This window comes from Desulfobacterales bacterium, assembly GCA_028704555.1.
In the GTDB taxonomy this organism is placed as follows: Bacteria; Desulfobacterota; Desulfobacteria; order Desulfobacterales; family JAQWFD01; genus JAQWFD01.
On sequence record JAQWFD010000003.1, the window covers coordinates 12,687 to 70,357 of the forward strand.

The 57,671-nt window shown below is 49.4% G+C and carries 51 protein-coding genes, 1 pseudogene and 1 CRISPR repeat array (1 of these 53 only partly in view); of the genes and pseudogenes, 30 read left to right on the plus strand and 22 right to left on the minus strand.

Annotated elements, in window-relative coordinates:
- Positions 1-544 precede the first annotated feature (544 nt).
- The 13 genes from PHQ97_01900 (at position 545) to PHQ97_01960 (ending at position 17,719) form a co-directional block, all read left to right on the plus strand.
- A complete protein-coding gene (locus tag PHQ97_01900; GenBank protein MDD4391486.1) occupies positions 545-988 on the plus strand; it encodes a hypothetical protein in 444 nt (147 codons plus the stop codon).
- A gap of 87 nt (positions 989-1,075) precedes the next feature.
- Complete coding sequence (gene cas3, locus PHQ97_01905; GenBank protein ID MDD4391487.1) at positions 1,076-3,280, plus strand: CRISPR-associated helicase Cas3'; 2,205 nt, start codon at positions 1,076-1,078, stop codon at positions 3,278-3,280.
- A gap of 18 nt (positions 3,281-3,298) precedes the next feature.
- A complete protein-coding gene (gene cas5c / locus PHQ97_01910) occupies positions 3,299-3,997 on the plus strand; it encodes a type I-C CRISPR-associated protein Cas5c (protein MDD4391488.1) in 699 nt (232 codons plus the stop codon).
- Positions 3,997-6,291, plus strand: a complete 2,295-nt coding sequence (cas8c, locus tag PHQ97_01915; GenBank protein MDD4391489.1) for a type I-C CRISPR-associated protein Cas8c/Csd1 — start codon at positions 3,997-3,999, stop codon at positions 6,289-6,291. The genes cas5c and cas8c overlap by 1 nt, the downstream gene beginning before the upstream one ends.
- Entirely contained in the window at positions 6,288-7,418 is a 1,131-nt protein-coding gene (gene cas7c, locus PHQ97_01920) for a type I-C CRISPR-associated protein Cas7/Csd2 (GenBank protein ID MDD4391490.1), read from the plus strand. The genes cas8c and cas7c overlap by 4 nt, the downstream gene beginning before the upstream one ends.
- 469 nt (positions 7,419-7,887) lie before the next feature.
- Entirely contained in the window at positions 7,888-8,163 is a 276-nt protein-coding gene (locus PHQ97_01925) for a hypothetical protein (protein MDD4391491.1), read from the plus strand.
- Between the two features lie 15 nt (positions 8,164-8,178).
- Complete coding sequence (locus PHQ97_01930) at positions 8,179-8,400, plus strand: hypothetical protein (protein MDD4391492.1); 222 nt, start codon at positions 8,179-8,181, stop codon at positions 8,398-8,400.
- Positions 8,401-8,498: 98 nt separating this feature from the next.
- The gene (gene cas4, locus PHQ97_01935) at positions 8,499-9,131 is read left to right on the plus strand and encodes a CRISPR-associated protein Cas4 (GenBank protein ID MDD4391493.1); all 633 of its coding nucleotides are present in this window, start codon (positions 8,499-8,501) and stop codon (positions 9,129-9,131) included.
- Positions 9,128-10,159 (plus strand): type I-C CRISPR-associated endonuclease Cas1c, encoded by a 1,032-nt coding sequence (gene cas1c, locus PHQ97_01940; protein ID MDD4391494.1) that lies wholly within the window; start codon positions 9,128-9,130, stop codon positions 10,157-10,159. The genes cas4 and cas1c overlap by 4 nt, the downstream gene beginning before the upstream one ends.
- Before the next feature lie 11 nt (positions 10,160-10,170).
- Entirely contained in the window at positions 10,171-10,461 is a 291-nt protein-coding gene (gene cas2, locus PHQ97_01945; GenBank protein ID MDD4391495.1) for a CRISPR-associated endonuclease Cas2, read from the plus strand.
- Between the two features lie 184 nt (positions 10,462-10,645).
- A CRISPR array of direct repeats spans positions 10,646-14,910; the repeat unit is 32 nt; unit sequence GTCGCCCCCCGCGCGGGGGCGTGGATTGAAAC.
- A gap of 235 nt (positions 14,911-15,145) precedes the next feature.
- Positions 15,146-16,024: a hypothetical protein gene (locus PHQ97_01950; GenBank protein MDD4391496.1), complete on the plus strand. Its 879-nt coding sequence runs from the start codon at positions 15,146-15,148 to the stop codon at positions 16,022-16,024.
- A 582-nt stretch (positions 16,025-16,606) separates the two neighbouring features.
- Positions 16,607-17,248, plus strand: coding sequence for a flavodoxin family protein (locus tag PHQ97_01955; protein ID MDD4391497.1), 642 nt, complete (start codon positions 16,607-16,609; stop codon positions 17,246-17,248).
- Positions 17,249-17,533: 285 nt separating this feature from the next.
- Positions 17,534-17,719, plus strand: coding sequence for a hypothetical protein (locus tag PHQ97_01960; GenBank protein MDD4391498.1), 186 nt, complete (start codon positions 17,534-17,536; stop codon positions 17,717-17,719).
- A gap of 37 nt (positions 17,720-17,756) precedes the next feature.
- Here PHQ97_01960 and PHQ97_01965 read toward each other — a convergent pair whose 3' ends face one another.
- Both PHQ97_01965 and PHQ97_01970 read right to left on the minus strand, forming a co-directional pair.
- On the minus strand, positions 17,757-17,909 hold the full coding sequence (locus tag PHQ97_01965) for a hypothetical protein (GenBank protein MDD4391499.1): 153 nt from the start codon (positions 17,907-17,909) through the stop codon (positions 17,757-17,759).
- 98 nt (positions 17,910-18,007) lie between these two features.
- Positions 18,008-18,175, minus strand: coding sequence for a hypothetical protein (locus PHQ97_01970; GenBank protein ID MDD4391500.1), 168 nt, complete (start codon positions 18,173-18,175; stop codon positions 18,008-18,010).
- A 229-nt stretch (positions 18,176-18,404) separates the two neighbouring features.
- On the opposite strand from PHQ97_01970, the gene PHQ97_01975 reads away from it, so the two are divergent.
- From PHQ97_01975 to PHQ97_02000, 6 genes are all read left to right on the plus strand, one after another.
- A complete protein-coding gene (locus PHQ97_01975; GenBank protein MDD4391501.1) occupies positions 18,405-19,301 on the plus strand; it encodes a helix-turn-helix domain-containing protein in 897 nt (298 codons plus the stop codon).
- 165 nt (positions 19,302-19,466) lie between these two features.
- On the plus strand, positions 19,467-21,323 hold the full coding sequence (locus PHQ97_01980; GenBank protein ID MDD4391502.1) for a sigma 54-interacting transcriptional regulator: 1,857 nt from the start codon (positions 19,467-19,469) through the stop codon (positions 21,321-21,323).
- A gap of 326 nt (positions 21,324-21,649) precedes the next feature.
- Positions 21,650-24,265: a molybdopterin-dependent oxidoreductase gene (locus PHQ97_01985; GenBank protein MDD4391503.1), complete on the plus strand. Its 2,616-nt coding sequence runs from the start codon at positions 21,650-21,652 to the stop codon at positions 24,263-24,265.
- Between the two features lie 4 nt (positions 24,266-24,269).
- Complete coding sequence (locus PHQ97_01990) at positions 24,270-24,851, plus strand: 4Fe-4S dicluster domain-containing protein (protein MDD4391504.1); 582 nt, start codon at positions 24,270-24,272, stop codon at positions 24,849-24,851.
- 219 nt (positions 24,852-25,070) lie between these two features.
- Positions 25,071-25,721 carry a molecular chaperone TorD family protein gene (locus tag PHQ97_01995; GenBank protein ID MDD4391505.1) on the plus strand — a complete coding sequence of 217 codons (651 nt, stop codon included), beginning with the start codon at positions 25,071-25,073 and terminating at the stop codon, positions 25,719-25,721.
- Positions 25,699-26,916, plus strand: a complete 1,218-nt coding sequence (locus tag PHQ97_02000; protein MDD4391506.1) for a 4Fe-4S binding protein — start codon at positions 25,699-25,701, stop codon at positions 26,914-26,916. The genes PHQ97_01995 and PHQ97_02000 overlap by 23 nt, the downstream gene beginning before the upstream one ends.
- Before the next feature lie 178 nt (positions 26,917-27,094).
- Here PHQ97_02000 and PHQ97_02005 read toward each other — a convergent pair whose 3' ends face one another.
- From PHQ97_02005 to PHQ97_02030, 6 genes are all read right to left on the minus strand, one after another.
- Positions 27,095-27,352 (minus strand): hypothetical protein, encoded by a 258-nt coding sequence (locus PHQ97_02005; GenBank protein ID MDD4391507.1) that lies wholly within the window; start codon positions 27,350-27,352, stop codon positions 27,095-27,097.
- Between the two features lie 153 nt (positions 27,353-27,505).
- Positions 27,506-27,880, minus strand: a complete 375-nt coding sequence (locus PHQ97_02010; protein MDD4391508.1) for a DUF5320 domain-containing protein — start codon at positions 27,878-27,880, stop codon at positions 27,506-27,508.
- Complete coding sequence (locus PHQ97_02015; GenBank protein MDD4391509.1) at positions 27,864-28,151, minus strand: hypothetical protein; 288 nt, start codon at positions 28,149-28,151, stop codon at positions 27,864-27,866. The genes PHQ97_02010 and PHQ97_02015 overlap by 17 nt, the downstream gene beginning before the upstream one ends.
- Positions 28,152-28,289: 138 nt before the next feature.
- Positions 28,290-28,694, minus strand: a complete 405-nt coding sequence (locus tag PHQ97_02020) for a NifB/NifX family molybdenum-iron cluster-binding protein (protein MDD4391510.1) — start codon at positions 28,692-28,694, stop codon at positions 28,290-28,292.
- Positions 28,695-28,922: 228 nt separating this feature from the next.
- The gene (locus tag PHQ97_02025; protein ID MDD4391511.1) at positions 28,923-29,774 is read right to left on the minus strand and encodes an Mrp/NBP35 family ATP-binding protein; all 852 of its coding nucleotides are present in this window, start codon (positions 29,772-29,774) and stop codon (positions 28,923-28,925) included.
- A 22-nt stretch (positions 29,775-29,796) separates the two neighbouring features.
- A complete protein-coding gene (locus tag PHQ97_02030; GenBank protein MDD4391512.1) occupies positions 29,797-30,726 on the minus strand; it encodes a radical SAM protein in 930 nt (309 codons plus the stop codon).
- Between the two features lie 556 nt (positions 30,727-31,282).
- On the opposite strand from PHQ97_02030, the gene PHQ97_02035 reads away from it, so the two are divergent.
- From PHQ97_02035 to PHQ97_02055, 5 genes and pseudogenes are all read left to right on the plus strand, one after another.
- On the plus strand, positions 31,283-31,504 hold the full coding sequence (locus PHQ97_02035) for a hypothetical protein (GenBank protein MDD4391513.1): 222 nt from the start codon (positions 31,283-31,285) through the stop codon (positions 31,502-31,504).
- Between the two features lie 294 nt (positions 31,505-31,798).
- Complete coding sequence (locus PHQ97_02040) at positions 31,799-31,963, plus strand: hypothetical protein (GenBank protein MDD4391514.1); 165 nt, start codon at positions 31,799-31,801, stop codon at positions 31,961-31,963.
- A pseudogene (locus PHQ97_02045) lies at positions 31,960-32,624 on the plus strand (aldehyde ferredoxin oxidoreductase C-terminal domain-containing protein). Before PHQ97_02040 ends, PHQ97_02045 begins: the two are co-directional and overlap by 4 nt.
- Positions 32,625-32,633: 9 nt before the next feature.
- The gene (locus PHQ97_02050; protein MDD4391515.1) at positions 32,634-33,638 is read left to right on the plus strand and encodes a lipoate--protein ligase; all 1,005 of its coding nucleotides are present in this window, start codon (positions 32,634-32,636) and stop codon (positions 33,636-33,638) included.
- 569 nt (positions 33,639-34,207) lie between these two features.
- Complete coding sequence (locus PHQ97_02055; GenBank protein MDD4391516.1) at positions 34,208-35,041, plus strand: S1-like domain-containing RNA-binding protein; 834 nt, start codon at positions 34,208-34,210, stop codon at positions 35,039-35,041.
- Positions 35,042-35,619: 578 nt separating this feature from the next.
- On the opposite strand, the gene tsaA is transcribed toward PHQ97_02055, so the two are convergent.
- Genes tsaA through modA form a run of 4 tightly spaced genes read right to left on the minus strand, consistent with a single transcriptional unit; the run spans position 35,620 to position 38,716 of the window.
- Complete coding sequence (gene tsaA, locus PHQ97_02060; GenBank protein ID MDD4391517.1) at positions 35,620-36,102, minus strand: tRNA (N6-threonylcarbamoyladenosine(37)-N6)-methyltransferase TrmO; 483 nt, start codon at positions 36,100-36,102, stop codon at positions 35,620-35,622.
- A 27-nt stretch (positions 36,103-36,129) separates the two neighbouring features.
- Entirely contained in the window at positions 36,130-37,194 is a 1,065-nt protein-coding gene (locus tag PHQ97_02065) for an ATP-binding cassette domain-containing protein (protein ID MDD4391518.1), read from the minus strand.
- Positions 37,191-37,973 carry an ABC transporter permease gene (locus PHQ97_02070; GenBank protein ID MDD4391519.1) on the minus strand — a complete coding sequence of 261 codons (783 nt, stop codon included), beginning with the start codon at positions 37,971-37,973 and terminating at the stop codon, positions 37,191-37,193. The genes PHQ97_02065 and PHQ97_02070 overlap by 4 nt, the downstream gene beginning before the upstream one ends.
- Entirely contained in the window at positions 37,961-38,716 is a 756-nt protein-coding gene (gene modA, locus PHQ97_02075; protein ID MDD4391520.1) for a molybdate ABC transporter substrate-binding protein, read from the minus strand. The genes PHQ97_02070 and modA overlap by 13 nt, the downstream gene beginning before the upstream one ends.
- A gap of 747 nt (positions 38,717-39,463) precedes the next feature.
- On the opposite strand from modA, the gene PHQ97_02080 reads away from it, so the two are divergent.
- The 5 genes from PHQ97_02080 to PHQ97_02100 all read left to right on the plus strand — a co-directional run bounded on the left by PHQ97_02080 (position 39,464) and on the right by PHQ97_02100 (position 43,946).
- Positions 39,464-40,159 (plus strand): ABC transporter permease, encoded by a 696-nt coding sequence (locus tag PHQ97_02080; GenBank protein ID MDD4391521.1) that lies wholly within the window; start codon positions 39,464-39,466, stop codon positions 40,157-40,159.
- Positions 40,159-41,187 carry an ATP-binding cassette domain-containing protein gene (locus PHQ97_02085; protein ID MDD4391522.1) on the plus strand — a complete coding sequence of 343 codons (1,029 nt, stop codon included), beginning with the start codon at positions 40,159-40,161 and terminating at the stop codon, positions 41,185-41,187. The genes PHQ97_02080 and PHQ97_02085 overlap by 1 nt, the downstream gene beginning before the upstream one ends.
- A gap of 82 nt (positions 41,188-41,269) precedes the next feature.
- Positions 41,270-41,488 carry a hypothetical protein gene (locus PHQ97_02090; protein MDD4391523.1) on the plus strand — a complete coding sequence of 73 codons (219 nt, stop codon included), beginning with the start codon at positions 41,270-41,272 and terminating at the stop codon, positions 41,486-41,488.
- A 90-nt stretch (positions 41,489-41,578) separates the two neighbouring features.
- On the plus strand, positions 41,579-42,415 hold the full coding sequence (locus PHQ97_02095; GenBank protein ID MDD4391524.1) for a uridine kinase: 837 nt from the start codon (positions 41,579-41,581) through the stop codon (positions 42,413-42,415).
- A gap of 199 nt (positions 42,416-42,614) precedes the next feature.
- Positions 42,615-43,946, plus strand: a complete 1,332-nt coding sequence (locus PHQ97_02100; protein ID MDD4391525.1) for a porin — start codon at positions 42,615-42,617, stop codon at positions 43,944-43,946.
- A 141-nt stretch (positions 43,947-44,087) separates the two neighbouring features.
- Here the strand turns inward: PHQ97_02100 and PHQ97_02105 are convergent, their stop codons facing one another.
- Positions 44,088-46,652 carry a DNA topoisomerase 3 gene (locus PHQ97_02105; protein ID MDD4391526.1) on the minus strand — a complete coding sequence of 855 codons (2,565 nt, stop codon included), beginning with the start codon at positions 46,650-46,652 and terminating at the stop codon, positions 44,088-44,090.
- 444 nt (positions 46,653-47,096) lie between these two features.
- Here PHQ97_02105 and PHQ97_02110 point away from each other — a divergent pair, with 444 nt between their 5' ends.
- Positions 47,097-47,450, plus strand: coding sequence for an RNA-binding protein (locus PHQ97_02110; protein ID MDD4391527.1), 354 nt, complete (start codon positions 47,097-47,099; stop codon positions 47,448-47,450).
- A gap of 310 nt (positions 47,451-47,760) precedes the next feature.
- Here PHQ97_02110 and PHQ97_02115 read toward each other — a convergent pair whose 3' ends face one another.
- From PHQ97_02115 to PHQ97_02155, 9 genes are all read right to left on the minus strand, one after another.
- The gene (locus PHQ97_02115) at positions 47,761-48,141 is read right to left on the minus strand and encodes a LysR family transcriptional regulator (protein ID MDD4391528.1); all 381 of its coding nucleotides are present in this window, start codon (positions 48,139-48,141) and stop codon (positions 47,761-47,763) included.
- Positions 48,142-48,400: 259 nt separating this feature from the next.
- Positions 48,401-49,267: a formate dehydrogenase accessory protein FdhE gene (locus PHQ97_02120; GenBank protein MDD4391529.1), complete on the minus strand. Its 867-nt coding sequence runs from the start codon at positions 49,265-49,267 to the stop codon at positions 48,401-48,403.
- A gap of 91 nt (positions 49,268-49,358) precedes the next feature.
- Entirely contained in the window at positions 49,359-50,096 is a 738-nt protein-coding gene (locus PHQ97_02125; protein MDD4391530.1) for a 4Fe-4S dicluster domain-containing protein, read from the minus strand.
- A gap of 54 nt (positions 50,097-50,150) precedes the next feature.
- Positions 50,151-53,189, minus strand: coding sequence for a formate dehydrogenase-N subunit alpha (gene fdnG / locus PHQ97_02130; GenBank protein MDD4391531.1), 3,039 nt, complete (start codon positions 53,187-53,189; stop codon positions 50,151-50,153).
- Positions 53,190-53,792: 603 nt separating this feature from the next.
- Positions 53,793-54,257, minus strand: a complete 465-nt coding sequence (locus PHQ97_02135) for a LysR family transcriptional regulator (protein ID MDD4391532.1) — start codon at positions 54,255-54,257, stop codon at positions 53,793-53,795.
- Positions 54,258-54,416: 159 nt separating this feature from the next.
- Positions 54,417-56,087 carry an FmdE family protein gene (locus PHQ97_02140; GenBank protein ID MDD4391533.1) on the minus strand — a complete coding sequence of 557 codons (1,671 nt, stop codon included), beginning with the start codon at positions 56,085-56,087 and terminating at the stop codon, positions 54,417-54,419.
- Positions 56,088-56,527: 440 nt separating this feature from the next.
- Positions 56,528-56,671: a nicotinate-nucleotide--dimethylbenzimidazole phosphoribosyltransferase gene (locus tag PHQ97_02145; protein MDD4391534.1), complete on the minus strand. Its 144-nt coding sequence runs from the start codon at positions 56,669-56,671 to the stop codon at positions 56,528-56,530.
- 7 nt (positions 56,672-56,678) lie between these two features.
- Positions 56,679-57,005: a nicotinate-nucleotide--dimethylbenzimidazole phosphoribosyltransferase gene (locus tag PHQ97_02150; GenBank protein ID MDD4391535.1), complete on the minus strand. Its 327-nt coding sequence runs from the start codon at positions 57,003-57,005 to the stop codon at positions 56,679-56,681.
- A protein-coding gene (locus PHQ97_02155) for a nicotinate-nucleotide--dimethylbenzimidazole phosphoribosyltransferase (GenBank protein ID MDD4391536.1) crosses the window boundary here: on the minus strand, positions 57,002-57,671 show its 3' portion. 26 nt of this gene lie beyond the right edge of the window; the window shows 670 of its 696 coding nt (coding positions 27-696); the start codon falls outside the window, past its right edge; the stop codon is at positions 57,002-57,004. Before PHQ97_02155 ends, PHQ97_02150 begins: the two co-directional genes overlap by 4 nt.

The following is a 57,671-nucleotide window of genomic DNA, read 5'->3' on the forward strand; positions in this document are numbered from 1 at the left end:
TGGAGTATGATCACGTTCACCGGGGGTATTCCTATTCCGATCATTCCTTTGAACTTCCCCGCTTGCAGGGGGGCGCCCTTAAAATATTCAATTGGTATAGCGTGTTAATGGGTGAGAAAAATCGACCACTGGCAGTGGATTATGTTCTCGGTTCATGATCGGAATTTCCCTTACAGAATTAGCCAGGCGTTTAGGGATGAGCGTTGCCGGGGTTGGATACTCAGTGGAGAGGGGCCAAAGCATCGCTCGCGAAAACAATTATCAGCTATTAGAATGAGTTTTTGAAAATTTTAAGGGCGTCCCGATACGCACTTGACAATCTCTGGCAGTCATATATAACAAATCTATTCTTTATTACTTCCTGAAGCAGATCTCCCACTTGTTTTATTTTTCCTGAACGCATGTTGTGCATGCAGATCAAAGCCGGCTCCCATTCGTAAGGAGAAGACCATGCAGCTATCGATACATCCGGCCGGTTGATTGCATGGAGGGATGCGTGCCGTCGGTTGAATCGGGCAGGGCGCAATTGGATAAAGGAGTAGCAATGACAAATCATCTGATATCTGAGCGCTTTCAGTGGTTTGATGGCAAGGTGAAATTGGAAAAATATCCCAACGCTGGCTCTCTGGCAAAACAATTCGAAGGATCATCCAGAACCGCGCAACGGGACATCGAGTTCCTGCGGGATCGACTGAGTGCCCCCTTGGAGTATGATCACGTTCACCGGGGGTATTCCTATTCCGATCATTCCTTTGAACTTCCCCGCTTGCAGGGGGGCGCCCTTAAAATATTCAATTGGTATAGCGTGTTAATGGGTGAGAAAAATCGACCCTGGCAGTGGATTATGTTCTCGGTTCATGATCGGAATTTCCCTTACAGAATTAGCCAGGCGTTTAGGGATGAGCGTTGCCGGGGTTGGATACTCAGTGGAGAGGGGCCAGAGCATCGCTCGCGAAAACAATTATCAGCTATTAGAATGAGTTTTTGAAAATTTTAAGGGCGTCCCGATACGCATTTGATGCTGGGAACTGGGGTTACTTGGCGGGGCTGTGGCATGATGTAGGAAGGGAGACAAATGGATTTTTATGCTGATGGGAACAAGGTTCAGAAGCTGATGACGCATATTGATGGTGTTAGGAATAACGCATTTTTATTTTCCAAAGAATTTGGGTGTGAAGCGTGGGGCGCATTATTAGGTGATTGGCATGACTTGGGAAAGTTCATGGAGACTTTTCAGAGATATATGCTTGAAGGTGGACAACGTATTGAGCATGCCGTTGTAGGCGGACGATACGCAACAGATCAATTTGATGACTCTCTTCGTAAATTGGCCTTACAGCTTACAATTACTTGTCATCATACCGGATTGCAAAATAGCGAAGCGCTTAAAAGACGATTAGTCGGTGCGACACAACTGGTACGCGACGCCATCAAAAATACTCCGAGTGATTTGTTGGATAGAAAACTTCCTGAGTGGCCCGAGTGGCTGATTCCGCCAAATGTTAGCGCTGAAGAAAACAAAATAAATGAGTGGAAAAGAAGCTTGGAATTTTGGATACGAATGCTTCATTCCTGCCTGGTTGATGCTGATTGGCTTGATGCTGAAAAGCGAGATCCGGATACACCGAAAAGACCGGAGTTTCCTTCGATTGAGGAGCTTAGAAATAAACTGGATGCATATATTGATGCAAAAGTTTCTAACGCTGCAAAAAATAATTGGACACTCGTCAATGCTCAAAGAAAAAGTGTGCTTGATGCTTGTCGAGAGTCTGCAATTGCCAACACCGGATTCTTTTCATTAACGGTTCCTACGGGTGGCGGAAAAACACTTTCCGGGATGTCCTTTGCTTTAAATCATGCTGTAGAAAATAAGATGAAACGTGTGATTGTTGTGATCCCGTATACAAGCATTATCGAACAAAATGCATCCGTTTACGCAGAAGTTTTTGGACGCGAAAACGTAATTGAGCATCATTCAAATCTTGATCCTGAAAAAGACACGGAAAGAAATCAACTCGCAGCAGAGAATTGGGATGCACCTGTCATCGTCACAACGAATGTTCAATTTTTTGAATCGTTGTACGCAAACAAAAATTCCAGACTTCGGAAACTTCATAACATTTCCAGAAGCGTTATTGTTTTGGACGAAGTGCAATCGTTGCCTCCGGGGTTGTTGTATCCGATATTGGATGCAATGCGGGAATTGAGAGAACATTACGGGTGTTCAATTGTTCTTTCGACGGCGACTCAGCCAGCCTTGAAGAAGCGCAAATCATTTATGCGCGGGTTGGATGAGGTGAAAGAAATTATTCCGAACGTAATGAAGCTGTCGCGAGATTTAGCTCGTGTGAACATTGAATGGGAAACAGGCAACGCAGTAGCATATCCAGATATTTCGGAACGTATCCTAAAAGAAAATATGCAACGTGTTTTGGTGGTCACACATAAGCGTAAAGATGCCCGAGTGCTTGCTGGTTTGTTGCCCGAGGAGACTTATCATCTTTCAGCATCCATGTGCCCTTCGCACCGAAAAGATATTCTTAAAAAAGTAACAGAGTTGCTGAAAAATGAATCGTCAACTGTTCGGTTAGTAAGTACCCAATTAATCGAGGCGGGGGTAGATATTGATTTCCCTGTCGTTTTCAGGGCCTTGGCCGGTCTGGACAGTATTTCACAGACGGCAGGGCGTTGTAACCGCGAAGGCAACGATGTTAATGGAGGTCGCCTAATTGTCTTTCGCGCACCAACAGAACCTCCGGCTGGAGTTTTGCGCTTGGGAAAGGGCATTATGGAAAGTTTGCTTAATTCCAGTGAATCTGACGGCGTTTTGCGGGGCGATGATGGTTCGTTGGATTTAACGTCCCCCGCTATTTATGATACATATTTTCGCTTGTTTTATTCTGGTGTTCAACTGGATGGGGCAGGGGTTCAAAATGCCCGCGCAAGTCTGGATTTTCCTGAAGTCGCAAAGCGTTTCCGTATGATTGACAGCGCTACATATCCCGTCGTTGTTCCTTACAAAGATGCATATAACAAACTGGAGATTGTCCGGGCTAAATTCAAACCATCGAGGGATGACTTCAGATCACTTCAACCATTTATTGTTCAAATATATTCTCAAGAGTTTCAGGCTCTGAATAACGTAGGCGCACTTGGATCTATACATGAGAAAGCGTTCTGGTATTTATCGCCACCATATGAACGGCTTTATGATGAACGATTTGGGTTGGATGTGTCTGAAGGAAATCTTTTTCCTGATTATTCAAAATTCAATGTTTAAGACTAAAAGGGAGGAACTATGAAAAAAAAGAGAGGCCCGACATTGAGCCTTCGGGCAAAAGGGCCGCTTGCCATATTTACGCGGCCTGAACTCAAAACAGAACGGGTGAGTTATGAGGTTCCAACCCCTTCAGCTGTTCGCGGAATATTTGAAGCGATTTGCTGGAAGCCAGCCATTCAGTGGCATGTGGAGCGGATCTATGTGTTCAATGAAATATGCTTTAATGCGATCAAGCGGAATGAACTAAATAGTAAAAGTATAATGCCTTCAGGACGGATGATGGATTGTGGCATGAGAGAATTTACACACGGGATATATGGAATAAATGTAGAGCCTGACAGGGCGCAGCGAAATACGGTGGCTTTACGGAATGTAGACTATCAGTTCGAGGCCTTTTTCACGCTTACGGACAAAGCTGGGCCGGAGGACAATATCTTCAAATTTATCGACATGTTTTCGCGTCGTTTGGAAAAAGGCCAGCATTTCCACCAGCCCTATTTCGGATGCAGGGAGTGTATTGCTGAAATTCATCCTCCCATAGGAAGCCCAAAAGGGCGGTCAATCCCTGTATCGAAAGAACTCGGTTTAATGCTTTGGGATGTTGAGTTCGGAGGTGTGGAGGCCCGACAAAACACGCCCCTTTTCTTCAATGCAAAATTGGAAAATGGAAAAATGGAAATTCCATTGTATCCAATCGGTCGAGAGGAGGCATCATAATGATATTGAAAGCGCTTTATGATTTAGCACAACGGGAAGAGCTTGTGCCTGATCCTGATTTTGAAAGCAAGCCAGTCTCTTGGGTGATTCGAGTGGATGATGGCGGTAAGCTTTTGGGTATTGAACCGTTGAAACAAGCGGAACAGCTTCCCGAAGGGTCAAAAAAGAAACCAAAGATGTTGGGAATACCGATGTTTGTTCCTTATCAAGGGTCTCGTACTTCGGGCGACCGCGCTTTTTTCTTTGTTGATAAATCCGAATACACGTTAGGGCTTGATCCAAAAGCCAACCGCGAAGCCGATAAATTATATACTCGATTAAAGATGTTTTATGATCAAATAGAACAGTGTCAGAAGGCAACAAAAAATTCTGCGGTGGATGCCGTTACCCTATTTTTGGGTTCTCTTCTGAAAAAAGTTTCCTCTGACTTTTTAGTGGATGATTTTGACGGTTTCGTATTTAAAAAAGAATTCAAGAATGAATACAAATTGATTCAAGAAGTCTTTGAAAAGAATGGCATTGATTGCAATGATCTCGCAACGGCAACACCAGAACGACTTAAAGACGCGTCTAATGAACTTCTCAGCATTTCCAATCTCACAGAACTTATCACTGAGAATAAGAATCTTTCTGAGGCACAATCAGGAACAGCGGATGACGCTACAAGGCGGATAAACAAGATAACAATAGCTAAAGTTTACCCACAAAAAAGTCTGAAGACCATACTGCCTGATGGTTGTTTGACGAATGATTTATTCGCCTTTTCTTATTCGCTTGATGATTGCCGAGTTCACGAGTTGGAAGGAATTAAGAGATATTGGAAAGGGGTATGTTCTAAAACCGGCAAAGATGAGGGGAATGGGAAAGTTTGTTTAATCACAGGGCGCAAATCACTTGTGGCCTACAAAATACCATTATTGAAAAATGTGCCAGGAGGGAGCACCAGTGGGATTTCTCTCGTTTCATACAATTCTTCTGCTTTTGAAAGTTATGGATGGAAGGAAAAAACAAATTCGGCGGTTGCCAATGCTGCAATTTCTTCAGAGGGTGCACTTTTCTCCATGACAGCCCTGAACCGTCTTTTGCATCCTAATTACCCCGACCCGCAAGATACGAATCAGACCTTATCGAAGCAAAATGTGCATTTAAGCTCAGATACTGTGGTTTGTTATTGGACGCGGAACAAAAGCGAGTTGTCCGATTCCTTTGGTTTGGCCATTGAGGTGGATGAAGAAAAGGTAGAGGCGAAACCGGCGCAAGTTGCGGAGATGTATAAAAGCCTTTGGAAAGGCATCCCCTATAAATTGGACAAACCAGATGAATTCTACTCCTTGGTTCTATCTGGTGGCCAGGGACGGGCGATGGTAAGGGATTGGATAGAGTCGAACACACAACATGTAGTGGATAGCCTGGCACAATACTTTGCAGACTTGCGAATTGAGCGTTGTTGTCCTGCACCTAAAAGAGGAAGACATTCTGAAAGCTTTTCGCTGCCTTTATTGCTTGAGTCGCTTGCTGATCCAAAAGACCGCCGGAAAGAAGGCATTCCTTCTGCTATCGGCGCACAGTTCTACCGGGCATCAATTGACAAAAAACTATTGTTTCCACAACCGGCATTTAGCCGGGCAATTTTGCGTTATAGAGCTGAATTAGGGAAGGAGAAGGACGAGAACAAGGGCTGGTTTGTAAAGAATTGGAACGATTCCCGAGCGGCCATTATTAAAGCGTATCTAAATCGGAAATGCAGGAAAGAATTAAAACAAGAGGAGGTGTTAGAAAAAATGAATCCAACCTGTACAGATAAGGGGTATTTGCTCGGACAACTTATGTCCGTATTGGAAAAACTACAGACTGAGGCCCTGGGTAGCGTTAATGCGAGTATCATCGATCGTTATTTTTCTGGAGCCTCTGCATCTCCTAAAAGCGTATTTGGAAGTCTACTTAGAAACGCACGACATCATGCACGAAAGGCTAAAGACGAATCAAAAAACAAAGGACAAATATTTAATTTGGAACGATTAATTGACCAAATTTGCAGCCAGTTTGATGTTTCTTTGAAAAAAACAGAAGAGCCAAAAGCCGTTTATGAGAATGGATTTCCTGCATATCTTTCTCAAGAGCAACAGGGAATGTTTGTTTTGGGATACCATCAAATGCGCAAATGGTTGTGGATGACACGCGAAGAACGGGATATCTGGAATGGCGAATATCCCGATGCTGCCCGTGCATATTTGTGGGCGAAAAAGGAAAACGATTTAGGAAATTCAACTGAAGAAAAAGGAGAAAACCAATGAGTAACGCTATCAAAAATCGCTATGAGTTTGTTTATCTGTTTGATGTAAAAAACGGAAATCCAAATGGGGACCCAGATGCCGGGAACGCTCCTCGTCAGGACTATGAAACCGGAAAAGGATTAGTTACGGATGTTTGCCTGAAACGGAAGATTAGAAACTATGTTGATATCACAAAAAACAACCAGGCTCCTTATGAGATTCATGTGAGAGAAGGAGCTTTTCTTTCCGAGCATCATAAACGCGCACATTTGGCGATTGAAAATGAAACGATCCAGATGATTGTTCCCGATGATTTGGTAGATGAGTTTAAAACCTTTGAAGCATACCCTGATGGAATCGCTTTTTCTGATGAAGGCGAGCGACCATGCTTGGTCTTGTCTCTATCTGAACTGGAAGAAACAGAGAAAAAGGTGAAAGCCCTGAAAGAGAAAATCAAAAAGGAAGATGCCAAGAACACGAAGCTGCCATCGCCCGCCGCAAAAGCAAAGCTCCGTGAACTGTTTATTGATTCAAAGCAGAAAAAAGCGGCTCAGTGGATGTGCAAAAACTTTTTTGATGTGCGTACGTTTGGAGCAGTTATGTCCACTGGCGATATGCGATGTGGACAGATTAGAGGACCCGTCCAATTTGGATTTGCGGAAAGTATTGATTCAATTGTGGGTAAGGAAATACCCATGTCGCGGACTGCTGCGGTAAGTGTAGATGACCCTGATCAAAAAGGGTTGGGTGCTCGAAAATCAATAGTTCCTTATGGATTGTATCGGGTTCATGGATATGTTTCTGCACATCTGGCAAATCAAACTTCCTTTTCAGAGGATGATTTACAGCTGTTGTGGTCAGCCTTGATGAATATGTTTGACCAAGATCCCGCTGCTGCTCGAACCGGAATGCACGCTCAAAAATTGATCGTGTTTAAACATATTGGAACCGGTGCAGATGAAAAGCAAAAAATTGAACAAGCAAAATTAGGATGTGCACCTGCGCATAAATTATTTGAATTGGTAAATCTTGAATTGATCAATAAAGACAAGCCCCCACGTTCTTTTGCTGATTATACAAAGATTGACGTTGCGGATATAAAAACTAAGGTAAAAGTCTTAGGCGTTGAAGCAAATGAAATGCTGTAACCATACAGGAAGCTGGCATGTTAAAAAGGGGACATGTCCAGCCATGCAGGCGATGCGGCAAACAAAATTATGCCTGTGGTGTAACCGAGGACTGCATGGCATCCGAAACTTGTTCGGGGCGACTGTAGAGCCAGGAAGATATTGATTCTTGATTGACAGGAGGGGTGATCGAAACAAGCATAGCTGTCTTCAGAGGTAAGGAAATCAGGAAGACGATTCATAACAATGAGTGGTGGTTTGTAATAGCTGATGTGGTCAGTGTGTTGACTGGCTCAGCAAATCCACCCGGTTATATTAAAGATATGCGGCGGCGTGACAAGGAGTTGTCAAAAGGATGGGGGCAAATTGCCACCTCCCTTTGATAGAGACTCCTGGAGGAAACCAAAAGGTCAATTGCGCTAACACCGAGGGCATCTTCCGCATTATTCAGTCCATTCCATCCCATAAGGCGGAGCCATTCAAGCGCTGGATGGCAAAGGTCGGCTACGAGCGGGTTCAGGAGATAGAGGACCCCGAACTGGCAACCAAAAGAACCCGCGCTCTGTATAAGGCGAAAGGCTATTCTGATGACTGGATTGAGAAGCGGATGCGCGGCATCGCCATCAGGGAGGAGCTTACAGACGAATGGAAAGAAAGGGAGGTAAAGCGCGAGAAGGAATATGCGATTCTAACCGCCGAAATTGCAAAGGCCGCCTTTGGCGTTACTCCTGGCGAACATAAAAAACTTAAGGGGCTAATTCGGTAAAATCTCAGGGACCATATGACGGATCTTGAATTGATTTTTTCCATGCTTGGAGAGGCGGCTACGACTGAGATAACGCGGGTGGATGATGCAAAGGGCTTTCAGGAAAACAAGCGTGCTGCTCATAAGGGTGGGGAGGTTGCCGGGAAGGCGAGAAAAGACCTGGAACAAAAACCCACAAAAGGGTTGTTTCTCCCGAGAATTATCTGGGCATTACCCGGAAGAAACGGAAACAGCTGAGCGAGAAGGAATGAACTATCCCGCAAACGGCGGGGGATTAACCCCAAGAGGGATTAAAATACCATATAAAACATTAAATTAGACAACAAGGGGTAGCAATGTACACCGAAGACGATCTTCTTCCAATCTCTGCTTTGCAGCATCTTATTTTCTGCGAGCGGCAGTGTGCCCTGATCCATATTGAGCAGGCATGGGCGGAGAATCTGTTTACTGCGGAAGGCAGGGTCATGCACGAGCATGTTCACGCGGAGAATCGGGAATCGAGGGGCAGGATTCGTATCGAGCATGGCATGCCTCTTCGCTCATTGCGGCTGGGGCTGATCGGGAAGGCGGATGTGGTCGAATTCCACCGCCAGGCGGATGGCTCTTGGCAACCCTTTCCCGTGGAATACAAACGGGGCAAGCCGAAGAAGGATAACAGTGATAAGGTTCAGCTTTGTGCCCAAGCACTCTGTCTTGAAGAGATGCTGAACACCGAGGTGCCCGAGGGCGCGCTTTTTTATGGAAAAAATCGCCGCCGGACGGATGTTGTTTTAGACGACACACTGAGGAAATTGACGGAAGAAACAGCGATGCGTCTGCACGGGCTAATTGCATCCGGGCATACACCAGGCGCGGTCTACGCAAAGAAGTGTGACTCTTGTTCGCTGGCCGGTATGTGCCTGCCCAAAACAGCCGGTAAGGGAAAATCTGTGAAACGGTATTTGTCAGGAGTGGTGAGGGAATTATGAAACGACATCTCAACACGCTTTTTGTAACGACGCAAGGTGCGTATCTCGCGAAAGAAGGGGAAACAGCCGTAGTAAAAGTAGAAAAAGAAGTCCGGCTGCGTGTTCCGATTCATACAATTGGCGGGATTGTCTGCTTTGGAAACGTAGGGTGCAGCCCGTTTTTAATGGGGTTTTGCGCCGAACGCGATGTGGCGATTAGCTTTCTGTCCGAGCATGGGCGGTTCCTGGCGCGGGTTCAGGGGCCGGTTTCCGGAAATGTTCTCTTGCGAAGGGAGCAATATCGGCGTGCGGATGATCCGGATACATCCGCCGAAATGGCAAGATCGGTGATCACAGGCAAGATTTGCAATTGCCGGACGGTTCTGGGGCGGGCCTTGAGAGATCATGGTGATAAGCCGGGTGCGGACAGAATTCAACATGCGTCGAAGCGGCTCGCGGCTTCTCTGAAATCGTTGGCTCTGGAGAAATCCCTGGATGCAGTTCGCGGGATTGAAGGGGATGCCGCGAATATGTATTTCAGCGTATTTGACCATTTGATAACGTCCCAGAAGAAAGACTTTTCCTTTCATGGAAGGAGCCGTCGGCCACCCCTGGACAAGGTGAACTGCCTCTTGTCCTTTTTGTATACCCTTGTAATGCACGATGTTCGCTCCGCCCTTGAATCGGTGGGGCTGGACCCGGCGGTCGGTTTTTTACACCGGGACAGGCCCGGGAGGCCCAGCCTTGCGCTTGACATAATGGAGGAATTCAGGCCGTTCATCGCCGATCGTATGGCGCTTTCCCTTATAAATCTGTCTCAGGTGCAGAAAAAGGGGTTCGAAAAATCTGAATCCGGTGCGGTTCTGATGGACAATGAAACACGAAAGACCCTTCTTGTTGCCTATCAGAAACGAAAACAGGATGAGATTGTGCATCCGTTTCTTAATGAAAAAGTTACCATCGGGTTATTATTCCATACTCAAGCTTTACTGCTGGCCCGTTATCTGAGGGGGGATCTGGATGGATATCCGTCATTTATCTGGAAATAGGGGAGAAGGGTATGCTTGTGCTTGTCAGCTATGATGTAGCAACAACCGAGGATGGTGGGCAGCGTCGTTTGCGCAGGGTGGCGAAGGCGTGTCTTGATTATGGACAACGTGTTCAATACTCTGTGTTTGAATGTATTGTTGATCCTGCACAGTGGACTATGCTGAGGCAGAGGCTTATCAGTGAAATAGACCAGAAATCAGACAGCCTGAGATTTTATTTTTTGGGCTCTAACTGGAAGCATCGGGTTGAGCATGTGGGTGCCAAGGAGGCCATTGATCAGGAAGGCCCGCTGATAGTCTGATGATCGTTCGCGAACCGGAAGATAGCATGAATTCCCCGGGGGATTCGCGCTGCGTGGAATGTGTTGGAAATAAAGAGATTGTGAGAAGTGTTTTTTGAAAAATGAATATGCTATGGGCTGAAAGAAGACGGTTCGCAGAAAATGGGGAATAGTCCTTTTAAAATTAATTAGTTGCAGAGTAACAGTCGCCCCCCGCGCGGGGGCGTGGATTGAAACTGATGGGCGGCGGCTGCCTTCTCTTGCGCGGTCTGTCGCCCCCCGCGCGGGGGCGTGGATTGAAACTGAGAATCTGGATGGGGATGTTGTGGAGAAGTAGGTCGCCCCCCGCGCGGGGGCGTGGATTGAAACTTGATCATGTCTTGGGCGAGTTGTTCCATCTGGGTCGCCCCCCGCGCGGGGGCGTGGATTGAAACTTTGATTCGGCCCTCAGACAATGCCCCTTTTGAAACGTCGCCCCCCGCGCGGGGGCGTGGATTGAAACTTCAATTTTGACGTTGTATTGCAGATCCCTGATCGTCGCCCCCCGCGCGGGGGCGTGGATTGAAACTCTTTGTCGATCACTATGCCATCCTGAATCACATGTCGCCCCCCGCGCGGGGGCGTGGATTGAAACTGCCCCTGCTCAACAAACTCGATCCAATCCGCTTGTCGCCCCCCGCGCGGGGGCGTGGATTGAAACAAGCTGTGCGGCCTGTTGCGCCTGTTGTCCCTGGGTCGCCCCCCGCGCGGGGGCGTGGATTGAAACATCCAGCGCTTGAAAGTTTCAGGACCATTTACAGGTCGCCCCCCGCGCGGGGGCGTGGATTGAAACATGAGCAAGTGAAGGGCTTGAGACCATCTCCGGTTGTCGCCCCCCGCGCGGGGGCGTGGATTGAAACTCGGGTCAAAGTGGATATCATCAGTATATCCGGCGTCGCCCCCCGCGCGGGGGCGTGGATTGAAACGTCCTCATTGCACATCAACTCAGCATTAACGGAAGTCGCCCCCCGCGCGGGGGCGTGGATTGAAACACGAAGCATCGCAGAATAATAATCAAGGGTCTTGTGTCGCCCCCCGCGCGGGGGCGTGGATTGAAACAACTCGGCTACTCTATATATAGAGTTTTGGTATAGTCGCCCCCCGCGCGGGGGCGTGGATTGAAACATTTTTGCCGGCGTGTGTATCGAGCCCCGTTAAGTCGCCCCCCGCGCGGGGGCGTGGATTGAAACGGCTGATAAAGACCGGACTCGAGGCGGCAATCCTCGTCGCCCCCCGCGCGGGGGCGTGGATTGAAACGATATCCGGGTCTGGGAGGGTAAGTGCGTCTAAGGTCGCCCCCCGCGCGGGGGCGTGGATTGAAACGGTCCAGACGGCACAAGCCCAAGGGGAGCCGAACGTCGCCCCCCGCGCGGGGGCGTGGATTGAAACAGGGGACGGTCCTGTCAATCGAAACGGCAACAGGGTCGCCCCCCGCGCGGGGGCGTGGATTGAAACATCCCAATATGCCCGATCCTCCGCTTTCAGGTCGTCGCCCCCCGCGCGGGGGCGTGGATTGAAACGATCCTGATCCCCATTCGTTCTGGCCGAGGGTGGTCGCCCCCCGCGCGGGGGCGTGGATTGAAACATGCTGCGGGAAAATAGTTCCCGCGATAGATATGTCGCCCCCCGCGCGGGGGCGTGGATTGAAACGGCACTGGCAGACGAGCTATGCGGACGCCAAGGAGTCGCCCCCCGCGCGGGGGCGTGGATTGAAACCAGATCCCTCAAACATTCTCCGATATCAGTCTGGTCGCCCCCCGCGCGGGGGCGTGGATTGAAACAGCGAAACACTCTATATGACCCCCCGCTCAAAGACGTCGCCCCCCGCGCGGGGGCGTGGATTGAAACGTCAAAGTCCCCGCATCGCACTGCCCGGATCATAGTCGCCCCCCGCGCGGGGGCGTGGATTGAAACTGAAAATCTGGATGGGGATGTTGTGGAGAAGTAGTCGCCCCCCGCGCGGGGGCGTGGATTGAAACATCACCCCGAGAGACTCAGACCACGCCAATTTAGCGTCGCCCCCCGCGCGGGGGCGTGGATTGAAACACCACCATGTTTCGTTGATGTTTTAGATGCTGCGCGTCGCCCCCCGCGCGGGGGCGTGGATTGAAACATGCTGTAATGCCCACGGCGACATCACCCGATTACCGTCGCCCCCCGCGCGGGGGCGTGGATTGAAACATCACCCCGAGAGACTCAGACCACGCCAATTTAGCGTCGCCCCCCGCGCGGGGGCGTGGATTGAAACCAGCATGCGATTATTATTTTGCCGGCATCCCTCAGGGTCGCCCCCCGCGCGGGGGCGTGGATTGAAACACCACCATGTTTCGTTGATGTTTTAGATGCTGCGTCGCCCCCCGCGCGGGGGCGTGGATTGAAACCGCCATATCCCGATGCAACGGTCACAGTCACGATGTCGCCCCCCGCGCGGGGGCGTGGATTGAAACAACGACCGAAACGGAACGCCGCTCAATGATGGTGAGGTCGCCCCCCGCGCGGGGGCGTGGATTGAAACAGATCCCTGATACACTCTCCGATATCAGTCTGGAGTCGCCCCCCGCGCGGGGGCGTGGATTGAAACAGAAATTTGTCGAGGCATATCCTGGGCAAACGTTGTCGCCCCCCGCGCGGGGGCGTGGATTGAAACAGGTTTTTAAGTATTGAGTCCGATAAGCCTGCAAGTCGCCCCCCGCGCGGGGGCGTGGATTGAAACAGAAGCCCACTCAAAGGCTTTTTCGGCATCAAGCGGTCGCCCCCCGCGCGGGGGCGTGGATTGAAACAGACGATGCCGTATCGTTGCACAGCCGGAAAGCTTAGTCGCCCCCCGCGCGGGGGCGTGGATTGAAACATTGCTTGAAAAAGAACAGGCACAGGATACAGCAGTCGCCCCCCGCGCGGGGGCGTGGATTGAAACAGTGCGATGGTACGGGGCTTTATTCCGTTGTGCTGTCGCCCCCCGCGCGGGGGCGTGGATTGAAACAGCACAACAGAAAATATTATTATAGGGGCGGGAGGTCGCCCCCCGCGCGGGGGCGTGGATTGAAACAAACGAAATAGTACGATTAGAAAGAACGTCAAAGTCGCCCCCCGCGCGGGGGCGTGGATTGAAACGGATTTGATGTAGCTGCAAGCTTAATTCCGATGCGTCGCCCCCCGCGCGGGGGCGTGGATTGAAACCGAAACGATGGCTTGAAGATTCTCAGAATTTGGAGTCGCCCCCCGCGCGGGGGCGTGGATTGAAACCGATATACTAAAATTAACAAACTTTTTTGATATGGGTCGCCCCCCGCGCGGGGGCGTGGATTGAAACACTTAAATTAAATCAATTAAAATAAATCAAATTAAGTCGCCCCCCGCGCGGGGGCGTGGATTGAAACCAGGATAACCGTCCGGCCTGCGCCATCCCCGTCCACGTCGCCCCCCGCGCGGGGGCGTGGATTGAAACAATATTGCAAATCAAAGTTTTGAACTCAAAATCTGTCGCCCCCCGCGCGGGGGCGTGGATTGAAACGGATAATATCGGTCGTCAGGAAGTCAAGCGCTCTGTCGCCCCCCGCGCGGGGGCGTGGATTGAAACTTCATAGGCGCGGCTCCTTTTCGTCTCGGTTATGTCGCCCCCCGCGCGGGGGCGTGGATTGAAACCCTTGCCGACCTCTCCGCTCCCGTTGATAAAGATGTCGCCCCCCGCGCGGGGGCGTGGATTGAAACCAGCTTCTTTTGCCGTTCGCAATTCCAACAGCTGTCGCCCCCCGCGCGGGGGCGTGGATTGAAACAGATCCAGAAACTCCCGGCATTCGGTCACTTCAGTCGCCCCCCGCGCGGGGGCGTGGATTGAAACTTTATCCCGCCGCTTTTCCTCGGCCAGGATCTGGGTCGCCCCCCGCGCGGGGGCGTGGATTGAAACAATCCCGGCATCAATTCCGGCCTCAATTCCGGGTCGCCCCCCGCGCGGGGGCGTGGATTGAAACCAGGACGTGGTCAATGCGATCCGCAAAGCTGAGGGTCGCCCCCCGCGCGGGGGCGTGGATTGAAACCGTTTTATCCTTAACAATTTGATCAACGGTATTATCGTCGCCCCCCGCGCGGGGGCGTGGATTGAAACCCCACATGGATCTTGCCGGCCAGGGGGTGAGAGGGTCGCCCCCCGCGCGGGGGCGTGGATTGAAACATCGATATCCTCTTGATTATCGGATATCAAGTTAAGTCGCCCCCCGCGCGGGGGCGTGGATTGAAACAGCTTTTTTTCGACCAGTTCATGGTTTTTTTTGGTCGCCCCCCGCGCGGGGGCGTGGATTGAAACTTGCCCATGCAATGTAAATGGGCATGTGCTGCGGTCGCCCCCCGCGCGGGGGCGTGGATTGAAACATCCGGATACACATACATGACCGGCCCCGGTGCCGTCGCCCCCCGCGCGGGGGCGTGGATTGAAACATCGAAGGATGGAAAATGGGACAGGCAAATTATGACTTGACAGTCATGACTGAAATGAATAGATAATAAACAATCATCAAAAATAAATATTTCATACAAATTATCCTTAACAAAGCAAATATAATTGCAGGATTAGTGCAACGATATTTGTTCAGCCAATCCTTTAAGAAAGGAGTGTATCATGCCGAGAACTTCTCGAATGATAGTTTCTGATCAAAGGACAGTGTATCATGTTATGTCCCGGACGGCGTTGGACGGTTTTCCTTTTCAGGATGTCGAAAAAGACCAGATGGTTGATATAATCCGGCGGTTCAGTTTGCTTTATTTTGCTGAAATATTGGGTTTTTGTATAATGAGCAATCACTTCCATGTACTAGTTCGAATGATTCCTGAGAACCGGTTTTCTGATAAGGAGATAAAGGAGCGGTATGAACGTTTTTACGGGAATGATGACGAATTTTCGAGAGAAAAAATTTCGTATTATCGGAGCAAGTGGTCTAGTCTCTCTGAATTTGTAAGAGAAATCAAACAGCGCTTTTCAAGGTATTATAATAAATTGCATAACAGAAGAGGTACCCTGTGGGGAGAGCGGTTTAAAAGTTGTATCGTAGAAAACGGCGAAACCCTGATAAACTGTCTGGCCTATATCGATTTGAATCCTCTTCGTGCCGGTATCGTCAGTCGTCCTGAAGATTATCGCTGGAATTCGCTCGGATATCATGTACAGCAGGGCAATAAGGATGGTTTCCTTTCTTTTGATTTTGGTCTGGTTGAATTTGGGGTACCGGATGAAAGGGAGAGATTGAGACGCTATCGACGATATGTCTATGAAGCGGGGGCTGTCAATCGAACGGATAAAAATTTTGTTAAGGTGATTGATAAGAAAATTTTAGAAAAAGAACGGGATAGCGGATTTAATATAGGCAGGATAAAAAGGTTCCGATACCGTACCCGATATTTTACAGATTCAGGAATTATTGGAACAAAAGCGTTTGTTGCGGAGAATTATCAGCGTTTCAAGCATCTGTTTCAATCCGGGACTGAAAAAAAGCCGAAGCCCGTTAAAGGGCTCAACGGGATGTACTCGTTAAAGCGTCTTTCAGAATCGATTTAGGACCAATCCTGAAGAAAGAAAGAGGGGGCAGGTAGATTATGCTTCCGCCTTCGCAAACAGCATCAGGTCATAAATCAGATTCTTCCGATTCAGCCGTATCTCATCCAAGGCATCAAAGAAATTTTTTCATATTTTTCGTGGAAGAAGGCAATTGTTTCGATCTCGGATAGCCGAATTGTTGCGTTGTAAGGGTACTACGATGCATCGTATCTCCTACGAAGAAGGCATAGTTTGCATGTCCCTTTGCGGTGCTTTGCTTCCCGAGACGGGGACCCTTTGCTATGCATGGGCGTTTTTTCCAAATCATGCACACTTTTTTTTTAGAACGCGTTCAATTCCTCTTGCCACATTGATGAGAAGATTGTTTACTGGATACGGTGTCAGTTTCAACAAGAGGCACACACGGGGGCCAACTGTTTCAGAACCGATCCGAGGCTTAAGAATGAGCGTTGCCGGGGTTGGATACTCAGTGGAGAGGGCCAAATCATCGCTTGCGAAAATAATTTTCAGCTATTAGAATGAGTTTTTGAAAATTTTAAGGGCGATATCTGAACGTATTTTTCTGATGGAAAAAGGAGCATCATGAAAACATCCAGAGATCTGATTCAACAAAGTGTAAAAGGTTTAAGTCCGATGCCCCGGGTTCTGGGAGTTTCCGGCAGCCCGCGAAAGGGTGGAAATTCTTATGTCATTTTGAAGCAGATTTTGACCGGAGCCCAACAGGCAGGCAGGACGTGCGATATCATCGAATTGAAGGATTACGGGTTTCAGGGATGCATCGGCTGTGAACAGTGTCGAAAAAACAAAATCTGTACGGGATTGAATGACGGAATGACGCTGCTGTATCCGTCTATTCTCGAGTCCAGGGGACTGGTGTTGGTATGTCCTACCCACAACTACAATGTGACTGCCTGGATGAAAGCGTTCATCGACCGGATGTACTGTTTTTATGATTTTCAGAATGACCGCCCCCGTTCGTGGTCCAGCCGGTTGTGCGGACAGGGGAGAAAAGCGGTCATTGCCGCGATCTGTGAGCAGGAATCAAAAAAAGATATGGGAATGACGCTTGATGCCATGCGCCTCCCCCTGGAAGCCCTGGGATATGAGATCGTTGCCGAATTGCCTGTCCTGGCCGTATTCGACAAAGCAAAAGTCCGGGAGCAGAAAGTAACTCTGGAAAAAGCAACCCAACTGGGAGTCGAACTGGCCGGACAGCTTGCCTGAGGTCAGTCCTCAGTCCTCAGTCCTCAGTCCTTTGGTCTCTGGTCTCTGGTCTCTGATCTCTGGACATCCGGTCATGAATCAGATCCGTCCGATTCAGGCGTATTTCATCCAAAGCATCAAAGAATTTATCTCCATTTAATGGTTAAATCTATCGGTAAGGTTCTGTTTGACACCAGCACCGGTATGCATCAAAATATATAAAGGCTTTATCACTGGCGGTTTTTCATATGTCTGTTCATCCTCCCCTGCGATAAATTATCTCTAAAATCCGATCGGACAACACCCATGCTGAACGTCATTTTGACGGAAATAGCTGTGCTGGCGATATATATGAGCCTGTGGTTCGTTTTTGGCGCTGCGGAAAAGCGATTTGACGTGGCGGACACGGGCCTGGGGCCCCGGGTTTGTTCTGTGTGCGGTCACCGCCTGGTGCTTTACCGGCCGGGATTTTTTGGCGAAGCGTGCTGGTGACGGTGATGATTGCCCTATGGGCCATACGCCTGGCGGTTCATATCGGTTTAATCAGTACCCGGGTACATTTTTCCGGCATTGCGATCGCCTGCTGAAAGACAACGGGCGAATGCTGCTCCAGTCCATTGTGATAAACGATCAGGCATAATATTTTTCCCGGCCCCTGTCTGGCGGCCGTTACGCCGATCATGAATGCGGTAACCGCGCAAACGGATATGCGCCTGTTTTATATGGAAGAGATCGCCGCCGCCTGGTCTTTCATCCTGCCCCTGCTCGTGTCCGGTGTATTCATAATTTTGGGATGAGTTCTATCATCGGCCATTGCATCATCCCCGTGGGAATCCAGTCCTGTCCCGGCAAAGAAAAACCAGCCGCCTCCGTAAAATACCAGCCGCAAAAAATCACAAAAAAATCTTTTTGCGATTTTTTCGACGCTTGGCGGCTATTGGCAAACATAAAACATAATGCCCCTGTTTTTCCCCCGCGTTCTTGCGGTGGGAGGACGAATCAACCGCGGAAACAATATTCAGCTGAAAAACTGGAAGCCTCTGTGGTTAAAGTAGCGTCGAAGGCATTGTTTTTTGGTTGAAAAAATATTTATGGGATCGGGGCCCTATCCGGCAAACGAAAAGTATGTTAAAAACAGAAGAATTTTTTTATGGTTTTTTGAACGGGAGTGAGCGCAATGATAAAGCCTTCAGAGATATCTACGGCTGATTTCAAGTCCCGCGGAATAGGACCGATCGGCTTTGACTTTGCCGATCTTGCAGACGTCTATGGCCGGATTGGGAATCTGATGATCGAACCCCATCGCCATAGTTTTTATGAGGTGATATGGTTCACCCGGAGCCTCGGCAAACATTTTGTGGATTTTGCAGCGTATGATATCCGGCCGAATACGTTGTTTTTCATTTCAAAAAACCAGGTCCATTCTTATGAGAAACGAAATGATATCCAGGGGCACCTGATGAGGTTTCAGGAAAATTTTGTTCGTAAGCTGCCGGACGATCGCATGGCCTGGTTCCATTATTCGTTGTTTAAACCCGGGACGCCGCCTTTTCGACTGATTCCGGATTCAAAGTGTTCTTTTTTTTCAACGCTTATCACTCTGATTCAGCGGGAGACCGGATCTTCCGATCAACATCGCCATGAAGACATGCTTCTGGACCTGCTGGACGCGTTTTTGATAGAAGCCGAGCGCATCGAGCCCGAATATGATAGCAGCTCGATGGAACAACAGACCATCATGAACGTTTATTATGAATTTGTTTCTCACCTTGAGCAGCACTACACGGAACATTATCGGGTAGAGCAGTATGCAGAGCTCGTGAAGCTGTCTCCCAAACGATTGTCGGAGATTTGCCGGACGGTTACCGGCATGACGGCAAAAAAACTGATCGAGGAGCGTGTGGTTCTTGAAGCCAAGCGCTATATCAGGTATTCCGGATTGAGCATCAAACAGGTCTGCCATCGTCTGGGTTTCGAAGATCCCGCCTATTTCAGCAAATTTTTCAAGAAAGTGACATCGACAAGCCCCACTCAATTTCGTCAAGCCGTTTCCGAAATGTACAAGCAAAAATGATGTTTGTCCATTTACCCCCTGGATTTTCATATGGTAAGTCTTATACTGAATTGTCAGTCGTCGTGCCGGCGGTCTGTCAACTCTGCCCTTAAATGAGACTGAAACGGAAATGCCGTATGCAGGCATGCGGCCATCTGAAATGAATGCGAATTCGATGGGAAACTGATGAACTGTTGCGAAAAATTTACCGCGGTTAAAGAAGCACCCTTTCTGAACGAATTTAATGAAACCGGGTATGCAAAACCCAAAAACCGGACATTCCAGAGCCTTTTTGAAACAACCGGTGCGGGTACGGTGATCATTGAAAAAGACATGACCATTTCCATGGCCAATTTAACCTTTGAAAGGCTGACCGGTTATGATCGCCGGGAGATTCAGAACCGTATGAAGTTTACGGCTCTGCTTCACCCCGATGAAGTGGAACAGATCAAGGGCTATCATGTGAACCGGCGAAAGTGCGGGAATATTCCTCCAACCTATGAATGCCGGATTGTAACCCGCTTAAACGAGATCCGCCATGTTGTTCTGGAGGCGGCCATCATTCCGGAAACCGGTAAAAGCATTATTTCCATTATTGATATTTCCGACCGCATCTGTATCGAAAAAGCGTTGTGTCAAAGCATTAAACAGCAACTGAATCTGCTGGAAAATTTGCCGGGCATGGCGTATCGACGATGCAACGATGCGCATTTTTCAATGGCGTTTATGAGCGACGGCTGCTCTGCGTTGACCGGGTATTCACGATGCAGCCTGATTTGCGAAAAAGAAAACGGCTACCACGAATTGATTCATCCTGAAGATCGGGATCGTATTCGGCAGCGGATTGCTAAAGCCTTGATGAACAAGGAACCGTTTCGGATTCATTACCGAATCCGGACAGCATCAGGACAAGAAAAATGGGTGTGGGATCAGGGGATCGGAATTTTTTCAGAAACCGGTGATCTGTTGTCGATTGACGGATATATTTCAGATTTCACCATGTTTAAAAAAATCGAAAATATCTACAAACAGCGGCATCAGGTACTTCAGGGAGAAAATACAAGGCTGCGCTCCTATATCAAAGAATGCTGCGGCAGGGGATTCTGCGGTATTATCGGAGTGAGCAAAGCCATGCGTGAGGTATATGAGCTGATATTAAAAACCGCGGACATCGATGACAATGTGGTGATACACGGTGAATCCGGAACCGGCAAGGAACTGGTGGCACGAGCCGTTCACGAACAAAGCAGATACCGCAACGGGAATTTTGTCGTGGTCAACTGCGGTGCTATTCCCCAATCCATTATTGAGAGTGAATTTTTTGGTTATAAAAAAGGGGCGTTTACAAACGCCGGTCAAGACAAGCCGGGGTATCTGGATGCAGCCGCGGGCGGTACGCTTTTTCTCGATGAACTGGAGGAAATGAGTCTGAATATGCAGGTTAAAATGCTCCGGGCGATCGAGGGAAGGGGATATACGCCGGTGGGCGATACCCGGGTGAAACAATCAAACTGCCGGATTGTGACGGCCACCAATAAAAATTTGAATGATCTGGTCCATGCAGGGACCATGCGGGAAGATTTTTATTTCCGGATCAACATCATTCCGATTCACGTACCGCCGTTGAGAGACCGAAAGGAAGACATCCCCCTGCTCGTCGACTATTTCATGAAGCAGCATGGCAACGGAGACGAACCAAAGATAGACGATGCCATGTTTCAGCAATTGATGGCATATGGGTGGCCCGGCAATGTCCGGGAGCTGGAAAATGCGATTCATCGTTATGTGACGTTGGGGGAAATGGATTTTATGAAACAGGGGGGCAGCACCGGCGTTTCCGGGACATGTAATTCGGAAATTGTTGTGCAGGAGTCGGCTTCGGATGATTTCAAACCCCTTTATAACGCGGTACAGGATTTCGAGAAGCAATATATTTTTAAGCTTATGGACAAGTACCGATGGCATAAATCACGTGTCGCTGAAATTCTGGGCATTGATCGCCGGACATTGTATCGAAAATTAAAGGCGTTCGGACTGGCGTAGTGCATTGGGCGCGTCGTTTTGGGACAAATCTGTCACTTAACTTCATATCAAATAAAAACAACCTGTTATATCCAATAAACCGATTACGTGACATAATAGTCACATCCTGCCGTTATCCACCGTTTTTATTCTTTATGCCAAAAAAACCAATAAAAACAGATTGATAAATATTTATTTCCTGTATGGCACGGTTTTTTCATAACATACCGGTTATGGACTGGATCGTTTTTTTGGATATTGCACACGTCTGGCGTATTGAAATGATCAAAACGCGGAATACACCGGGCAACTCGATTGCAAATTGAAAATTGAATGAGAGGTATTTAATGGAAAAACAATTTAAAACGACGCGTAGAAATTTTTTGAAATTGAGCGGGGGCGCTCTGGGCGGAGTGGTCGCGGCAACTTATGGCTGTGGCAATTTAAAACTCTCCGGCCTGAAGTCCAAAGAAAAAGAACAGGACCGGGAAGAATGGAAACACACGGCATGTGCAATGTGCCTCATGTGCCCGATGCAGGCCAAGGTTAAAAATGGAAAGATTGTCGATGTCAGGGGAGAGGATATCATGCCCTGGCAAGGCAATGTGTGCGCCAAAGCCTATGCCGGAATCTGGGGCCGTGTGTACGCACCGGATAGAATTCTGCATCCGTTGAAACGTGTCGGCAAGCGGGGAGATGCAAAGTTTGTCAGGTGCTCGTGGGATGAAGTGACCAGCGCTCTGGCCAAAACGCTCAATCAATACCGGGATGCCGGACATCCCGAATGGTTTGAGATCTGGTGGGGGTGTCCGGTTCAGACGGACAATATGTATTTTCTGCATTACTGGTCCCGGATCACCGGTGCAAATATCTCGTACATGCACGGGCAGATTTGTTTTGGAGATAATGCGGCGGAGAAAAACATATCATTTGGTAAGCATCATGCCGGGGCAGTAATGATGGGGGCTGCGGATTATACCCATTGTAAATATGCGCTGATCGCCGGGCAGAACTATCCCGGAAATTCGTTTACTCCGGGGACGGCCATGGGTGCATCGGCATTTTATCCGCTGTATCTGAAAGCAAGAGAAAACGGAATGAAAGTCACCGTCGTCGATCCCAAGCTGGCCGACAGCTCTGCCATGGCCGATGAATGGGTGCCGTTGAGACCGGGTACCGATGCCGCATTCGCCCTGGGCCTTGCCAATATATTGATCAAGGAAAATTTGATCGATAAGGATTTTCTTTTAAAATATACCAATGCGCCTCAACTGATCCGGGTAGATAACGGACAGGCAATGAAAGATGCCAGCGGCGGATATCTGGCCTGGCATGAGCCGTCCGGTACGGCGAGGCCTATGGGAAAGGCCGATCATGCCGCCAAAGGGTTTACGCTTGGACTGGGCAGGCAGTTCGAGGTCAACGGCGTGACATGCAAGACGGCGTTCCAGCTGTATGCCGAAGAGGCGGCGCCCTACACTCCCGAAGAAGTGATACGGATATGCGCGATTCCCTATCCTGCGCAGAAAATAGTCGATATTGCCCGTCGTCTGGGCAATAACAGGCCGGCGGTTCTGGTGTATCCCGGATTGACCACCGGCAGATATGCAAACTGGTTCCAGGTGTTGCGGGCTTACAGCACGATCAACATGCTGCTGGGCAATCTGGATGCAAAGGGCGGTCATTATTTTCCGAAACACGGATTCAGCGGCGGAACCGGTTGGCCGGAGCCTCCCGAGGTGCCGGCATACCCCAGACCCGGCCTGAAGACGGTGCCGGCGGCGTGGGGCAATCAGGTATCCATAGAGTCGATAGATAAAAAACCCTGCTACACCACGCCCAAGGAATTTCATCCGGCTACCGTGGCGCTTCCATGGGAACATTTTGATGCCATGAAGGAAGGGAAGGTCAAAGCACTGTTTTCGACCGCTGAAAATTCCGCCATTACCCAGGTGGATACCTCTCTGGTTTACGAGTGTCTCCATAAGCTGGAGCTGATCGTGGTGGGTGAGCAGCTGCCCAAGGAATTTGTCGAACTGGCCGATTACGTGATTCCCGAGGCATCCTATGTGGAACGGAATCATTTGTATTCGTTTACGCCGCTGGCACAGGACGGAAAAGAGCATGCCATGACGTTTATGCGATCGGCAGCCATTCCTCCTCAGGGGGATTCCAAACCGGTCAGCTGGTTTATGACGGAAGTGGGTAAAAAAATGGGGCTGGGTCCCTATTTCGAAAATCTGGATCATCAATACGAGTGGTGGGACCGAATGCTTAAAAAGGCCAAGGTTCCGCTGACCGCAAAGCAGCTGGTGGAAAAGGGACCGTACGTTAAAACATATCCCCTGTCCTACGATGTGCTGTTTAAATCCATTGAAACACGCAGTGGCCGTTTCGAGATATATTCCAATGAATTGTCCGAGGAGTGCTTTCACCATCCTGCGTCTAAATGGCATCAGAACATTTATGTGAATCCGCTGCCTGTTTATATTCCCATCGCTACCCCCCAAACGGCCGATGAATTTTACATGGTCTGCGGAAAAGCCAGCTGGCACCAGAAAAACGCCACCCAGAACAACCGCTATCTCATGGAAGATGATATTGAAGGCGGCAACCCGTACACGCCTTTGTATATGAATCCGAGCCGGGCAGCAACGCTGGGCTTCAAGGAAGGCGATCTTCTGGAAATCAAATGCATCGGGCCGACAAAAGCCGAAGATCCGTGCGTCGTGGACGAATCGCCCCTTGGGTACAAACAGACCATCCGGCTTCATATCAGCGAAGGGTTGCACCCGGATGCGGCATGGACGTATTTTGCTACCGGCCATAATTCAAAGTTGATGTTGCCTAAAGTCAGGGACGGTATCCTTCACAGCGCATTTATACCGCTGAGTGTTGAACCCTACGCCGGCGGTTGCGGTAAAAATTACAGTATCATCAAGGTTAGAAAGATTGGAGGCTGATAATATGGCTAGATATGGTATGTTGATCGATCTGAATAAATGCGTGCGCTGCAGGACATGTTATGTGGTATGCAAAGTCATGCACGACATTCCCAATCAGTTCGAAAGCGGAAAACGATATGCCCGGCTGAAGTTTGTGGAGCCCGAAGTCGGAAAATATCCCGAAGTGAAACGTCACTTCCTCCCGTATCACTGCATGCAGTGTGACAATCCGGCCTGCATGGAAGTCTGTCCGGAAAACGCCATTTTCCGGACAAAAGAAGGACTTATCTCTTTTGATCCGGCCAAATGTATCGGCTGCGAGGCCTGTGTGGAGGCCTGCCCGTACAATGCCCGATACCTGAACGAAGAAACCGGTACGGTGGATGCCTGCGACCTGTGTGCGGACAGAATCGCAGAAGGCAAGCTGCCGTGGTGTGCCGAACGCTGTATCGGCCATGCCATGATGGTCGGCGATCTGGATGATCCGAACAGTGACATCTCAAAGGACATTAAACGTACGAACGCCAAGCCCCTGGCCAGTCACTTTGGAACCAGACCCAAGGTGTATTATGCCTATGCGGATATCAACGCCGTACCGTTATAAATACGTCTGATATGAAGAAAAGCCCGTGAAAAGTTGAAACCCCGCCTCATCTGTGTTTCATTTTCCTTGAAGCAGGTGAGGCGGGAAAAATAAAGGCTTGAAGAAAAGTAATTTTAATCCGTCTGTTTCATAAAATGTCAGGATGATCATTCGGGCCAGAGGCAAAAAACAGCGAAGGCCCTCATTTTCAAACCGGTACGGCCGGGAGGAGATCATATTTTGAAAATTATTAATCCATACCTCAGAAGTGATGTGTATTGCCTTTTATCGGAATGTTATCTTTATCCGGAAAACGAAAAACGCATGGAGATTCAACATCAATCCGCCCGGGTGAAGGATATTCTGGACAACCTGGCCCTTCATACCGGATATATTTCATCCGATGCGGCGGACGGATTCCTGTCCGCTCTCGGGGCGCCGCTTCTTGAAGACTGTCAGGTGGAGTATGTCCGGCTGTTCGATTACCGGCCGAAATGCGGAATATATGAATCATCTCATATAAAATCGGAAGGGGAAAATCCGGCAAAACTGCAGCTGCTGTTAGAAGAATGCTACAGCCATTTCGGACTCGGCATGTCGGATGGCGTCTCGGGCCCTCCGGACCATCTCTCTATTGAATTGGAGTTTATGCATTTTTTATCGCACAAGGAAGCACAGGCCATGGAAGCGGGCCTTGAAGAAGATGTGGAAACCTTTCTGACGGCTCAGAGGGAGTTCTCGACCCATCACCTGATCACCTGGGTGCCCGGATTTTGTGACTGTCTGGCGTCTCACGCGCAATTGGATGTTTATAAGCGGTTGTCATCCATCACCCAAACCTTTGTTTCTGAGGATTTGAAGTATCTTGATGGACTTTTTCAGGAAAAATAACAGCACGAAAAACGAACCGCCTCAAAAATCGTTGAGCCGAAGGCAGTTTTTTCGAAAATTAATTCAGCCGACGGCGTATAATGATCCGCCGGTTATCGATACGGACAGATGCATTGCCGGGAAAAGCGATTGCCGGTTATGTCAGGAACAATGTCCGTTTGATGCCTTAGGGTTCCATGACGGAAAAATACAGGTGTTCGCAAGCTGTTGCAGGGAATGCGGATTATGTGAGGCCATATGTCCGTGTGGGGCTGTTTCATTCAAATCCGATCCATGGGACGCCTTTTTTTCATCATTGATCGAATCCGAATGCGCTTTGAAATCGTCACGGCTGATCATTACGTGTGAATCCGGCGCATCGGCCATCCGGGAATGGATGCGCGGGAAAAAGGAAAAACATGATCAACCACATGTCGTCAGGGTACCCTGTATTGCCGCCGTGTCGCATATACAGCTGCTGATGGCCCGATACTGCGGTATCCGGGCTGTCAGCTGCATCTGCCCGAATCTTCAATGCATCAACCGCGCGGCTGTCGATCGATGGCAGGCGGTGCTCGATGGCTCAAGGCGGCTGACGGCGCTGATGAAAACAGATTTAACGATTGAAAGTTTTGCTTGGAATCCGGAAGATCTGAAGCCGGAGGATATCGTCTTTGCCCCGGATTCGGAGAGGGATGTTCCGGATCCGGTGAAAATCGATCATCCGGTTCCTCGCGACATCTCTGTTTTACTCACTCGTCTGGCAGACTGCAACGATACCGAGAATCTGATTGCAGATGATTTGCCGCTTCCGTTTTTTGATGTCGTTACCGATGAAAACCGCTGCATGGTGTGCGGTTCCTGTGCCAGGAACTGCCCTACCCAGGCGTTGCGCATTGAAGACGGTGAAACCCGGCGACTGGTTTTTACTCCGGCCGACTGTGTCGGTTGCCGGACGTGTGTGCACAAGTGCCCGGAGCAGTTGATCCGTCTGCGCCGATATGTCAATCTGTCTCAGATCATGAACCGAAAAACCATATGCAAGGCCGAAGACGGGCGCGTCAATTGCCGAAAGTGTGGCCGTTTGATCGCCAATCGAACCCTGTTGTTGAAAATAGAGCAGCGGCTCAGGGAAAAAGGTTTTGATTCCTCAGCAGATGCCCTGTATCTGTGTGACCAGTGCAAACGGGATGCAGTGTCGCCGTTCCATTCATAATTGGGGCTTGATCATAATTTCGGCCATGTTGTCGCGGGACTCCGCAGCCACAAAAGTCCGTGAGCAGGAAACATCTCTGGAAAAAGCAAACCCACTGGGAGTCGAAGTGGCCGCACAGCTTGTCTGAGGCCAGTTGTGAGTTGTGAGTCCTCAGTCCTCAGTCCTCAGTCCTCAGTCCTCAGTCCTCAGACTTCTGATCTCTGACTTCTGCCCTCTGGACATCCGGTCGGACGCCGTATTTTTTCTGTCTGGCTTTTCCCCAGCAGCAGCCGCCGGATGTCAGTTTTAATTCGATTTTCTGGAGAAACCCGGCAAACCCGTTGCCTTTACGGGCCCGGGTGCAGATCGGGCATCCGTATTCGCAATAATCCGGATCATTCAGATCAAAAATGGGGATTTTCCACCCAAGCCATCCATACCGTTGACGTTTCTTCATATGAATCTCCTTCAACCTTTGTCATGCAAGGGCTTTTTTCGAATCGTGCCCACTGAAAGGCAGACAGCAAAAAAAGAAAAACCCGCAGGCACCCGGATTTCTGTTGTTCCGGGATGACTCGGCGGGTTTTTCTTTTCTTATAGCGCTGGTAAATTATTCTTTACCGGCCTTTTCAAGCTCGGCGATTCGGTTTGTAATCTTTTCCAACATTTTCTCCAGATAAGACGCCTGGGCTTTGAGTGCCTCGGTTTCCCGGGGTGTTGTCGGCATATCTGCGGCATACGCTGCTTCATAGGGCCCGCCGTATCCGTATCCGGGGAAAGGGGCTCTCCATCTTCCTCCCTGGCCGCCTCCAAAACCCCGACCACCGCAGAAACCCCGGCCGTAACCGAGGCCCCGGCCGTAACCGAAACCTCTACCGTAACCGGGATTTGCATATCCAGGATCGGCATTGCCGGCACAAACGCCAAAACCTCTTCCCGTCATGGGCCCCATACCTGCAGGACCTGTTCTATCTCCACCTGGCATAATTCACCTCCTTGATATTATTGTTAATTTCTACCTCTACCCTGGCCGCCGCCCTGGCCGCCGCCCTGGCCGCCGCCCTGGCCGCCGCCCTGGCCGCCGCCCTGGCCGCCGCCCTGGCCGCCGCCCTGGCCTCTCCCGGTTCCAACGGGATTTTGTTCATTCGGAATGACTTTCTGGCCCGTTCCCTGGTTCTGGTTTTGGCCAGATTTTCTTCCACATTTACCAAGCCCCCTTCCAGTGCGTGGTCCCTGCCCTGAAGGTCCTGTTCCATCTCCTCTTGGCATAATTCTTACCTCCTGTCTGTTATTTATTCAAAACGGTTTATATTCTCAAAAAACAATCAATCAGCACAATGCTGACCCCTGACTCTTATTATCAGGCTCAGAGAATATTTCACAAAATCCAATGGTTAAAATTCGCTACGCCGATGGCAATTATGCATCGGCGGCCCCGAGCGAAGACGCCTTCGCCGTCTCGATCCGCATCCGGGCATTCTGTATCTGGACTCATTTAATAAGCTGCCCTTCAGATACGCGTTCAATATCTGATTGAAGTCACCGGAAATAAAGGGAATTATTTGAATACCGTACGCATCGATTAAATTGGCAGGCTCCCGTGATATTGCCCCGCAAATCAACATCTCGATCTCCAGCTCATGAAGTTTTACAACTTTAAAAACCGGTGAATCGTAAGCGATTATTTCGTGATAACGATCGACAACGTTTCCGTTCTGAATGTCGACGATCAAAAAAGTTTGCGCGGAATCAAATACCGGTGATATTCGATTTTCCCATATGGTCAGGGCTGTTTTCATTCCCGTACAATCCCCTTAACATCAATAAAACAAAACATATGTCAAAGAAGAAAATTCAAATGAAAATAATTTACATTATTCTCAGACAGTTATTAATGATATTTTCTCAAGAAATTCAGATTCCGGCCAATAACAGGGTTGCAAAAATGAGACGCATTGAGTCCAAGGCTGTCGCATGCGTGCTGTACCTGCTGCAGAATCAAGGAAAGAGAAAATTTGTCTTCCCTTCTATTTTTCCGCTTCGTCCAGTTTCAGAATCGGCTCAATTGCCTTTCTAAATGCATATGCTGTGGGCGAATCCGGATAGGCTTTGGTAAACGGAAGACCGCAATCCCCGGATTCGACGATCAGAGGATCCAACGGAATTTGTCCGAGAAACGGTATATTAAATTCTTCAGCCATCTGTCGGCCACCGCCGGAATTGAATACGTTCACCTGCTTTGCGCAGTATGGACATACGAATCCGCTCATATTTTCCAGAACGCCGATTATGGGAAGATTCAATGTACGGCAGAAGGTGATAGATTTTCGGACATCCGTTATGGCAACCTTCTGAGGCGTTGTTACGATCACGGCGCCGTCAGCGTTTTCGATGGATTGGACTACCGTTAACGGTTCGTCACCGGTTCCCGGAGGAGAATCAATGATCAGATAGTCAAGTTCCCCCCACAGGACATCTTTCAGGAATTGACGAATCGTGTGATATTTCATGGGACCCCGAATGATAACGGCCTGGTCCTGATTCTCCAGCAAAAATCCGATCGACATGACTTTGAAATCCGGGGCCACCTCCACCGGTACCATAGCGTCGCCTTCAACCGTTACATGGTGACCAATCAGATTCAGCATCGTGGGAATACTGGGGCCGTGGACATCCACGTCGAGTAACCCGACACGTTTTCCGGCCTCATGCAGTGCAAACGCCAGATTTGCGGAGGCAGTGCTTTTGCCCACCCCGCCTTTTCCGGAAAGAATCAGTATTTTATGTTTGATCCGGCTCATCCGATGGGTCAGTTGAATTTGTTCCTGCTTTTGTTTTTCCTTGGCCGTATCCGGTATTTTTTCTTGAATAGTTGTCACGCGAACCCCCCCCCGTAATTTTTTAACATGCGGTATAATATATGTTTGTTTTTTTTCGTTCAGTCCGGACTTGATTTGTCCGCACCAGGTTACCCAGATATTTAGACACCTCATTTATGTGCATGCCGAATACCTCGGTAATTTCCTTAGCCGTACACGGCCGGCGTTGAAGCATGGAGAAAATTCTGTCCTGATTGGCCGCTATCGAGGTTAAACAATCGGTTTTATATTCGGCAATCACTTCAGCGACCGGATCGAACAACCGGGCCAGCTCATTCATCTGCTCTGTGTGTACAGGCGATGCAAAATCCTCGGCGGGCGGACGAATCGCCGTGTTCAGCTGAATGCGGTCCGGGCCGATTTTTTTTGCCAGCCGTGCAATTTTCCGAACGTTGTCCGGCGTGGCGTTGATTGCCTCCAGAAGGAAGACCTCCATCCACACTTTTCCCTTGAACTGAGCGCGGAAATCAATCTGTCCCTGAATTAACCGGTCAAATTGCAATTGGGAATGAGGGCGGTTGACCCACTCAAATGACGCCTGATCCCAGGCGCTCAGGGACATCTTTACGATATCTGCGCCGCAGGCCGCTTCCCGAACCTCGGGCTGACTTAACATCGTCGAATTGGTTAACAGTACGGACGGAATGTCGCTGTGCTGACGCACATATTGCAGCACCTCTCCGAAACGTGAGTGAAGCGTGGGTTCACCCGAACCCGAAAGGGTAATGTAATCTGCCTGTCCGTCAACGGCCAGCCACTGCTCCAGCTCCGAAATTACCTCGTCTATGGGAACATATTCTTTACGGAGTATCGTTTTTTCCGGGGTTCGTCCCAGTTGACAAAAAATGCAGTCTAAACTGCAGGTTTTAAACGGGGTCAGGTCAACCCCTAATGATCGTTTGAACCGTCTCGACGGCACGGGGCCGAATAAATATTTATATGTCCGTTTCATGATAAAATCCTTTGATGATTCGCGCGACCGGCTGAATTACAGCATAAAATGCAGTCAGATGTGGTAAATCATTTTTTGTAATAACGTACAAGTCTCGTTTATTAAGGTTTGATCTCTATTTGTAAATAGAGATGCAACTTATATGCCGGAATTAAAAAAAAGATTTTTAGCAGTGGTTTTTTAAATGATATCAAACAGTTTTTTATTTCAGACACCCGAGGATATATTTGCAGAGACTCATTCCTGCGATGGTGTTAACTGCCATAGTTGCTTTTTTGCGACTCTTGTGCAAGAAAAACAAGCCTCAGCATTCAGCGATAGACACCGGCGCTTTATCTGTCCCCATTAACCAGGAAAAATCCAGGTAGTTTGTCATTCATACATCCGGCACCATGATTGCCCGGAGGTTGGGTCGAGGGCCAAAATCCGGCGGTACGCTCAAGCGAAGCGCGAGCGAGAGGGAAAAAAGAAACGCGCCCTGCTGCCGTTTATCCCGCATTGATCAAGGAAGTCCGTAGACAACCGGGGAAAACTGACCGCCTACGAACATCTTTCGGTGAATCCGGCGAAGGGAGCAGGGGAACTGCCGTTTGCGGGACGTTTTTTCGATAAACCGCTTCTGGCTTTTATGGGCAACACGGTGGAGGACCCGAAGAAGGAGGGGAGCGGCAAGGACGAGGTTTCGGACATCCGCAAGTTTGTCGTCTGGCTGGCCCATTTAAGTGTGTATATGGCGCCTGCCCCGCCACTTTTATTTGAAATTGACTTTCCGATTTAAAAAAATTTTTGTTTTTCAGGGAATTAAGAATCATTTGTTCCGTGTGGATCACCCTTTCCAATGGGCGTTCAATCGCTTCTTTTGGATCCAGTCCCAGCATTTCCGCGCCCAATCGATTTATTCTGGATACGGTTAAATCCTCCTCGACCGCAATGATGCCGTCGGAAACAGAATCAATGATGGCGTGCCTCCTACGTTAAGTGGTTGTTTCGTAGTATGACAGACAAAGCTATGACTATTAAGATAGTAATATGGTAAGTAACGTTGTAGGGTTATGAGGATTGGGAGAAAATTTTGGCCGCCAGCATCAAGGAACACTGCAATCCCAAGCCGAATGCCTGCCTTACGTGCTTTCTGGCGTGCGGCAAACATGTTGAGGTCAGACAGGACGCCACGCCGGTCTATCCATTGACGGTCCGGAATACGAGACCCTTTATGCCTTCGGTGGTCTGTGCATGATCAATCAGATCGAAGAAATTATTTATCTGAATGATCTGTGCGATCGCTACGGCATTGATACGATGTCCGCCGGAAATTTGGTAGGCCTTGCCATTGAAGCCGCCCGGAGAGGGCGTATACCGGATGCAATCGATTACGGCCAGCCGGATCAGGTGGCCGATATGCTGATGAAAATTATTCGCCGCGAGGGAACCGGAGCGATTCTGGCGGAAGGAATCCGGCATGCCGCAAAACAGTTGGATCTTGAAGACCTGGCTGTCCATGTGGCCTGGAACCCTCCGGATATGATCCACGAGTGCTCAAGGGAATGGCGCTGGGCTATGCGGTCAGCGATCGCGGTGCATGCCATCTGCGCAGCACGTTCTACAAGGCTGAACTTTCCGGTATGATGATTCCGCCCGAAGCGATCGATGGAAAAGCGGATGCCCTCAAACAGCTGGCCTCCCGGGTAACCGAAAGCGCGCGTCGGTTCAACCTGCGGGAAGGACTGCGGCCGGAAGACGACCGCCTGCCCTCCAGACTGGTCAAAGAGGCCATTGAAAAAGATCGGCAGATCAGCGAAGATGAGGTGACTTGTCTGGTCCGCGATTATTATAAACTCAAAGGGTGGAGTGAGCAGGGGATTCCAGCCGATGAGGCGATCGATGACTCAAAGGAATAGGAGAACCCGATGCCGGTTATCAAGACTTTCCGGATCGTGTCTGAACAATTTGATCCGTTCATGAATCTGAGTCTGGAAGAGGCGTTGCTCGATCAGGTTCAGCCCGGCCAGATCATTTTTTACCTTTGGCAAAACGATCATACCGTGGTTATCGGCCGCAACCAGAATCCATGGCAGGAATGTCGGGTAAGGCTTCTGGAAAGCAGTGGCGGCCGATTGGCCCGGCGTCTGTCCGGGGGCGGCGCGGTGTATCACGATCTGGGCAACCTGAATTTTACCTTTGCAATGGATAAAGCCCTGTATGATCAGCAGCGTCAGCTGGACATGGTCGCCGGGGCCGTCAACCGACTGGGGATCCCTGCGGTCTGTACCGGCAGAAATGATATACTTGTCAATGGCTGCAAATTTTCCGGCAACGCATTTTATTTTCGAACCCAGACCGCACTGCATCATGGCACCATTCTGGTTGATGCGGATCTTGAAAAAGTTCCACGCTTTCTAAGCGTATCTCCTGAAAAGCTGGCTTCAAAGGGCATTGGTTCAGTCCGCTCCCGCGTGCTGAACCTGAAAGCGCTCAACGCAACGCTGACGATAGATAAAATAAAGGAGACGCTTCTGGAGGCTTTTGACCGTGAATACGGGCAGAAAGCCTTGCCGGTGGAAGAGACGGTGGGCCTGAAACGGGAAAGCATCGACCGGGTTTATCAAAAATACGTTTCAGATGCATGGCGCTACGGAGCGACACCGGATTTTAACGTTCGTTTCGGTAACCGGTTTGAGTGGGGAGAAGTTGAATTTTTGCTTGATGTCCACCTGGGGCATGTCCAATCCGTCACGCTGTTTTCCGATTCGCTGGAACCGGATATTATTACCGCTATGGGTGAATGCCTCAAAGGGGTGGCGTTCACCAGGCAGGCAATGGTCGGGCGACTGGAGGATATGCTCCGGACAGCACCCCATCGGATCATTAAAGATCAGATACATTATCTGGAGAATCATCCTGTTTTTGCATAGCGCCCTGAGAGACCACTGATGCGAGAGGTTTTTCCCCGTAAAGCCCGTGTCAATCATTTCAGAACGCCCCCGCCCCCCGCACCCTGTCCTCCGTTATTGATAATTTGGGTTTGATTATAACCGCGGCCATATTTTGCTGTGCGTAGCCTCGAAGTCCCGTCCGTTCCCGGCGCACGACATGGCGCGATCCGGGGAAAAGCTGTCGGGGTCATGAAGCGTTAAGAAACGCAAACTGTTTGAGGCGTATCGAATTTTTGCGGGTTAGCTTCATGGGCCCGGCATCTCCCGGATCGTGCTGGAAACGCCGGCAATGGGCGGGACGGACTCCGTGGCATTGCGGCCGCAGTTATGATCAAGCCCGATAATTTTGATGTGAAAGTCAATTTAAAGCGATAATAAGGGTCGGATGGGATTATATCTTTCAAAAACAGTCGGAAATTGATACGATAGCATTTTTTACGGAAAAGCCGGTTTCTGCGAGTGGTTTTCGGCAGGAGCCGGTTTTGTTATTGACTGTGCGATGATGCACAGAACCATGCAGTTATACGTTTATTTGACAGGACGGATGTATGCTTAAAATTGGCAGTTATAATGAACTTGTTGTGCAGCGTGAGGTTGATTTCGGGGTTTACCTTAATCCGAAGGAGGAAGAAGTCCTTCTTCCGGCAAAATATGTACCGGAAAACACCCGACCCGGCGATAAGCTGAGGGTTTTTGTCTATACCGATTCCCAGGACAGGGTCGTTGCCACAACCCGTGAGCCATATGCAGTGGCAGGTGAATTTGCGTATCTTGAGGTTTTGTCGGTCGTGTCATTTGGCGCGTTCGTGGACTGGGGGCTTGAAAAGGATCTTCTGGTTCCGAAAAATGAACAGCAGGTCAAAATGAAGGTCGGCAAAAAGTATATCGTAAAAGTCTGCCTCGATAAAAAAACCGGGCGGGTTTACGCGTCAACCAAGATCGCCCAGAATTGTAAAAAAATTCCGTCAGATCTTGTCAGAGGCAGCAGGGTCAGCCTGTTGATCTACCGACTTACAACCATCGGTATTATGGCTATTGTCGACAATAAATATTCTGGTCTGCTGTACCGCAGCCAGAGTTACGAACCCCTTTCAATCGGAGATAAACGGGATGGATATATTATTAGAATCCGCGAAGACGGAAAAATTGATCTGTCCCTGAAACAACCCGGTTATGGTTCCGTGTCCGGCTCAAGCGCCAGAGTCATAGGTGTGCTGAAAAGGTCGGGTGGATTTATCGGATGTGATGACAAAAGCTCACCCGAAGATATCAAGAAATACTTTTCAATGAGTAAAAAGGAGTTCAAACGCACCATCGGGGGGTTGTACAAAAGCCGCCTCATCGAAATGGTGGACAATGGCATCCGCCTTAAACGATTTTGATTCGTCAGGGTCCCGGCCCTTAACCCTGGCGCCGGGATCGGTATCTGTCCCGCATAAAATTGCTTCCTGATCCGGGCAGGCCCCAGCGCCTGCCCAGACAGTGAATCCGTTGTGCCGCGCAGGGGCAGTCCTCTGCGTCTGCCCTGGTTCACGTCTCTGTTCTGTCCTCTGTGCCTGCGTCTGTTTTGCCTGCCCGTTATCAGTGTATCCTCCCGGTTCCCTGCGGCCGTTTCTATGGCGTACGGGGGTTTCCCCTATTTAAATGGGGGTTTTGCCTATAAACAAATTCATGAGATTTGTTTGATAGCGGAATTTATTCACGACCTTCCTGTCGTTGCAGGTTTGCGCATTGCTTCTTTTGAAAAACAGCGAAATCCCGATTATCATATAACATCCGATTCGAACGTCTCTGATAAATATTTTTGCTTCGTACAGCCCGGATTTAACCGTTTGCTGACCACCTTTTTTTCTCTTCGCCCTTATCGGCCATGGGTTTTATTCCTTGCCAGGGCAAAGGAAAATCTGGGTGAAATTTGCGCTATCCGGAAACGCTATCAGGATTGATTCGGACTTTGTTCTTATTTTTCAAACCGTCGATCGGCTTTCAGGGTTTCGGCCAGCTGATCCCTGCCTTTGAGCCATCCGATGGATTGGGTCTGAAAGGAATCGAATGCAGGTACATAGGGCTTGATGTCCAGCAAGGGCGTTCCGGTGAGTACATCGATACCTTCGATGTGCAGGATATTGCCCTGGCGTTTCAGCAGGCGGACCACTGACAGGCCGATTTGATTCGGGCGTCTGGGTGCCCGGCAGGCGAAAACGCCGCGATGTTCGGTGTCCATAAAGGGCTTTACTTTCAGGTTGAATCCTTTAGATTTGTGGAATGCATACAGCAGAATCAGATGGGAAAACCCTTCCAGGTCATCCAGGCCGTCTGTATACTGTTCATCAATGATAATCTGTCCCCGGACATCCCGGGCCCCGGAGGGCTGAATCGGCATGGCTTCGATATCCTCAAAGGGGGTATGAATAATTCCGATGGGGGTAAATATAAACTGCATAAGATCCTTCCAGCGTTTTGCTATGGCTTATCCGGCCGATACGATTCGAACATTGCTGCCTTTAATGATTGCATATACCGTGTCGTTGGGTTGCAGGTTTAAATCATCCGAGGCATTGTTCGTAATCAGCGCATCCAGAATGATTCCGCTGGCATCCAGCTGTACGCAGCAGGTGATGCCGTCACGGATGATATCCTTCACAAGGGTTTGAACTACATTTCGGGCTGAAATGCAACCGGAAATATCTTTCGATATCAAAATATTTTCCGGACGAATTGAAATGTTGACATGCGATCCGACAGGTGCTTCGTCAACGCTGTAAAGCTGGATACCGCCCAGATCGATTTTTGTCAATTCACTGTCATTTGATACCACCCGGCCTTTGAAAAGCGAGGCACCGATAAAGTCTGCTACAAATTGTGATCTGGGTCGGTTTAATACTTCATCCTGCGAGTCAAATTGAATCAGGTCTCCGTTTTGAAATATCGCCACCTTATTTGCCAGAGACCAGACATCATCCAGATCATGGGTGATATGAATTACCGTCATATTCCGTTCGGATATGGCCTGCCGAAGCAGAGATCGGATATTTTTGCGCGTTTGGGGGTCCAGTGCGGACAAAGGTTCGTCCATCAGAAGCAGTTTGGGTTCTACGATCAATGCCCGTGCAAGGGCGGTTCGCTGCTGTTCTCCCCCGGACATCGTTTCCGGTTTTCGGTTAAGCAGGTGATCGATATGCAGCGTGGCCGAAATCTCGTGAACTTTTTCAGTGATTCCGGTTCTGGTTTTTTTTTTCAAGCCATAGGCGATATTTTCAAAAACCGTAAAATGAGGCAGCAGGGCATAATCCTGATAGACGATCCCGATGTTCCGCTTTTCCGGAAGTTCATCGGTAATCTCACGGTTATCCAGAAATATTTTTCCCGCATCCGGTTTCCAGAATCCGATGATGCTCTCCAGGAGCAGGGTTTTGCCTGAGCCGGTAGGCCCGATGATGGTCAGGTAGTCACCTTTTTCAAGCCTGAAGGCAACTTCTTTTAAATGGAATTCACCCAGATTCAGACTCAGATGCGTCACTTCGAAAAAGCTCACAGCCGTGCCTCTGTTTTTTCAAATATGTAAATAGCGATGAACGAAACGATCACCAGTACGATCCCGCTGGTCAGCGCCATCCCCATGTTTCCGTATGATATGTTCAAATACAGGGTGATGGGCAGCACCTCGGTTTCCATATAGGTTCCACCGGCCAGGATCAGCACTGTGCCGAAGGTGCCGATGCAGCGGGCAAAGGAAATGACGGTAGCCGCCAGAATTCCGTTTCCGGCCAGCCGGATCGATACGTTCAAAAAGTTCTCCAGTGCTGAATACCCCAATGAGCGCGAAACAAATTCTAACCTGGGATCAATATAGTCAAAGGTGGACTTTATAATTCGGGCCGCGTAGGGCATGGCCGTAAAAAATTGAGCCATCACAACTCCCTCTCGCGTAAATACAAAGTCGAGACCCATCGACCGGCATATCGATCCGACAAAGGTCTTTCCGAACAAAAGCAGCAGGCACAGGCCCAATACCAGCTCGGGAAATGCGATTGGAAGATCGATCATGGTTTTGACAAAGCCCTTGCCGATAAACTGAAACCGGGACAGTGCATACCCGATGGGAAGTGCAAAGACGATGACCAGAAGCGTTGAAATAAAACCCGTGATCAGGGAGAGTTGCAGCGAAAAACGCATTTCCTCTCCCTTTAGATTGTTCAGCACATCTTTAAACTCGGGTACCAGGAACAGGGAGCCGATGGCCAACACCAGCATTGCCGTGATCACGTAGGACAGGAATATAAATACGGATTTGAACCAGTTTATTTTGTACAAGGTTCAAAACCCCATTTTTTCCAGATAAGTTTTCCGTCTTCCGATGCGAGATAGGAATTAAAGGCCATGGCCAGGGGTTTATTCGTGGTGCGGGTGCAAACCGCAGTGGGAATGGTCATGATGATATTGTACTGGCGTTCAATGGGAATTACGTCGATTTTACCCTTGCCTTCGGCCCATGAGGTCATGTCCTTCCAGATGATCGCGGCATCTACCTGCTCCAGGGCTACATAAATCAGCAGCTGATTGACTGTAGGTGCAAGCACCTTGATATTGGGTTTGATCGTTTCGAATACGCCGGCCTGAGTCATAATTTTTTTGGCCACCCGTCCGATCGCCGGTGCTTTTGGATCACCGATCGATACCCGTACTCCGGGTTTTGCCAGATCCATCAGCCCCCTGATATGTGCCGGATTGCCACCCGGGGTTGCAATGACCGGAATATGATCGACCAGCCGGTGAATGGTTTCCTCGATGACCCAGCCGTTTTTGAGGGCATCCTGTGTATATTTTTCCGCTCCCGGAATAAAAACATCTGCAGGCTGGCCGGCGGCCAGCTGACCGAAAATTTCTCCGGAACCACCATAGTGGACGCTGATTTTGATGTGTTTGGACTGTTCAAAATTCTGTTTAAATTCCTCCAGGGGTTTAATGAGACCGGCGCCGGAAAATATTACCAGATCCGCAGAAAAACAGTTTCCTGTAAAAAAAAGGATAGAAATAAGGGTCAATAAAAATTTCATGGGTGTTTTCTCCTGATAATTATTGAAAGGGTAAATAAGGTTCTGCTTGAATCAGAATGGGTCGGACTGGGAAGGCAATTCTTCCTGTATTCATCGGATAACAACCATATAGCTTTTTTCTTGTCAAATATAAATTTAAATGCCCAAAATTATAAACCTATAATGACCAATATTAACTTGAAAGAACATATATGGGCGGCTTCCAGCAGGGTGGGGCAAATTCGTTCACAATCAGGCTAAAAGATAAGTAACAATCTGTATTTATATAATAAAATTCAAGCATGGGCCTGAGCCCTTATGCATATTTTTATTTATTCAATTCTTAAAAGCTTGACATCGGTGCGTTTATGATGTCATATTTTTAAAAACTGACGAATTTAATGCTTCAATTCCCAGATGCTTAATCATTCAGAACCATTCCAAAATCAATTCGGTTTGATACCTTTGAACGCGCTGCTCCCAGCGAGATTTCGCCATCCGTCTGAAATTTAATTAAAAAAAGATTTCCTGCCTTCCGGTTTGTATTTTTTAAAATTAATTCGCGTAACCCTACAAAGATACTTCAAAATTAATATACTGTTTTTATTCAATTAAATGCCATAGGGCTTAACGGCAGAATCCCTTGAAATTAAAGGCCTCTAAAAAATAACTCGCGTTGTGGGGGTAAGCTCGCCGCTAAATTGATTGATTTTTAAACGGTATCCAACCCTCTTTCCTGTAAACGGGGCGTATTTGCAGAGGCAGACGATGGATTTTTTTATCGACAGCTTTTTGTCCGCATTGATTCTTATCAGGGCATTGGACCCGGATCTTTTCAACGTGGTCATGGTATCTTTGAAGGTGAGTACATCGTCGACTTTAATCGCCGCCTGTGTCGGGATACCATTGGGGTTTATCGTTGCAATTACCCGGTTCAGGGCCAAAAGAGTCGTGATCACGCTGCTCAATACCCTCCTGGCCCTTCCGACGGTGGTCATCGGACTTTTTGTATATGTTTTTATATCCCGGCGGGGAATATTCGGTGTTTTTGACCTGCTGTATACCCAGCGGGCCATTATCATCGGTCAGGTCATACTGATTATCCCGATTGTTTCCATATTTACGATATCGGCCATCAGCCGGATCGATAAACGATACCGGGTGACGGCAATGACGCTGGGGGCAGACAGATTTCATACCTCACTGGTCATATTGAGGGAGGCCCGTTTCGGAATCATTGCCGCCGTAGTGGCTGCATTTGGCCGGGTGATATCGGAGATAGGGATCAGCATGATGCTTGGCGGCAATGCCAGAGGATTTACCCGGACGATGACAACGGCTATGGCTCTGGAATACGACAAGGGAGAATTTGTCCTTGCGGTTGCTCTGGGCATGATTCTGATGAGTATCAGCCTGATCATGAATATTTTGTTGAATCATTTTCAGGGCAGGACAACGGTCTGATGCTGTATTCCGCAAGAAATCTGAAAAAAATCTATAATGGACGAACCGTGCTCGACGTGTCGGAATTGTCTGTTCTGGAACGCAAAATCTATGCATTGATGGGGCCGAACGGCTCCGGAAAAACAACGCTTCTTCATATCCTGAGTTTTATCTCTACGCCGACATCCGGAACGCTTTTTTACAATGACCGCCCGGTTCAGTTTGCAGAAAAAGCCCTGCAACCGTTGCGTAAGGAGGTGGTGCTTCTGCATCAGCATCCTATCCTTTTCAGCACCTCGGTCTATAAAAACGTCGAATTCGGCCTGAAGATGCGAAATATCCCGAAAATCCGACGAAGAAAAATCGTTGAAGAATCTCTGGATCTGGTTGGAATGCGCGGTTTTGCCAAAGCCGATGCGCCGCACCTTTCCGGAGGCGAAACACAGCGCGTCGCTATTGCCAGGGCACTTGCCTGCGCTCCAAAGGTCATCATGTTTGATGAACCTACCGCCAGTGTGGATGTGGAAAGCCAGATAGCCATAGAAAATATTATTCTCGATATTCAGCAAGAAAAAGATATTTCGGTGATCGTGTGTACCCATAATCCCATGCAGGCGTTGAAACTGGCGGATGAGACCCTGTTTCTTTTCGAGGGGCGCACCAGTGATTCCATCTTTGAAAACGTTTTCAGCGGAGACGTGATTGACGTGGAGGGAAAACGTTTTTGCCGGGTCCAAAATAAGGTATTGATCCCCGTTCAGACGCATGAACACGGGCGCATAAAGATTTCCATCAATCCGAAATCCATTCAAGTGTCGGATTTTGCTGAAACGGACGGTACTGCCATTGCTCATAAGGGAAGGCTTTTTCAGATCACCGAGGAAAAAAACTGGGTCCGTATGCTGGTCGATATCGGGATACCCCTGAGCGTCTTAATGAAAAGAAAGGAATACGATAAACGCGGTATCGGCATCGGCCGGCAGGTCTATGTCACATGTCTTGATTATGGCGTTGAGGTCATCGGCGGGCAATCGCCGGCCGGACAATAACGGGTATTATAACGATCATTTCTTACCATAGAAATTACGAAAAGAATTAAGCGCCTGAAATATGAAAGGAGGTGAGGAGAGCATGCCGGGAAAAATATTTTATCGGGAAAGGTTGCGGAGCAAAGAAGGTGAGAGAAACCCCAGTTATCGAATCGCTGCCGTATCGGACTTGAATTTGAAAGTCTATGCCGATCATTTTCGTAAGAGCGAACTCGATTTTCTGGCCGAAGAGCTGGAAGCCGATATTGTAAAGCTTCCCAGGGGTTCCAAACATTCGCAGGGGGAAGAAGGGGAAGGTTGACGACGGAGTCAAAATTACCCGCTTGCGGGTTTCCTGCCCGCAGGCGGGCAGGATTTTGGAATACGGGAATAACAGAGGAGGCATCGTTTCATGTCGCTGGTAAGGGAGAAGGACGGAAAACGATTACATGTCAAAAGCAAGCTGATGGGCCAAAGTCTTGTCAGCACATCCTTTATTGAAAATCTGGATATAGCGCCGCAACAGAAACTGTTTCCGGATGTCTGTCTGATAAAAATCGGCGGGCAGTCCATCTGTGACCGGGGCATCAAGGCGCTTCCCGGGATTATCAAGGAAATTGTTGCCAACCGGGACGCGCATAAAATGCTGCTTGTCGCAGGCGGCGGCACCCGAAGCCGTCATATTTACACCATCGGCCTGGAAATGGGAATGCCGACCGGAATTATCGCCAAGTTCGGAAGCGCGATTTCCGAACAGAATGCCCTGATGCTGGCCACGCTTCTGTCCCCCTGGGGAGGCATAAAGATATCGCATGATGATATCGTGAAGCTTCCGACCTATTTTGTTCAGGGCATTATTCCGGTAACCCACGGCATGCCGCCGTACGATTTTTTTGCCATCAGACCGGCAAAGGGACGCATTCCGGTTCACAGGACAGACGTGGGTCTGGTGCTGCTGGCGGACCTGATCGGAGCCGGAACCATTTTGTTTGTCAAGGATGAGAAGGGGCTTTATACCGATGATCCCAAGAAGAATCCGGAAGCTGAATTCATACCGAAAATCAGTGTCGGTGAATTAAAGGCAAGGGGGCTCGACGACCTGATCATCGAACGCCCGTGCCTGGATATCATCGAGAACAGTGAAGTCATCGAAAAGGTTCAGGTTATCAACGGCATGGAGCCCGGCAATATCACCCGTGCTTTGAACGGCGAACATGTGGGAACCTTGATTTACAGAGATACAAAATAAATCAGCGCCCTGCGGGCGGACTGAGGATGGGGATCTTTGCAATCGCTTTTTGGATGCCGGGAAGTATTCGGATTTTTTATATTTTTTATAAACCTTGTCCAGAAGAGGGGAAAATATGATGAAGATATGCCGGTACCTCAAAAGTTTCAAACTATTTGGAGCGTTGTCGTCAGCCAGAAAGATACTTTTGGTTTTGGTCATGGTTTGGATCAGTTGCGGGGCCGGGCTGGTTTTGGCACAGGAAAAAAACGTTTCCGAAGAAATCCTGGATATATTGAGAGACAGGGAACAGATTACCGACCAGGAATATAAGGAGTTGAAGCAAAAGGCGGAGGCCGAAAAAAAGGCAACAAAGGGGGAGGAGACCGATTTCAGAGCCTACTGGAAGGATGGACTTCGTCTGGATACGAGGGATAAACAGATACAACTCAGGATTGGAGGCAGGATTGAGGCCGACTGGGCGGTCTATGGGCCGGATGATACGATTGAAAATGATTTTCAATCGCCGGACATAGAAGGTTTTGGAACCGAGTTCCGTCGGGCGCGGTTGTTTGTTTCAGGTTCCCTGTATGATGCGGTCGAGTTCAAGGCCCAGTATGATTTTGCCGGCGGGGACGCGGATTTTTATGACGTGTTTATCGGTCTGAAACACATACCCGTTGTCGGTAATGTCAAGGTCGGTCATCTCAAGGAACCGTTTTCTCTGAATTATCAGACGAGTGACAAATATATCCTTTTTATGGAACGGAGTCTTCAGAATCTGTTTGTTCCGGGGTATAACATGGGGATCATGTTCAGCAATACGGCACTGGACGATCACCTGACATGGCGTGCCGGCATATTCCAGGAAGCCAATAGTTTTGGTGACAGTTTTAACGATTTTTCCGATTACAATGTAACAGCACGGGTGACGTATCTGCCCTGGTATGTTGATGACGGAAGCCGGCTGCTTCACCTGGGTCTTTCCTATAGCAGTCAGTTCCGCAGTGAAGGAAATACGGCCGTTCGGTATCGTACACGTCCGGAGACCCATATTTCGGATGCATATCTGGTCGATACGGGGGCCATACCTGCGGACGGTGTGAGTTTGATCAACCCCGAAATATCTGTGGCTATAGGTTCTTTATCCTTTCAGGGAGAGTATATTCATTCGTTTGTGGATTCAAATACCGCAGATGATCCGGAATTCAGCGGTTATTATATCGAGGCGGGATATTTTTTCACCGGTGAGCATCGAAATTATAACCGGAAAAATGGTTATTATTCCATGGTGAAACCGATTCAGAATTTTCATCCGGCTCAGAATAAATGGGGCGGATGGCAAATGGCCCTTCGATATTCATCGGTTGATCTGAATGATAAGAATATCAGCGGGGGAGAGGAAAGCGATTTTACCGTCGGGTTGAACTGGTATCTCAATCCAAACGTTCGTTTTATGCTCAATTACATCTATGCCGATATGGAAGACCGGGTCGGTGTTGCAGACGGCAGTGTGAATGTCTATCAGGGCCGTTTTCAAATCGAATTTTAACGGATGGCGTTTTATTTCTTAAACGCTATCAAAAAAAACGGGCGATAGAAAATTAAAAAGTTTTTTGCTTCTTGCCTTTTGTCTCAAACGAAGTGCTCCTCTATCGATAGTGCTTCTCAGCCCGCCCGAAGGGCGTAACCCCTATCGGGAGCAGGAAATCTGGAACCCCTGCCTTGAGCCGTCCGTATTTTTCGGTTCAACCTCGATGGCAAAGCCGTGGCTGACGGTCTCGACCATCCTCAGGCTTGCCATGAATTTGACGCCGGTATCATCCCTGAGTGTATAGGGCCGGGTTTTTTTACCCGAAACAAGGATCTCAACGTTTTTCAGTGTCAGGCGCTTTCCTGCGATCTCCTTCCAGATCACAAAGTGGCAGTCGCCGTGTTCCGGCCGCCAGTTGGCGCATCCAAAGCCCCGCCTGCCTTCGATGATGGTGCCCCCGCACAGAGGGCAGCGCATCTCTCCGGAAAGGGAAGTGGCTACTTTGGGTTCTAAAACCGTTACGGGTTCAACCCCGGACCTGGCAGCAGGACTGACGTCTGATCGGGTCTTCGGGGCGGTGGGCTTATCGGCAGCTGAACTTTTGGCGGGGTTGTTGAAATCAAAGGCAACCTTCCATTTTCCGTCAAGGTTATTAATTACCAGGGAGGCTGAAAAGCGTTTCTTTTTCTTGGAGATAAATCCCTTGAACGGACCGGATTTACGGTATTTCAACAGGTTTGCCGCCATTTTGGCGGAGATGCTTTTGCCCGCGATTTTTTTGAAGATTACAAATTCGCAGGCCCTGTCCTCGCAGGAAAACGCCCTGATATTTTCCCGGACTGCCTTGCCGCAGGCGGGACAGACCCCGATGACCTCAGCTTCCGGACGCTCGGCCTTGAACTGTGTTACATCCATGACATCCGATTTGAGTTCTGCCACGGCATCGGTCACAAATCGTTTGATATCATCGAGGAACCGCGTGTCCAATGTTTCCCCGAGGGCGATGGTGTTGAGGCTCATCTCCCATCGGGCCGTCTCTTCGGGTGAGGCCAATACCGAAGAAATCGGGCACTGCCTCAGCCGGGTAACGAGATACACCCCCTTGTCCGTTGCAACGAGCCGTTTGCCGATTCTTTGGGCATACGCTCTCTGGATCAGGGTTTCGATGATCTGGGCCCTTGTTGACTGGGTACCGATGCCGATATCGCCCCGGTAGAACCGTTTGATCTCCTCTTGGGCCACATATCGTCCCGGATTGGTCATGTCTTTTAAGAGCAGGGAATCGGAGTAGTCCGGAGGCGGTGTTGTCTGCTTCTCCTCGCAGTCGATTTTTTTTGCAGCGCCGCTGTCCCCCTTTACAAGGGGAGGAATGACCTCGGCCTCTGCCTTGTCCCGGGTGTCTGTCCTGTAAACCCGTCTCCATCCGGGATCGAGGATTACCTTTCCTACGGTCTGGAAGGTTTCGTTGGCAAATTCGGTGATCACCCGGGTGTTCTCAAACTGGCAATCCGGGTGGAACGCCGCTGCAAAGCGCCTCACCACCAGGTCGAACAAGCGTTTTTCATCCTGGCTTGCAGCCTCTGAAAGGGGCTTGAACGGAATCAGGGCATGGTGGTCGGTAAGCTTTGCATCGTTGAACACCCGGCGGTTGGAGAGGGCCACCCGTTTTGGATCGACGGTTGAGAAAATATCCGAGCAGGCGGTCTTCAGCTTTTCCAACACCGTGTTGACAAGGTCAAGGCTGGTGGTGCCAAGCACTTTTGAGTCGGTTCTGGGGTAGGAGAGGCACTTTCTGTCCTGGTACAGGGTTTGGGCAATGGCCAGAGTTTTTTTTGCCGAAAAACCAAACCGGTTGTTGGCCTCCTGCTGAAGGTCGGTCAGGGAAAAGAGCAAGGGGGGCGGCTCGCTTTTCTTGTCCGTCTCCATGGTGAGAACCACACCGGGAGAGATTTCGTTTTTAAGACGTTCCAAAAGCTCGTCTGCCGCTTTTTTCTCCGTGAGCTTAGTCTCCTTGTTTTTGAACCATCGGCCGGTCCAGCGGCCTTTGTCGCCACCAAAAAGCACCTTGAGGGTCCAATAGGTTTCGGGAACAAAGTGCTCCCGCTCCCTTCTCCGGTCCACAAGCAGGGCAAGCACTGCTGTCTGAACACGGCCCACGGAAAACAGATCCCTGAGTCTTACCGTCAGAACCCGGGTCAGGTTCATGCCGACCAGCCAGTCAGCCACCTGGCGGTAATATCCGGCACGCCACAGCCGGTCGAAGTCGACCATGGGCCGCAGCTGTTTCATGGTGTTCCTGACCACCTCGGGAACCAGGGCCTGGCTGGTCCAGAAGCGCACGATGCGCGCCTTGTCCGTAAATCCGGACTCCAGAAGGATGGTCCGGGCGATGACTTCGCCCTCCCGCCCTGCATCGGTGGCGATGATGATCCGGTCAAAACGCCTTTTGTTGAGAAGGGTCTTGATCGTATGAAACTGCTGATAGCTTTTTTTGATGGGTTTGTATCGAAATCTGTCTGGAATGAGAGGCAGGGACTCGACCCGCCACTTTTTCAGGCTGGCGTCATAATCATCGGGCTCAAAGAGCTCCACCAGGTGCCCCACGGCCCAGGTGATCACATACGTATCCCCATCAAAATAGCCGGCCCCTTTTTTCTTTACACCCAGGGCTTTGGCAAAATCCGATGCAACGGAAAATTTTTCTGTCAGAATCAGGTCTGTCATGGGCTGTTTTTACGCCATTTTTACGATTATTGCCATTGATTATACCCCGGCTTAGATGAAATTCATGGGATTGCAGCTGAAGCTGCTCCCCTGTTACCGCAAACTTTTTTGTCTTGACAGTATAGGGATTTTTATTTTTTGATTAATCTGATCAGCAGGTTACAGACTGAGGGACGGGGAGCGTTGCTCCCCTGGCAATGTCATAAGATAAAAGCCCCTTGCTTATCGGTTTTTGTCTTAAACGAAGTGCCCCTCCAGTGATAGCGCTCCTCAGTCCGCCCGCAGGGCGCTGATTCAACGCCCGTAATATGACAGAAGTATTTCCTTTAAAAAGGCAACTTTACCTGATATGTGCATTTTTTTCAACTTATCAGGGCAAACAGGACGGAGAATAATTGGTCAGGTGATGTGAAAATTTATAATTGATTACAAAAGGAGATTTAAATGAAGCTGTATGTAGGAAACTTGTCGTATGAGGTCACCGAAGATGACTTGCGGCTGGCTTTAGAACAATTCGGGCAGGTTGAATCCGCCACCATTATAACAGATAGGGATAGTGGTCAATCAAAAGGATTCGGATTTGTGGAGATGGCCTCTAAAGCTGAAGGGCAGGCGGCAATCGATGGCCTGAATGGAAAAGAGCTGAAAGGAAGAGCGCTTAACGTGAATGAAGCACGCCCTCGCACTGAAAGTCGCGGCGGTAGCGGTAGAGGAGGATACGGCGGGGGCCGTGGAGGACAAGGCGGAGCAGGGGGGTACGGCGGCGGTAGCCGGGGAGGACAAGGCCGTGACAGATGAGTATCCACGCAAAATAGCATCAATTCGATGGCAAGCCGTAAGCTATTTATTGTAGGATTGAAAGGGTCGTAGGGGTGAATAATTATTCGCCCCTATCAGCTCAGCGCATTGCTATCGTTTTATCCGGCAACAGGGCATAACAAAAGCAACTTTTGACGAACTGCCGGCGCATGTATCCGGAAAATCCGGATCAGTATTGCCTGGGGCGGTGTGAATATCTGTCAGTCTGATTTTCAGATCGATTCTGAAAAGTTTTGCAGTTTATTCTAAACATCAGGTCAGCGTATCGTTTCACATTTTGCGATATCCATCATGAAAAGGGGCTTTTGTCGGATTCCTTGAAGGGGTGAATCTGCCATGGAAATACAGTCTTTGCCTTTTCCAATGCGATTGATTCGATTTCACGGTGCCATCTGTCAAAATCATCCAGAAGCTGATAGCCGAATGGTGTCAGGCCGAATCCCCGGCTATCGGGGGATTTTGTAATCAGTTCGACGCCCAGTTCTCTTTCAGTTGCTTTTATTTTTCCCCAGGCCGCCCGGTAAGACATTCCCATTTTTTTGGCCGCTTTGTTGAGAGATCCGAGTTCTCCGATCTTTTTCAGCAGTATCACCCGGCCGATGCCAAACAGCATCCCTTCATCCGTCTCAAGCCATAAATGAATCCGTAATGTTGATTCAAGGTCTTTCATCGTCCGCCCTTCTGATGTGCTAAATATAACATAACAAGGCTACCGTAGTATAAATCAGTGAAAATTTCAAATCAAATGAACGCATCAAAACGTCATATGAAAGACGGCAAGGATGAAAGCATTCGAGCAGAGTGAAATCGGGGGATATGTGATGTGATTTTTGGAAACAGTCTAACGGCGTGATCCCGGCAGTACGATACTGCCGGGGGATAACATTTCGGGACACTTCCCGGTAACTGCGCTGTCGGCGTTCGCCGGTTTATTCCGTACAGAGGTATCCTTTTTCACGGGCAATCCAGTCCAGATGAACCGTGCTGCAGGCTTCAAGCTGCGGATATATTTTTCGATCCGTATTTCGCATATCGATTGTTTTAATATAGGCTTTGCACTTATTACATACATCCAGCCGGTATTCGGCTTCGCCCTCAATACGATAATACTCGAGGGATTTGCTGTCACGGTTGCCGCATTTCGGGCACTGGACCCGCTGCACCGTCCACTGATGCCAGCAAAAGCTGCAACACATACATCTTCGTCCATTTTCATCCAGAAGCGATATGGCCACGGCCCCCCCGCATACTGGGCAAATGCCTTTCTCCCAAGGCATATCAGGGCCAAGATAACACGATAGTGCTTCGGAACATTTCAACAGGGACGGTTTGATGCTGTTGTAGGTCAGAAAGGAAAGCGTCTGGGCGTCGATACCCAGCTTTTCGGCTGTTTGCTGAAATTCGGTTTCATCGGATTGCAGAAACATTCCGAACACCGACTTCAGATCCAGCTCATTTCGGTCCACCCGGCTGATAATCTGGTTGACAGCGTTTTTCATTTGGGTATTGGCAGTTTGGGTGATTTCACCGATGAATCTAAACAACCGTGCAGATTCATCCTGATCGATCACAAATTCGGATGGGCTGATCAGCGGCAGCTGCTCCTTTCGTTTCAGTTTCAAAATGGCTTCCGGTATAGTGATCGAATCAATGGACAACCGGTTTTCTGAATTTTTCTGGGCGGTAAACATCCGGACATAATATTCCAGAACAGTTCCGTAAACAGGCCTCGATTTTGTCAACTGTGCAGCGGCTTCACTGATATGAGAGATACAGGTTTCCTCAAGACATTCCATGCGTGCTCCTTCCTTGTCCGGATTCGGCAATTGAATTTCAATGGTAAACCGTGGTGAAAAGAGGGGGGCAAGGGCTGCCCCCCCCTTTCATTTATCCGATAATCGATCGGACCGATTTTGTTACAGGTGATATCAATTTTGCCAGTGCTGTTTTTCGGGTAATTCCCGATGGGCCCTGAGCAACGACAAAATCATGATAGGATTCTGGCTTGTATTTGATCAGATAGATCACATTGACGTAATCTTCATCCACCAGCTGTGCATCTGGAAAATCTTTCTTGATAACGGCCAGCCGTTTTTTTGCCATTGCCAGCATCTGCTCCCGGTCTCCGAAATTCAACCCTCCGGTAGGACACGTTTTAACACAGATGGGCAAAAGTCCCTCGGACACCCGATCGAGACACATGTTACATTTTGAAATCAGGCCGGTGCCTTCGTGTCGTCTGGGAATGTGATACGGACAGTCTTCGTACATTTGATCAAACGCCTCTTGAGGCAGGCGACGGGTCAGTTCGGTATATATCACCGCTCCTGTCGGCTCATCAATAATTACCGCGCCGCTGACATAACTGTCTGCTGCATCCTTGCAGGGTGGTTCGATACAATGGCGGCACTGATCCGCGAAAAAATTCCAGACCACCTTACCATTAATTTTTTCTTCTTTGAACCGGACAACCCTGTTGTTGAAAGGGCCGAGATCCGGCGGATTTTGATGGCTTCCCCGCTGTTTTGTCAATGTTGCGGGAAACCCCTTCCATTCCTTACAGGCCACCTGGCATCCCCGGCATGCAGTGCATTTGCTGGTATCCACAAAAAATGCCTTTGACATAATTTCCCTCCTTTTGCGATGAACGGCCGGTTCATTAACGACCGGCCGCAGTCACTAAGCCAGCTCAGTCACTTTGTCGGCTTTTTTGATATTGACACAGCACGCCTTGTATTCAGGAATACAGGTGTTCGGGTCGCCAACGCACGGTGTCAGACGGTTGGTGGCATCCCCTGTCCCCGGGCTGAACCATCCGAATGCAAACGGCATTCCGATCTCATGAATCGTTTTGCCGCCGATTTTGAACGGACGCATTCGTATGGTAACCATAGCGATGGCTTCCACTCTGCCCCTGGCGCTTTCAACCACTACCGGATCACCGTTTTTGATGTTCTTTTCTTTGGCCAGCTCTTCACTCATTTCCACATACAACTGGGGTTCGGCTTCCAGAAGTGCCGGAACAAACCGCGTTTCGCCGCCGCCACACCAGTGTTCGGTCATGCTGTAAGTGGTCAGAACAATGGGATAGCGCTCATCGCCGGGTTTTGCCAGTGCGTCGGCATCGCTTTCCATGATGACGGCACAGGGATTGCTCAGCTGTTTTGAAAAAGGATTCTTTTTTATCGGGGTTTCGATTGGTTCATAATGTTCGGGGAAGGGCCCCTCAGCCCGGCCGGCTCCAAAGAGCTGACCGTAGCCTTCCTTTTGCATGATAAACGGGTATCTGCCTTCTCCGCTGGCAACAGGCGCCCATCCACCGTCAGGAACATCTCCTTCCCATTTTGTGCCGGTCCACTGGATGACCGTACGGGTCGGATCAAACGGACGTCCGTTTGTATCAACCGATGCCCGGTTGTATAAAATCCGCCGGTTTACCGGCCAGCACCATGAAAAATTCGGAAACAGTCCGATTTTTGCCTGAAGCGGGGTCTGTGTCAGATCCCGGCGTTTGGATTTGTTTCCGTCTTCTTCCGTAACGCTTCCACTGTAAAGCCAATTGAGGCTGGTGGTGGAGCCGTCGTCCTTGAGGGCCGTAAAACTGGGAACCTGCTGGCCTTTTTGGTATGTCTTGCCATTGACCGTCGTTTCCCGGGTAAACTGCCCGTTGATTTTTTTGACCATCTGATTCGGATCATAATAATCCGGCCAGTCCAGTTTCAATATCGGATCCGGGAAGACCCCGCTGTCCTTACGGTACAATGCTCTGACGTGATTGACGATTTCCACCATGATCTGGCCCATGGACTTTGATTCGCCCTGGCACTCGGTGGCTTTTTCGTGCCACAGGAGCCACCGGCCGCTGTTGGACACGCTGCCTTCTTTTTCCACCCGGTGGCAGGAAGGCATCAAAAAGACCTCTGTCCGGATGGTACTCGGGTTCATGCCCGGACCATGCCAGAAATCGGTCGTCTCGTTGTGATGAATTTCTGCAATCGAGAGCCAGTCAAGATTGGCAAGCGATTTTCGGACCTTGTTGGTATTTGGCGCACTCTGCGCCGGGCAGGTTGCCCATATGGAACCACCCCGGATGTTGCCTCTGTACATCTCATCCCACAGGTGCATGTAAGAATACTGTGTCCCCTTGTCTCCCTTGGGCAGCCAGCCGTATCCGTAACCATTTTCCGGCGTGGCATTGTCTCCGTACCACCCTTTGAGCAGACTGACCATGTATTTGGGATAATTCCCCCACCAGTTGGCGCTCATTGGATCTTTGCTGACCGGCGTGCAGGCCTTTAAATAATCCTTGAGCCCCGGCCAGTCGGCAAGCGGCAGGGCCAGATAGCCCGGCAGAATATGATACAGAATGCAGTGATCCGTTGAACCCTGTACGTTGGGTTCCCCGCGGAGTGCGTTGATTCCGCCGCCGGCTATACCGATGTTTCCCAGCAGAAGCTGGATAATGGCGGAACTTCTGATATTCTGTACCCCTACGGTATGCTGGGTCCATCCCAGAGCGTAGAGAACCGTACCGGCCTTGTCGGGTTTTCCGGTGGCCGCGTGGGCATTGTACACCTTCAGGAGTTCATCTTTTGGAACCCCGGTTACATCCGATACTTTATCCAGGTTGTAACGGTCATAGTGTTTTTTCAGCAGCTGGAAGACGCAATTAGGATCTTTCAGGCTACTGTCCTTTCTGGGAGCACCATTTGCGTCCAGTTCAAATTGCCAGGTTGATTTGTCATAGGCTCTTTTTATCGGATCAAATCCGGAAAACAGCCCGTTCTTGAATTTAAAATCCTTACTGACGATAAAAGACGCGTTGGTATAATTCAGCACGTAGTCTTTGAAATACATTTCATTTTCAAGGATATACTTGATCATTCCGCCCAGAAAGGCGATATCGGTCCCGGAACGCAGGGGAACATGAAAATCGCATTGAGCCGATGTTCTTGAAAATTTGGGATCGACATGAACCAGGGTAGCCCCTCGTTCTTCCTTGGCCTTTAACACCCACTTGAAACAGATCGGGTGATGCTCGGCCGCGTTGCTTCCCATGATGAGAATATTGTCTGCATTCTTGATATCAATCCAGTGATTGGTCATCGCACCCCGTCCAAACGACTCTGCCAGAGCCGCAACAGTGGCGCTGTGTCAAATACGAGCCTGATGATCCATGTAAACGACGCCCAGCGCCCTCATGGCCTGATGAGTCAGGGCGCATTCCTCGTTGTCCATCTGGGAAGAGCCCAGATGAAAAATGGATTCGATCCGGTTGACCTCTAATCCGTTGCTGTAGCGTTTAAAATCCTTGTCACGGGTTTCCTTTATTCTTTGCGCCAGGCGATCAAGTGTCCATTCCCAGCTTTTTTCTTCCCAGTGGTTACTGTAAGGTGCGCGGTACTTGGGTTTTTCGAGACGATGCTCGCTGTTGATCATCGACAGCATTGCCGCCCCCTTGGCACACAGCGCTCCTTCACTGACCGGATAGCCCGGATCTCCTTCCGTGCTGACAATTTTTCCGTCCTTGACATGTGCAATAAAATGGCAGCATACTGCACAAAACGGACAGATGGAGATCACTTCCCGGGCGCCCTTGATTTTCAGATCGGACGCATAGGCTTTGATCGGAGTCAGGTCAAAGCCCAGTTGGCCCAAGGCAAAGGTTGCCGCCCCAAGGCCCGTCATTTTCATAAAGCCTCGTCGGGTACAGTCCATTTTCACCCTCCTTCTAATGGTTTTTTAAAACAATCCTTTTATTTCCATTGCCATTGCAGCTATCCCTTTTCAACCTCGCCCAACCTGAAAAGAAATCCGTTTACCTTAGAAGGAATGCCGCTGATGCACTTTAGAAACTCGTCCATGTGATATTTAAAAATAGAACTCATCGGCTGAGTTTCTTTATGCTGTATAGTTATGCCACAATTGACATAGTTGAGGATGGGTGTCAATCTTAAAATTTATTTTTATATAATAAATTTAATATGTTATAAATAGCATATTATTTTTTTGCACGGATGGTTTCATCGTTTTTCATACTCGAAAAGTCTTTGCCGTGTCATTTGTCAGCATCAGTCATGTCAGGTTTTGAAAATCGTGATTGATTATCCGATAGACGGTTGAAAATGATGAATGGAAGAAAAATAATCCGGCCAGCGGTAGTTGATTCTTCTCTGAATCACGGGGATCGGTTCGTCAGATAGAAACCCGCCCCGGGCAATGGGCTTCTCCCCCGTTTAATCTTGAAAAATTTCCATTAACCGGCCGCCTGAAGAGCGGATTTATGATGTACTGCCTCACAGGGTGAGTTTTCGGGACGGGCTATTCAGGAGCATTGCCCGGCACGTTCGGCCGTTTTTTATCTGCGATTGATTTTTCGGGCCATGGGCAGACCGTGTCCACACAATCCGGACGGATATCCGAAGTATTTTTATAGGAATTCGTCAGCCACGGAAAAATGCTTTCCGCTTCTTTCAGTGCTTTTTTTTCCACCTCGTCGAACCAGTATAAAAAGTTACGGGTAATACTGGTTCCAAAGGCGGTAAGTTCATAGCCTTTACGGTTACTGCCCATTTTCCGGATCAGTTTGTGACCCAGAATGGTTTCGGTCTGCTTGATTTTACCCCATGCCGCCCGGTAAGACATTTTCATTGCCTCGGCGGCTTTTTTCAGCGACCCGTATCGTTCAATATTGAGCATCAGCTGTGCCCGGCCGGAACCAAATACAATACCCTCCTCATTTTCCAGCCAGATGTGCAGCCGAATGGTTGGTTTAAGCTGTTGCATCGACATACTCCTTAAACGGTTGTTTCCCATCCCGGGTTCCGGAGACGGTCATGAGTTAACGCCGTCTGTTTTCACGGTTTTCCTCTGATCGCTCCGGAACGCATTTTCGATGAACCGTAAAATATTTTTTCTGATCCATCGTAACCTTAAGCAGCCACGTTATCTCCCCAGCGCACACCGGGGAAACACGCATTGTCGGCATTGCATGCAAAATCCGCCGTGTCCCATTTGAGCCAGATCCTGCCGGGTAATGGGAATTTCGGCCAGAAGACGGGGCAGCAACAAATCAAAACTCGTCACATTGAAATACAAAGCACAGGCCGGTACGCCGACCACCTGTACTGCCCCGATGCGCGCCAGCATTATCATGGTGCCGGGCAGGATCGGCGCTCCGTAAATCAGGTCGGTTGCGCCCGCATCCATAATTCCCGCTCGGGTGACATCATCCGGGTCCACGGACATTCCGGCAGTGGCAACGATCATATCTGCACCGGCCTGAATGAGCCGACCGATGGCTTCGGTAATCATAGACCGGTCATCGGCCACGGTTTCACTGCAAACCACCTCACAATCGAAGCGGTTCACTTTTTTACTGATAATCGGAAGGAATTGATCCTCCACCAGCCCGTTGAACACCTCATTTCCGGTTAGCAGAACCCCAACAGAGGCCTTTTTCAGTGGCCGTATCTGAAACAGGGGGGTTTGTCCGAGGATATCCATGGCCCGGATAAAGTTTGTCTTGCGCATATACAGGGGAATCGCACGGGTACCGGCAATTTTTTGCCCTTTGTAAACCAGGGTATGGCTCTTAAGACTGGCACACATGACTTCCGGCACCTGGTTAAAGCGGTTCAAATGTTCGGATTCCACCACCAGGAGTCCGTCTGATTCCGCCTCAAGATCCATTTTTCCTTCGTGGGGCCTGCCGCATGCGATTACTCCGCTACCCTTCATTGTCTCGGCAAAGGATATCGCCGCTTCGTCTTCATGTACCCAGTCCGGCCCGATCTGATTTTCCTCCTGCAGATACACATGCTGTTTGCCCATGGTCTGAAGCCGACAGACATCTCCGATCGTGATGTTTTGTCCTTCTTTAAACAGGGCTCCTTTGAGCTTGCCGGGAACGATTTTAGTCATATCGTGAAGCGCGGTACCCCCTACGGCCAGTTCCACGGGCCGGGCTTTAAGCTTGAGCGGCTGCAGGTCAGCCCCCTCTGCTTGTTGCTCTGATAAACTGAAGTATCCGTCGCCGAGGCAGGCCGGACATATGGCCGCGTGGTGGCTTCGAAACCCTTCTCCGCACAGCGGGCAGACATTGACCTGTCCCCTGGATTTTTGCTTGAGCATGTCCGGATGGATGTTTATCCGCTGGAGCCGGCAGACGCCGTAACCGGCTTCTTTGATCTCATTGAGCAACCGTTTCGAATCCTGTTCCTTTTTCGGTTTGAGTTTGAAAAACCAGCAATTGAATTCCGGCCAGGCCCTTAACAAAGACAAATCCAGCGAGACCCTCACGCCTTCCCCGCTTTGTTTTTCATACATGGACAGGGCATAACGGCTGGAGTCAACGAGTCTAAGCCAGCCGTTGCCATATGTGCATGGGGTCAGAAGCTGAATGGCATCCGGAAGGCATGCCGACGTTTCACAGATCGCGTCAAAAAAGTCTCCTTCCGGCAGATGTTTCATGGCCAGATCAACCATGAATCCCCCCAGTATGATTCCCGGTGCCGCATAGCCATGAAATGATTCGGCCAGTTTCAGAAATTCTTCAAACGAATAAGCTCCGATTCTCTGGTGTTCAAGAACGTTGTTGTCATATTCTTCAGACATGGGTGACTCCTTTAATGCCTCCGCAGATGGCAATGGTTAATGTATCCGGTTTCCCGAAAACATTCATTGCGCCGCGTTATTTAAAACGTGCCAACTTCATTCAGACTGAATATGTTTACAGTCGTTTTTATCAGTAGCAAACAGGAGAAGGAGTCGTAAGGAAAAAACCAGAATCTGTAGCAGCAGCAGCGTGTTACCGTGTAAGTTTGCCCCGGGATGGTAATAAACCAGCCATATTCAGAATACTAAAACCGGTGTTTGCGATATATGTCAGTTATGACATATATCTTTTTCGGCATATTTAATATTCATATTTTTCCCACATGTCAAGTCAAAATTAAGCACTTTTAGTTTATTTGTGCTAAGGCAGGTTATATCTTTTATTCAGTCAAATTTACTTTTTCAAATGATGGGTGACAGTTCAGGGCCGCTAGAATTGATCAACGGGTGGTGTCCAGCTCACAGCTCTGGTCCGCTGTTGACGCGTGCCCTGTTTCAAAGCTGTCCATTTCGCAGATGGGTTTGGATGCGGTCTGGATGATCTGCATGGCCATGATGGCTCCGGTTGCTTCACCCAGACGCATGTTGAACTCAAACAAGGGAGGGGCACAGCCCCGGCATTTCGAGCGTGAGCCTGTGGGCCGGTTCGGCGGACATGTGCGATGCGAACATGAACCGCTCACAGCCGGGCGCGATGAATATGGCGGTCAGGGCTGCGGCCACTGCGATAAACCCGTCAATGACCACGGGCACCCGTTCGCCCGCGCCCGCCAGGATGCATCCTGTGATTGCCGCGATTTCATATCCGCCTATCTTGGCCAGCACCTCAAGGGGCCGGTCTTTTGACGGCTGATTGCTCTGGAGGAGGGCCTGCTGAATGACAGCGGTTTTTCTTTTCAGCGTGGCATCATTGATCAAAGATCCCCCCCGGTGACCTGTTCAGGGGGCAGATCACTGAACACCGACAACAGGGCACTGCTGGCCGTTGTATTCCCGATGCCCATTTCTCCGGGGGCGATAATATGTGCGCCGGTTTTAACAATTCGGCGGGTCTCTTCAAAGCCGTTTCCGATCGCCTGCAGCGTTTCCTCTCCCGTCATTGCGAAACCTTTGGTAAAATCCCGGGTTTCTTTCCGGATTTTTCGGTTATTCCGACCCGGGCAGTCGACGGTTTTCGCGATGCCTATATCAAATACGCTCAGGTGAGTGCCATTGGCCCTGGCGATGACACTCGCAGCGGCGGTTTCCTTCAGGCAGGCACGGGCCATCTGACCGGTAACGTGTCCGGGACAGGCGCTGACGCCATGCGCGGCAAATCCGTGATCGGCACACATGATCAGAACGTGTTTGCCGGATATGTTGTACCGCAGATGTCTGGTCATTCCAGCCAGCCGGACACTGATATCCTCCAGAAGCCCGAGACTCCCCCTGGGTTTTATGAGTGTATTCTGGTAGTGACGTGCCAGGAGACCCTGTTGAACGTAAAGTGTATGTTGCCGGATTTGATCCTTGACCTGTTCCAGATTCATTGCGTGGGTGGCTTCTGAATGCGTCGTAGGATTTAAAATAAAAAAATCCGCAGCG

Coding starts and splice junctions, on each gene's coding strand:
- PHQ97_01900 (MDD4391486.1), top strand. CDS start 545: ATGACAAATCATCTGATATCTGAGCGCTTTCAGTGGTTTGATGGCAAG.
- cas3 (MDD4391487.1), top strand. CDS start 1,076: ATGGATTTTTATGCTGATGGGAACAAGGTTCAGAAGCTGATGACGCAT.
- cas5c (MDD4391488.1), top strand. CDS start 3,299: ATGAAAAAAAAGAGAGGCCCGACATTGAGCCTTCGGGCAAAAGGGCCG.
- cas8c (MDD4391489.1), top strand. CDS start 3,997: ATGATATTGAAAGCGCTTTATGATTTAGCACAACGGGAAGAGCTTGTG.
- cas7c (MDD4391490.1), top strand. CDS start 6,288: ATGAGTAACGCTATCAAAAATCGCTATGAGTTTGTTTATCTGTTTGAT.
- PHQ97_01925 (MDD4391491.1), top strand. CDS start 7,888: ATGGCAAAGGTCGGCTACGAGCGGGTTCAGGAGATAGAGGACCCCGAA.
- PHQ97_01930 (MDD4391492.1), top strand. CDS start 8,179: ATGACGGATCTTGAATTGATTTTTTCCATGCTTGGAGAGGCGGCTACG.
- cas4 (MDD4391493.1), top strand. CDS start 8,499: ATGTACACCGAAGACGATCTTCTTCCAATCTCTGCTTTGCAGCATCTT.
- cas1c (MDD4391494.1), top strand. CDS start 9,128: ATGAAACGACATCTCAACACGCTTTTTGTAACGACGCAAGGTGCGTAT.
- cas2 (MDD4391495.1), top strand. CDS start 10,171: ATGCTTGTGCTTGTCAGCTATGATGTAGCAACAACCGAGGATGGTGGG.
- PHQ97_01950 (MDD4391496.1), top strand. CDS start 15,146: ATGTCCCGGACGGCGTTGGACGGTTTTCCTTTTCAGGATGTCGAAAAA.
- PHQ97_01955 (MDD4391497.1), top strand. CDS start 16,607: ATGAAAACATCCAGAGATCTGATTCAACAAAGTGTAAAAGGTTTAAGT.
- PHQ97_01960 (MDD4391498.1), top strand. CDS start 17,534: ATGCTGAACGTCATTTTGACGGAAATAGCTGTGCTGGCGATATATATG.
- PHQ97_01965 (MDD4391499.1), bottom strand. CDS start 17,909: ATGATCGGCGTAACGGCCGCCAGACAGGGGCCGGGAAAAATATTATGC.
- PHQ97_01970 (MDD4391500.1), bottom strand. CDS start 18,175: ATGTTTGCCAATAGCCGCCAAGCGTCGAAAAAATCGCAAAAAGATTTT.
- PHQ97_01975 (MDD4391501.1), top strand. CDS start 18,405: ATGATAAAGCCTTCAGAGATATCTACGGCTGATTTCAAGTCCCGCGGA.
- PHQ97_01980 (MDD4391502.1), top strand. CDS start 19,467: ATGAACTGTTGCGAAAAATTTACCGCGGTTAAAGAAGCACCCTTTCTG.
- PHQ97_01985 (MDD4391503.1), top strand. CDS start 21,650: ATGGAAAAACAATTTAAAACGACGCGTAGAAATTTTTTGAAATTGAGC.
- PHQ97_01990 (MDD4391504.1), top strand. CDS start 24,270: ATGGCTAGATATGGTATGTTGATCGATCTGAATAAATGCGTGCGCTGC.
- PHQ97_02000 (MDD4391506.1), top strand. CDS start 25,699: ATGGACTTTTTCAGGAAAAATAACAGCACGAAAAACGAACCGCCTCAA.
- PHQ97_02005 (MDD4391507.1), bottom strand. CDS start 27,352: ATGAAGAAACGTCAACGGTATGGATGGCTTGGGTGGAAAATCCCCATT.
- PHQ97_02010 (MDD4391508.1), bottom strand. CDS start 27,880: ATGCCAGGTGGAGATAGAACAGGTCCTGCAGGTATGGGGCCCATGACG.
- PHQ97_02015 (MDD4391509.1), bottom strand. CDS start 28,151: ATGGAACAGGACCTTCAGGGCAGGGACCACGCACTGGAAGGGGGCTTG.
- PHQ97_02020 (MDD4391510.1), bottom strand. CDS start 28,694: ATGAAAACAGCCCTGACCATATGGGAAAATCGAATATCACCGGTATTT.
- PHQ97_02030 (MDD4391512.1), bottom strand. CDS start 30,726: ATGAAACGGACATATAAATATTTATTCGGCCCCGTGCCGTCGAGACGG.
- PHQ97_02050 (MDD4391515.1), top strand. CDS start 32,634: ATGCCGGTTATCAAGACTTTCCGGATCGTGTCTGAACAATTTGATCCG.
- PHQ97_02055 (MDD4391516.1), top strand. CDS start 34,208: ATGCTTAAAATTGGCAGTTATAATGAACTTGTTGTGCAGCGTGAGGTT.
- tsaA (MDD4391517.1), bottom strand. CDS start 36,102: ATGCAGTTTATATTTACCCCCATCGGAATTATTCATACCCCCTTTGAG.
- modA (MDD4391520.1), bottom strand. CDS start 38,716: ATGAAATTTTTATTGACCCTTATTTCTATCCTTTTTTTTACAGGAAAC.
- PHQ97_02080 (MDD4391521.1), top strand. CDS start 39,464: ATGGATTTTTTTATCGACAGCTTTTTGTCCGCATTGATTCTTATCAGG.
- PHQ97_02085 (MDD4391522.1), top strand. CDS start 40,159: ATGCTGTATTCCGCAAGAAATCTGAAAAAAATCTATAATGGACGAACC.
- PHQ97_02090 (MDD4391523.1), top strand. CDS start 41,270: ATGCCGGGAAAAATATTTTATCGGGAAAGGTTGCGGAGCAAAGAAGGT.
- PHQ97_02095 (MDD4391524.1), top strand. CDS start 41,579: ATGTCGCTGGTAAGGGAGAAGGACGGAAAACGATTACATGTCAAAAGC.
- PHQ97_02100 (MDD4391525.1), top strand. CDS start 42,615: ATGGTTTGGATCAGTTGCGGGGCCGGGCTGGTTTTGGCACAGGAAAAA.
- PHQ97_02105 (MDD4391526.1), bottom strand. CDS start 46,652: ATGACAGACCTGATTCTGACAGAAAAATTTTCCGTTGCATCGGATTTT.
- PHQ97_02110 (MDD4391527.1), top strand. CDS start 47,097: ATGAAGCTGTATGTAGGAAACTTGTCGTATGAGGTCACCGAAGATGAC.
- PHQ97_02115 (MDD4391528.1), bottom strand. CDS start 48,141: ATGAAAGACCTTGAATCAACATTACGGATTCATTTATGGCTTGAGACG.
- PHQ97_02120 (MDD4391529.1), bottom strand. CDS start 49,267: ATGGAATGTCTTGAGGAAACCTGTATCTCTCATATCAGTGAAGCCGCT.
- PHQ97_02125 (MDD4391530.1), bottom strand. CDS start 50,096: ATGTCAAAGGCATTTTTTGTGGATACCAGCAAATGCACTGCATGCCGG.
- PHQ97_02135 (MDD4391532.1), bottom strand. CDS start 54,257: ATGCAACAGCTTAAACCAACCATTCGGCTGCACATCTGGCTGGAAAAT.
- PHQ97_02140 (MDD4391533.1), bottom strand. CDS start 56,087: ATGTCTGAAGAATATGACAACAACGTTCTTGAACACCAGAGAATCGGA.
- PHQ97_02145 (MDD4391534.1), bottom strand. CDS start 56,671: ATGCGTCTGGGTGAAGCAACCGGAGCCATCATGGCCATGCAGATCATC.